Genomic DNA, 56,551 nt, shown 5'->3' with positions numbered 1-56,551 from the left:
GATTGAATCGGAGGCTATGCGGCGTGACGGCTTTGTGATTCCCTTATCTCGGCCCTCTTTAGAGGAGATGAGCGATGACCAAGTCCTACTCGCTGGATCTGCGGCAACGGGTGGTGCGCTTTGTTGAGGCGGGGCATTCCTGCCATGAGGCCGCGCGCCATTTTGAGGTGTCGGTCGCGTTTGTGGTGCGGCTCATGGCGGCGTATCGGGCCACCGGCAGCCTGGCGCCCAAACCAGAGGGCGGCTGGCGCTACTCCAAGCTCGACCCGCATCGCGAGTTTCTGATCCGTCGCGTCGCCGAGAGGAACGACATCACCATGCCCCAGCTCGCGGCCGAACTGCTGGCCTTGGGCACCAAGATCACGCCGGCGTCCATCGCGCGCTGGTACATCCGCCACGGCTATAGCGTCAAAAAAAACTTTGCGGGCCAGCGAACAAGAACGCTCCGACGTGCGCCAGGCCCGCGAGCATTGGCACACAAAACGCCAGCCGCGCATGCGCCAGGAGCCGCACCGGCTCGTGTTTCTCGATGAGACCGGCACATCCACCAAGATGACGCGCCTGCGCGGCCGCTGCCTCAAAGGGCAGCGTCTGTATGCAAGGGCACCATTCGGCCACTGGCTGACCCAGACCTTTGTCGCCGGGCTGCGCTACTGTGGTCTGACGGCGCCTTGGGTGATCGATGGGCCGATGACCCGTCAGATCTTTGAGACTTATGTGGAGACCCAGCTTGCTCCGACCTTGTCCAAGGGCGACGTGGTGATCCTCGACAACCTGCCGGCGCACAAGAGCGAGACGGCGGCGCAGTGTCTGAAGCAACGCGGCGCCTGGTTCCTGTTCCTGCCTGCTTATTCGCCCGATTTGAACCCAATTGAGCAACTCTTCGCCAAGATCAAAGCACATCTGCGCAAAGCCGAAGCCCGCACCTTTGACGCGCTCTGGCGGGCCATCGGGGACATCTGTGATGGGGTCGAAGCTGAGGAATGCCGCAACTACTTCACTGCCGCAGGTTATGGATTCGTCTGAACAGCCGATGCTCTAGCTGAAGCTGTTGATGCCTCCCGGCCCGGTCCGGGAGTAGCCGAAATCGCGCGGCGGGCCCTGGACGGGCTGGGTCAGCTGCATGGTCAAGCGGACGAGCTCGGTCTGGCGCGAAACGCCGGTCTTGGCGAAGATGTGGTCGAGATGGGTCTTGGCGGTCGAGCGGGCGATGCCGAAATGCCGGGCTGTCTCGGCCAGCGTATGCCCGGCCATGAGGCTTTCCATGACACGGATCTCGGCCGCGGTGAGACTGAAGGCGCGGGCGAGCAGGCCGATGCCGTTGTGCTCGTCCGGCACGCCGATGAAGATCGCCGCGACCGCATTGGGCTGCAGCCGCGTGCGCAGGTCGCCGGTCGCCATGGGCAGCACGTGAGCGTAGGCCGGGGGCTGCTCGGCATCGGTGAGGCGGATGGCGGCGCTCGTCGCGTCCGGCTGCGCCTCGTGCCGGGCGGCGGTGAGGATCGCCTTGCGCAGGTCGCGGCTCGCCGACGACGTGCCCGCCGCGAGCACCCGGCGCACGCTGCGGATCGGGCTGCCCCGGGTCATCAACCGCTCGGCCGAGCGGTTGGCGTGCAGGATCTCGCAGCGCGCATCGGTGAGCACGACCGCGCAGCGCAGGGCGTCGAGCGCCTCGGCCATGTGCGCCCGCTCGATCGAGCGCACGTCGAGGATGTCGCTGATCGTCAACGCCTTGCGCAGATGCGGCAGGAGCAGCCGCCCGATCTCGATCTCCCGCTCGGTGATGACGCCCTGGCTCGCATCCCGGCCGAGGCCGATCTCCGCGAACTGCCGGTGGGTGTGCATCAGGAACATGTGCATGATGTCGACGATGCCCTGCGGCTTCAGGCATTCCTCCGCATAGGCCGAGGTCCGGATGTCCTCCGGACTCAGGTGGACGGAGGTCACGAACATCTCGTCGATGGAGGATTGCAGCGTCAGCCATTCGGTCAGCCGCGCATTGATCTCGCCCACATGCCGCTCGGACTTGAGCTGCAGCAGCTCCGGCTGCCAGCCGGCGGCCTTGTTGATGAGGAAGCGGTTCTGGCGCAGGTCGTTGAGGGTGAGCGACACCACGGCGCAGTCGAAGGTGTCGGCAACCTCCGCGAGCGTCGGCTCCCAGCGGCCGGGATCGAGGGCACAATCGTAGATCGCTCCGATGAGTTCCGACAGTCTGCGCTGCGACAGCACTTCACCCATCGGTCGCCCCTCCCGGGCTGGACCTTTTCCCAATCGGGCGCATCCATGCCTCGGATGCCGTCGGGAAGCGAAATTATTCCAATGAAACTCAAGCTGCGCAAGGCTTTTGGCTGTTCTGTACCCCTTTCGGGACACCCCGACGTGGGAAAGCCGCGCGGCAGGTGCGCTGCGTCACTCCGGGGCGCTATCGCTAGGTCATAACGTTGTTGTAACGTAAGAATGATTCAATTCGACACCGGTTCGACCAAGAGTCGAGCAGATTGCGGGGAGATCCTATGAGCAAGACGATTTCGAAGACCGGCTGGACCTTTCCGGGCCTGGCCGAGAACGCCCTCTGGAGCACGGCCGCCGCGGCCATTCCCAACCCGATCGGCACCTCCGGCAACGACGTGATGCGGGGCACCAGCAGGCCCGACAGCTTCGATGGCCGGGCCGGCAACGACACCATCTACGGCAATGGCGGCGTGGACGTCATCGTCGGCGGCACGGGCAACGACAAGATCTATCTCGGCAAGGGCCTGGACACGGTCTATTTCAACTCGCGGCTGAACGCGAAGACCAATGTCGACAAGATCATGGACTTCAAGGCGGCGGACGACACCATCGGCCTCGCCCGCAAGATCTTCAAGAAGATCGGCTCGGGCCCGCTGCAGGAGAATGCGTTCCATGCCGGCAAGAGCGCCCACGATGCGGACGACCGGATCATCTACGACCAGGCGACCGGCTCGCTCTATTACGATGCCGACGGCAACGGCTCGGCGGCGAAGATCAAGTTCGCCGTTCTGGCCAACAAGGCCGCGATCGCGCACGCGGACTTCTTCATCGCCTGAGCCCCCGGCTCTCGAACGAGGCCCCTCCGATCCCGGAGGGGCCTTTTTCGTTTGCAGCCCCCGTCAGCGAAGCGAAACGCCGGCAAGGCCGGACGCCGTCACCGCATCGCTCGCGTCGGCAGCGGACGCGAGAGCATTTTTTCGGCGAAGCGGCTCCGGCTCGCCGTCAAAGAATGCGGCACGCCGAAGACGTGAGATGATCCCACGCAAGGGGAAACAGTTTTGGGGAAACGGCTCTACGGACGGGATCGGTTCGGGGAAGGTCATGGCAAAACCTCGAAGCAAGGAATGATCGAAAAGCAATGGGTTCGAAACGGCATGCCTCGCGGGCCCGGAGCCGTTTCGGCTCCAAGCCTTGAAGCAATCGAGGGTGGCGCGATGGGCAGCCCGGCTCGATGTCTAGTGTGTTATGCGATGAGCCGAACTGCTCTGTCGCGCACGGCTTTTTTAGGCGGACAGGCGGTGCCGGTTCGGCGACTGCGCCAGGCGGGAACCGCAACGTCAGCGGGGGCCTGGGACCAATCCCTATTCAGCAGCACGCAGCCTGGGCCTCCCGTCGACAGGGGTGCGAGACCTGTCACGGGACCGTGCCTGCTCCCACACTGCGACGCCTCGCGAGCGCGCCCCTCGTGCAGGAGCAGATCTTAGGCAAGGGTATAGCCGAGGTTGAGACTATTGTCAAGAACAAAGCGAGAACATAATTAGTTGAAAAACTGGTTATGTTTTTAGCCGATAAGAGTATTAGCCGCCGCTGTCCTTCTTCGGATTAATAGATTTGCGCACAGGTTCAACCCACAATCCGCGCCGCCCAATCCAGCTGGCATCAGGATTCTCCCGCGGCTTTTGTATTGTACGCTGTTGAAGCGCTATCTTAAATTCACTAACCGGATGACCGTGCACAAGCGCATTCAATTGCATCTTGAAAAGCTGAACATCGCCGAAATAGTTCGGATAGGCACGTGTTAAGTTATCAACTTTATCGGCTTCGACGAGTACGACGTTGGTTGTGTCGAGCCCACTAATGTTGTCAAGGCTCTCTGCACTCTCGTACCCGGCGATTGCATAATGTGTTTTGAAGTAAGGTGAGACAGTCACCTGTCTCGTCTCATTGTCATAGCTGATGAGATAGTAGGCTGGACGATTGTGCGGCGTAATCGCATCCGTGGCCCAGTGCACTGCGTGACTTAGATCATCGAGTACCTTCACAGCGCCGAGAGCCTTATTTAGCTCTTTTAATTCTCGCATACGTTGTCGGCTACTGAGCATACCTATCGCTGGATCGCATCGTTCTGCTACCGCGAACTCAGAGGACATGAGTTGGAACAGCCGTAGCCACTCATCACTTCCCTTTCCAGATTTTAACTCCTCGCCTCTAAACAATCCTACAGCTTCGACCGCAGTTGCCCAAGAGTGCTGCAGCACGGTTCGAACTTGGAGTTCAATTCGGCGCCCTTCGTAGACGGTAGTCGCTCCTTTACCTTTGTAGGCGTACTTGAGGTGGTGGCAGCGGTAGCCATCAGACTTAGCCTGACGGATATAGTCATTCTCTCCGCGACATTCGTGAGGAAACCACTCGCGAATTGCACACACTAAGGCATCTACGTCATCCATAGTATTCATGACCGCGCGGCAGCCGCCAAGATCCTGAAGCTGATTGAGACCAAGAGGTGTTGATTTGTCATCCATTCGTTTGAGCTTGCGACGGATGGCTTGCATTCGCTTGAGCCGCGCCGCGGTGAATCCATTCAGATTCCGATGACGGATGTGATATCCAAGTGACGCTCGCATGCTACGCATCGGAAAAGCGTGCGCATCCCTCCAATTATTAGAGCATCGGCTGTTCAGACGAATCCATAACCTGCGGCAGTGAAGTAGTTGCGGCATTCCTCAGCTTCGACCCCATCACAGATGTCCCCGATGGCCCGCCAGAGCGCGTCAAAGGTGCGGGCTTCGGCTTTGCGCAGATGTGCTTTGATCTTGGCGAAGAGTTGCTCAATTGGGTTCAAATCGGGCGAATAAGCAGGCAGGAACAGGAACCAGGCGCCGCGTTGCTTCAGACACTGCGCCGCCGTCTCGCTCTTGTGCGCCGGCAGGTTGTCGAGGATCACCACGTCGCCCTTGGACAAGGTCGGAGCAAGCTGGGTCTCCACATAAGTCTCAAAGATCTGACGGGTCATCGGCCCATCGATCACCCAAGGCGCCGTCAGACCACAGTAGCGCAGCCCGGCGACAAAGGTCTGGGTCAGCCAGTGGCCGAATGGTGCCCTTGCATACAGACGCTGCCCTTTGAGGCAGCGGCCGCGCAGGCGCGTCATCTTGGTGGATGTGCCGGTCTCATCGAGAAACACGAGCCGGTGCGGCTCCTGGCGCATGCGCGGCTGGCGTTTTGTGTGCCAATGCTCGCGGGCCTGGCGCACGTCGGAGCGTTCTTGTTCGCTGGCCCGCAAAGTTTTTTTTGACGCTATAGCCGTGGCGGATGTACCAGCGCGCGATGGACGCCGGCGTGATCTTGGTGCCCAAGGCCAGCAGTTCGGCCGCGAGCTGGGGCATGGTGATGTCGTTCCTCTCGGCGACGCGACGGATCAGAAACTCGCGATGCGGGTCGAGCTTGGAGTAGCGCCAGCCGCCCTCTGGTTTGGGCGCCAGGCTGCCGGTGGCCCGATACGCCGCCATGAGCCGCACCACAAACGCGACCGACACCTCAAAATGGCGCGCGGCCTCATGGCAGGAATGCCCCGCCTCAACAAAGCGCACCACCCGTTGCCGCAGATCCAGCGAGTAGGACTTGGTCATCGCTCATCTCCTCTAAAGAGGGCCGAGATAAGGGAATCACAAAGCCGTCACGCCGCATAGCCTCCGATTCAATCAGAACAGCCGATGCTCTAGCAATCGTAAAGGCTTCGAGGATCTTAGCCTCGGTGTCGGCCGTCCATGTCAGGTCACCAGCGATAATATGCCCCGCACGTCGCACATCACCCATGCTAGAGCATCGGACGGTTAAACGGACGCATATCCGGCAGCCTTAAGGTAGTTCCAGCACTCTTGTGGTTCGAACAGGTTGCAGATCTCACCGAGCGCTCGCCAGAGCGCGTCGAACGTTCGGGCCTCGGCCTTGCGCAAGTGCGCTTTGATCTTGGCAAAGGCCTGTTCAATTGGATTAAGATCAGGCGAATAAGCAGGTAGAAACAGGAACCAGGCTCCGCGTTGCTTCAGACACTGAGCGGCCTTCTCGCTCTTGTGGACAGCCAGGTTGTCGAGAATCACCACATCGCCTTTGCGCAGCGTCGGCGCGAGCTGCGTCTCAATGTAAGCCTCGAACGCCAACCGGGTGATCGGGCCATCGATGATCCACGGCGCGCACAACTCGTTGCACCGTAGCCCAGCCAGAAAGGTATGGGTTTTCCAGTGTCCAAAGGGAGCTTTCATGCGTAGGCGCTGGCCCCTGCGGCTCCGCCCGCGCAGGCGCGTCATCTTGGTGTTGACATACGTCTCGTCCAGGAACACCAGCCGGTGCGTCTCCTGGCGCATGCGCGGCTGGCGCTGGGCATGCCAGACCCGGCGCTCATCCCGCACATCGGCGCGTGCGCACTCCGCCGCCATCAGGCATTTTTTTATATGAGAAGCCGTGCCGGCACAGGAAGCGCGAGAGCATCGCGGGAGCCGCAACGATCCCATGCTCAGTCAGCAGCCTTGCGGCCAGCTCGGGCATGGTGATGGCCGGCTCGGCCTCGACCGTCTGGATCAAGAAGCTCTCATAGGGCACCAGCTTGCCGCGTCCGGGCGGACGGCCTTGCCGGGCCGGTGCCGGCGAGCCGAACCGCCGCTTCCGCTGCACCAGCTTGATGGCGAAACTCTCGCTGACGTCAAAGTGCTGGGCTGCCGCCCGGCAGGAATGACCTGCATCGACAAAGTCGGCGACGCGCACCCGCAGATCCAGGGAATAGCAATGACCCATAATCCACCTCCCAGTCCAGGCAGTGAATCACAGCTCGGCCTCGCACAGAAGCCAGGAGTCTCATTTCCGGTCCGAGGCTCTAAACTCGAAAAGAGGAAATTTTGACATGGTATCGTGACAAGCCTCCAGCTTTCGACGCAAAATTTTATTCGGGACAGACCAATATCATTGCTTATCTTCACAACGATCTGCAGACAAAAGCTACAGGTCGTACATTCGCTCCAGTAGGCAGCAAGAGCCAAATAAATCTCCCCACTCTAAGTCAAATTTAGAGAAATTTATTTGAATATACCAGACACTAGAAGATTCCTATGTCTTTCGAACAGACTCTCCTGCTAATCATCCACTGCTTTTTATGAATTGGTGCGGACAGTAGCTAGCAGCGCCTTGTATAGCCGTAACGTTGGGAAAGATCGGCTGCGTTCATAGCGCTCAGTTTTCGACGCGGAACCTTCGGCGGTCGGTTAGGCGCCCTCATTAGAGGCTATCCGAGATACGGACCGCATCATGATTGCAACAACGACGGGTTATCCAGCGAATGGCGCCCCGTCATCCCCGGACTTGTTCCGGGGATCCACGTCTTGTCTCCGTTGCGGTTCTTGAAGACGTGGATGGCCGGCACGAGGCCGGCCATGACGGGCGGGTGATGGAGGACGCGGGCGCGCTACCCGTTCAGCAGCTCGTAGAGATCGTCCCAATCCGGGTTCATGGCGTGGATGAGGCGCACCTTCCAGGCGCGGGGCCAGTGCTTCATGGTCGTCTCTCGCTGGATCGCATCGCGGATTTCCGGGAAGTGCTCGTACCAGACGAGGCGCTTGCGGCCGTATTGCCCGGTGAAGCCGGGGATGACGCCTTCGCGGTGTTCCCAAGCGCGGCGAGCGAGGTTGCTCGTCACGCCGCAATAGAGCGTGCCGTTGCGCCGGTTGGTCATGACGTAGACCCAGCCGCCCTTGTCCATCCATCGATGATACGAAGTTGCCCGCGATCCTCAACCGTCATGCCCGGACTTGATCCGGGCATCCACGTCTTTTAGGCATCGAGGTTCCAAGACGTGGATGGCCGCAACGAGTGCGGCCATGACGATGGAGGCGTGGTGGTCTCCTCTCACCCCTGCCCCGCCTTCCAGAACAGCCGGGCCGATGCGAGCCACAGAGCGGTGAAGACGGCGGTCAGGACCATGAGCGGCCACGGCCCGTTCGCTCCCGTGGCGCCCCATCCGGCGATCAGGGCGACCGCGCCGACAAGCGCCTGAGCGAACGCCGTCGCGGCCAACGCAAATGCCATGCCACGGGGCCGGAAGCGCGCCGCGAGGGCGCCGACGATCCCGACCGCGAGCACGCCGCCGAACATCAGGTTGGCCGGGTTGTCCTCGGACCCGACGATGCCGACGGCGAGGTTGATCCAGACGAGGAGGAAAGCCGCCACGAGCGCAATGGCGACAGCGGCGCGGCAGGCGAGATTGCCCGTCGTTCTGGCAGTTCCTTCGTAGAGGCCGCAGGCGCCGAGCAGCATGGCAGCCATGACGGAAAAATCGGTCGCGTCCGAGTCCACCTCGTCGGTGAAATGCATCGCGACGAGCGGCAGCAGCAGGATGAGCGCCGCCATCATCCACGGCGCCAGCCTCCAGAAGCGTCTGTGCCGTTCGACGCCGCTTTCCGTGCCCGCCGCCATCGCGCCGCCCTCCCGAGGCCTTGCCTGCCTCGGTGAAGGATAGGGGCAGATCCCGACGCCTCGCAACGGCTCTCGCCCTGAGGGGCCGGCTCAGGAAGCACTGGAACCCTCCTCCCCCTTGTGGGGAGGAGTTGGAGGCGGGGGTGTCGGCGCCAAACCTTGATAGGCTACCGCTTACACCCCCACCCTTAATCCCTCCCCACAAGGGGGAGGGAAAATGCGCGCGCATTCCATGGGGAACTGCCGTTAGCTCATGGGCAAGCCTCTAAGGGCCCTCTCCCATCTCTTCTCGCCGCCCGCTCCATCGCGCGCCCAAGCACAGCGAACACCCGCTCGTCCGTGCATTGCGCCACGTTGAAGCGCATGCAGCCTTCCGCGCTTTGGGACGGGCTGAAGACGTTGCCGGGGGCGAGGACGAGGTTTTCGGCGAGCGCGTGGCGGGCGATGTCGGCGGCGTCGAGATCGTGCGGGAGGCGGCACCAGAGGAGCATGCCGGCCTTCGGCACGATCCAGGGCTCGATGCCGAGGGCCTGCAGGCGCGGGATCGTCGCCGCCATGGCCTTGGCGAGGCGCACCTTCAGCGCCTCCAGGTGCCTGCGATAGCCGCTCGCGCCGAGAACGCCGAGGACGAGCTCTTCCGACAGGCGGTTGCTGGAAAAGCCGGTGGCGATCCTGAAATCGGTGAGCGTCTCGATCCAGTCGGGCCGCGCGGCGATGTAGCCGCAGCGGAAGGAGGCCGAGAGGGTTTTGGAGAAGCTGCCGATGCGGACCACGCGCTCGAGGCCGTCGAGGGCGGCAAGGCGCGGGGCGGGCTCGGTCTCGAAATCGGCAAAGATGTCGTCCTCGACGATGGCGAGCCCGTATTGCTCGGCGAGCTTCAGGAGCCTGTGCGCCGTGCCGATGGAGAGGCTCGCCCCGGTCGGGTTGTGAAGGCCGGAATTGGTGATGTAGAGGCCCGGCCGATGCGCCGCGAGCGCCTGCTCGAACTTTTCCAGATCGGGCCCGCCCGGCGTATGGGGCACGCCGATCACGGTCACCTGATGCGCGCGCAAGAGGGCGAGGAAATTGAAATAGCAGGGATCGTCCACCAGGACGACGTCGCCGGGCTTCACCAGCATCCGGCACACGAGATCGATCGCCTGGGTGCCGGAATCCGTCAGCAGGATCCGGTCGGGCGCGGCGTGGAACCCCTGCTCGGCCATCCGTCGCGACAGAAACTGGCGCAAGGGGGCAAGCCCGAGCGGCGTGCCGTAATCGGTGAGCGCGGTCTCGTCCCTCACCCGCGCGAGGCCGCGCAGGGCGCGCCGGATCTCCTCCTCCGGCATCCAGCTGCCCGGCAGCCAGCCGCAGCCGGGCTTCACCGAATCCGGGCGCCCTTCGAGCGAGAGCCGCAAGACCCAGAACGGATCGACGGCGCGGTCGAGGCGCGGCGCCAGTTCGGCGAGAGACAGGGGCGCCAGCGGCGCGGCGCCGTAGAAGCCCGAGCCGGGCTTTGAGCGGATGACGCCCTCGGCGGCGAGCCTTTCATAGGCTTCGACCACGGTCGATTTCGAGACCTGCATGGTCTCGGCGAGCGACCGGATCGAGGGCAGCTTCCCGCCCTGCGGCAGGGACCGGCCGGCGATCCGCTGGCGGATCGCGGCCATGACGCGCTCGACGAGCGTTCCATGGCCGGCAAAGTCTGTGTGCTCGTCCACTGTACTGCCCATCGCTCCATAACAGTTCGGGCAAACTGTACCTGACTGTGCCTGGAAAATCCAGGCGGCTCGGGCGTAATCGGGACGGAAAGGAGGCGGCCTATGGACAGGACGACAGAGGGCTGGATCAGCGGATTCATCGGGGTGCTGATCTTCAGCGGCTCCCTGCCGGCGACGCGGGTCGCCGTGCTTGACATCGATCCGCTGTTCCTGACGCTGGCGCGGGCGACCATCGCCGGCCTCCTCGGCCTCGCGCTGCTGCTCGCCCTGCGCCAGAAGCCCCCCGCATGGCGCGACCTGCCCTCGCTCGCAATCGTCTCGCTCGGCGTGGTGATCGGCTTCCCGCTGCTGACGGCGCTTGCCCTGCAGCACATCACCACCGCCAATTCCATCATCTTCGTCGGCCTGCTGCCGCTCGCGACCGCGATCTTCGGCATCCTGCGCGGCGGCGAGCACCCGCAGCCCGCCTTCTGGCTCTTCTCCGGGTTGGGCGCGGCCTTCGTCGCCGGCTTCGCCCTGCTTCAGGGCTCCTCGATCTCTCCCATCGGCAGCCTGCTCATGATCGCCGCCATCCTGCTCTGCGGGCTCGGCTACGCGGAGGGGGCGAAGCTCGCGCGCACGCTCGGCGGCTGGTAGGTCATCTCCTGGGCGCTGGTTCTCTCCTTGCCGCTGACCGCCGGGTTCATGCTCCTCAACCTGCCCGGCTCGTGGAGCGGCATCGGCATGCCCGCCTGGTGGGGCCTTGCCTATGTCTCCCTGTTCTCGATGCTGATCGGCTTCGTCTTCTGGTATCGCGGCCTGGCGCTCGGCGGCGTTGCCGGCGTCTCGCAGCTGCAATTGCTGCAGCCCTTCTTCGGCCTGCTCTTGGCGGCCCTGCTCCTGAAGGAAACCGTCGGCTGGGCGATGATCGCGGTCAACCTCGCCGTGATCGCCTGCGTGGTCGGCGCCAAGCATTTCGCCAAGCCTCAGTTCGCTAAGCCTCAGGCGACGGCAGCCCGAGCCCGTTAGCCATCCTCGACGGCAGGGCCATGGGTTCCCATCTTTAGCCCATGGTCCATTCAGCTCTCGTCCCGAACCTGTCCCTGCGCGAGCGGGTCGGCGCGCTTCGTCATCTGCCCGCCCTGTTCCGGCTCGTGTGGCAGGCGAGCCCCTCGCTTACGGCGGCAAGCCTCGGGCTGCGGCTCGGCCGGGCGGCGATTCCGATCCTGATGCTCTATGTGGGCAAGCTCATCATCGACGAGGTCGTCGCCCAGACCCAGATGGCTTCCGCCGGCCCGAGCCTCGGCGACTGGCTCGCGAGCGGCCGGCTCAACCTGCTGGGCGGCCTTGTCGTGGTGGAGGCCATGCTCGCCATCGCGACCGACCTTCTCGGCCGGGCAAGCTCCCTCGTCGACAGCCTGCTCGCCGAGCGCTACAGCAATTTCGCCAGCGTACGTCTCATGGAGCAGGCCGCCACCCTCGACCTCGAGCAATTCGAGAGCAGCGACCAGCAGGACCGGCTCGACCGGGCGCGCCGGCAGGTCACCGGCCGCACCACGCTGCTGACGCAGCTCTTCGGACAGGTCCAGGACATCCTCACCATCCTGTCCCTCGCGGTGGGGCTTGCGGCTTATGCGCCGTGGCTGCTCGGGCTGATCGTGCTCGCCCTGCTGCCGGCCTTTCTCGGCGAGGTGCATTTCAATGCACAGGGCTACCGGCTCAATTATTTCCGCACGCCGGAGCGAAGGCAGCTCGATTACATCCGCTATCTCGGCTCGAGCGTCGAGACCGCGAAGGAGATCAAGCTCTTCGGCCTCGGCCCATTCCTGGTCGACAGGTTCAGCCGCTTCGCCGGGCGCATGTATGGCGACAACCGCCAGCTCGCGATCCGCCGCGCCGCGTGGGGCGGGCTGTTCGCGGCGCTCGCGACGCTCGCCTATTATCTCGCCTATGCCCTCGTCGTCTGGCAGACCGTGCGCGGCGATTTCAGCATCGGCGACCTGACCTTCCTGACCGGCTCGTTCCTGCGGCTGCGGAGCCTGCTCGAAGGCTTGCTCCTCGGCTTCTCGCAGATCGCCGGCCAGGCGCTCTATCTCGACGACCTGTTCTCGTTCTTCGAGATCCAGCCCACCATCACGTCGCGGCCGAAGGCGCTGCCGTTTCCGCGCCCGCTGCGGTCGGGCATCACGTTCGAGAATGTCGGCTTCCGCTACCCGGATTCCGAGCAATGGGCGGTGCGCCATCTCAACCTGACGATCCGGGCCGGCGAGGTCGTGGCGCTGGTGGGCGAGAACGGCGCCGGCAAGACCACCATCGTGAAGCTGATCGCCCGGCTCTACGACCCGACCGAGGGGCGCATCCTTCTCGACGGCAGGGATCTGCGCGACTACGACCTCGCGGATCTCAGAAGCGAGATCGGCGTGATCTTCCAGGACTTCGTCCGCTTCCACTTCACGGCCGCCGAGAATATCGGCGCGGGCCGCATCGAAGCGTCGGAGGATCGCGGCCGCATCCGCTCCGCAGCGGAGCGCAGCCTCGCGGACCCGGTGATCGCTCGCCTGCCCCAGGGCTACGACCAGCCGCTGGGAAAGCGCTTCAACGAGGGCGCGGACCTCTCCGGCGGCGAGTGGCAGAAGATCGCCATCGCGCGAGCCTATATGCGCGAGGCCGACGTGCTGATCCTCGACGAGCCCACCGCCGCCCTCGATGCCCGCGCCGAATACGAGGTGTTCCAGCGCTTCCGGGATCTCAGCCGCGGCAAGACGGCGATCCTGATCTCGCATCGCTTCTCGACCGTGCGCATGGCCGACCGGATTCTCGTTTTGGAGAACGGGCGCGTGGCCGAGGCCGGCGCGCACGAGGACCTCGTCGCCTCGGGCGGACGCTACGCCGAGCTCTTCGAGCTGCAGGCCTCAGGGTATCGGTGAGCCCGCGCTGACGCCGAAGTGTCATTCCCGGCCGGAGCGCAGCGGAGGGGAAGGGAATCCATAACGCTGAGCCCGATCGTGGATCCCCTTCCCGGCCCTGCGGGCCGCCGGGGATGACAGCGGGTCGCGAAGCCTACTTCCGCCCCTTGTCGAACGGATTGTCGCCCGTGCGCAGCGACACGCGGATCGGCGTGCCGGGAAGGTCGAAGGCTTCGCGGATGCTGTTGACCATGTAGCGGGTGTAGCTCTTCGGCAGGGCGTCGAGCTGGTTGCCGAACACCGCGAAATGCGGCGGGCGCGCTTTGATCTGCGTCATGTAGCGGATCTTGATCCGGCGGCCCGACACGGCGGGCGGCGGGTTGGTTTCCAGCGCCTCGCTGAGCCATTGGTTGAGCCGAGCCGTCGAGATGCGAGTGTTCCACTTCTCGTAGACGTGGAGAACCGCCTTCATGAGCGGATCGATGCCGCTGCCGGCGAGGCCCGACAGGGGGACGACCGGCGCGCCGCGCACCTGCGGCAGCAGGCGGGAGGCCTTCTCCTTCAGGTCCGCGAGCAGGCCCTTCTGGTCGGCGACGAGGTCCCATTTGTTGAGACCGATGACGAGGGCGCGGCCCTCCTGCTCCACCAGGTCGACGATGGACAGGTCCTGCTTCTCGAACGGGATCGTGGCGTCGAGCAGCACGACCACCACCTCGGCGAAGCGCACGGCGCGCAGCGCATCGGCGACGGAGAGCTTTTCGAGCTTGTCCTCGACCCGGGCGCGCTTGCGCAGGCCCGCGGTGTCGAAGAGCTTGATCGTGCGTCCGCGCCATTCCCAATCGAGCGAGATGGAATCGCGGGTGATGCCGGCCTCCGGGCCGGTGAGCAGGCGATCCTCGCCGACCATGCGGTTGATCAGCGTGGACTTTCCGGCGTTGGGGCGCCCGACGATGGCGACCTGCAGCGGCTTGTTCGGGTCGTCCTCTTCCTCCTCGTCCTCGTTGGGATCGGGGAAGAAGGGCATCAGCGCCTCGAAGAGGTCGGCCAGGCCCTCGCCATGCTCGGCGGAGAGCGGGACCGGATCTCCCAAGCCGAGCGAGAAGGCATCGTAGGCCCCGGCCATGCCGGCGCCGCCCTCGGCCTTGTTGGCGATGAGGATCACGGGCTTGCCGGAGCGGCGCACCATCTCGGCGAAGGGCCGGTCGGCGGGGAGAATCCCGACGCGGGCATCGATCACGAAGAGGATCACGTCGGCATCGCCGATGGCGGCCTCCGTCTGCGCGCGCATGCGGCCGAGGAGCGATTCTTCCGTCGCTTCCTCCAGGCCCGCCGTGTCGACGATGCGGAATTCGAGGTCGCCGAGGCGCGCCTCGCCCTCGCGCCGGTCGCGGGTCACGCCCGGCCGGTCGTCCACCAGCGCCAGCTTCTTGCCGACGAGACGATTGAAGAGAGTCGATTTGCCGACATTCGGCCGCCCGACAATGGCGACGGTCGCCGTCATGTCCTGTCCTATCTGTCCTACTGCGTCACCTGAACCGGACCGCCCGCCACGAGCGCAGTGTAGACGGCAAGGCGCTGCCTGAGCGCTGCCGGCGTCTCGCGGTCGGCTGCGATCTGGTCGAACCAGCGGCCGGCATAATCCATGTCACCGGCCTTAAGGCCGGACAAGCCTAAGAGTTCCCGAGCGGAATGGCGCCAGGCATTGGTGGGTACTGCGAGCGGCTCGACGGCCTGCCGCAGGGGGGCAGCTTCAGCCGTGTCGAGGCGCAGCCATGCGGCGCGAAGACGGGCGAGATCCTTCCAGAGCGCAGGCACCGAGGCGTCGGCGGCGAGTGCGTCGAAGGCGGAGGCGCCGTTCTCCGCGTTCTGCCGGCCGAGCTCGCCGGCGAGGCGGAAGCGGGCGAGCATGGCATAGCCCGTGCCGCCATCCTCCTTGAGGACGGTCTCGAAGGCGGCCTGCGCCTCCTGGCCCTTGTCCTCCGAGGAGAGGCGCAGGGCCTCCTCGTAGCGCGTGGCGGCTTCCTGCGCGCGGGTCTCCTGCATGTGCTGCCAGAAGCGCCAGCCGCCGACGGAGGCCACGACCAGCACGATCACGCCGACGATGATGCCGTTGTAGCGCTGCCAGATCTGGGCGATCTTGTCGCGGCGATATTCCTCGTCGACTTCGCGAATGAACTCGTCGTTCGGGGCCATAAAACTCTTCGCGGCCGTCGAGCCGCCTCCTGCAATCGAAGCGGGTCGTTAAAGCATCGGACCCAAAAGTGGAACCCACTTTTGGGACCATCCGATGCTTCTTCATCCATGAGCGCATCGATAGTGCTGAAAACCGGACCCACTTTTCCGCTCGATGCGCTAGCATAGAGGCCCGCACATGGCGAGAGGTTTCATGCCCGCATGGGCAGCACCGGCACGCCGATCAGCCAGGGATGGAGCCAGAAGACGAAGGCGAGATAGATCGCCGTGCCGATGACGACGGCCAGAATGTCGTTGCGCCAGCCTGCCGGCGCCGCCGTCCCGCTGTGCTGGGCCGCCACATCGCGGCGCTTGACGCTGATGCGGGCAACGACCGCCCAGGCGAGGATGGAGCCGAAGAGCAGGATCGAGCCGAGATCGCCGTTGGCGAGGAGATGGGCGAGCGCCCAGATCTTTACGCCGGCGAGCATCGGGTGCTTGAGCCTTGCCTTGATGCGACCCGGCAGATAGGCCGCGGCGACGCAGACGAAGGCGATCCAGACCAGGAGAAGCGCTAGGTGGCGGGTCCAGACCGGCGGATCCCAGACCGGGATATAGCCGCCGGCGCGGTACTGGCCGTAGCCGACGGCGATCAGGACGATGCCGACCACGGACAGCAGGGAATAGATCCCCTTGTAGGCGCCCTCCCCGACCCGTTCGATCAGCGCGGCCCGGCTCGCCCTTGCCATGCTGAAGCAATGCATGCCGAGAAAAATCACAAGGCCAAGAACGAGCAGCGTCACGATGGATCTCCTGAACAGGGAGATTTATAATCGTTCAAAGCTGGAAAAGCCAAGCTGTATGGTATTGGCGGGAGCCCTATGGCCTAGGTCGGGAGCCCGCAAGTTTCCGTTAGGATCCAAAGCTTTGGACTGCCTAAACTTTTAACAGGGACCTACCTTGCGGCACGAAAATTTCCCCGCTACTGACGCCGCAAACCTTGCTTTAGACTAAAACGGCTCTAGCGACGCCGCCCCAAGTTCGATAGCTAGGCCACAACATTCAACCAACAGGTTCTAAGGGGGGAGACAGGTGACGGCACTTCTTGGGCTATCCCGTGTCATCGACTCGATCAACGTACGCCTCGGCAAAGTCGCCGCGTGGGCGATCGTGGTGGCCATCCTGGTCTCCGCGATCAATGCCATCATCCGCCGCGTCTTCGGCGTCTCGTCCAATGCCTGGCTCGAGCTGCAATGGTACCTGTTCGGTGCCGTGTTCATGCTCTGCGCCGCCTGGACGCTCAGGTCCAACGAGCATATCCGCATCGACATCCTCTCGAGCAGGCTCTCGAAGCGGGGCCGCGACGGCATCGACGTCTTCGGCCACCTGTTCTTCCTGTTCCCGTTCGTGGCGCTGCTGCTCTGGCTGTGCATTCCCTACTTCATCAACTCCTTCCGCTCCGGCGAGGTCTCCTCCAATGCCGGCGGCCTGCTGATCTGGCCGGCCAAGGGGCTCATCCTCCTCGGCTTCATCTCGATGTTCTTCCAATGGATGAGCGAGCTGATCAAGCGCGTCGCCATCATGAAGGGCCAGCTCGTCGACGAGGAGGCCGGCGGCCACAGCGTCGAAGCCGAGGCCGAGCGTCTCATTCAAGAAATCGGCACCGTCAATACCCCTGGCACCGGCGGCACGCCTCCCGGCGACGGCATCAGCTGACCGCGTGAGTGCCCTGTCGTAGTTTTCCGGAGTTTTCATCAATGGCTGCATTGATTGCCCAGAACCTCGCGCCGATCATGTTCGCGGCGCTCGTGGTCTTCCTTCTCCTCGGCTACCCGGTTGCCTTCGCGCTTGCGGCGAACGGATTGCTGTTCTTCTTCGTTGCGGTGGAGCTCGCTCCCTACGCACCTGAGACCATCACCCTCTCCTGGCCGCTTCTTCAGGCCCTGCCCGACCGCATCTTCGGCACCATGTCGAACGAGGTGCTGTTGGCGATCCCGTTCTTCACCTTCATGGGGTTGGTGCTGGAACGCTCGGGCATGGCGGAAGACCTGCTCGACACCATCGGCCAGCTCTTCGGACCCGTGCGCGGCGGCCTCGCCTATGCGGTGATCTTCGTGGGCGCGCTGCTGGCCGCCACCACCGGCGTCGTGGCCGCCTCCGTGATCTCGATGGGCCTGATCTCGCTGCCGATCATGCTGCGTTACGGCTACGATCGCCGCCTCGCCTCCGGCGTGATCGCGGCCTCGGGCACGCTCGCCCAGATCATCCCGCCCTCCCTCGTCCTCATCGTCATGGCCGACCAGCTCGGCCGCTCGGTGGGCGACATGTACGAGGGTGCGTTCCTGCCCGGCCTGATCCTGACGGCGCTCTACGCCGGCTACGTCATGCTGATGTCGATCTTCTTCCCGAAATCGGCTCCCGGCCTTCCGCCGGAGGCGATCGGCTTCCGCGAGCCCGACGGTGCCCGCGGCGTGTGGCAGCTCGGCGTCCTGGTCGTGTTCTCCGGCCTCATCGGCTACTACGTGCTCTCGCAGACCGCCACCAAGGCCGGCGCCGACTTCGTCATCCTGACGATCTGCGTCGCCACCGTGGTGGCGCTCATCTGCGCGCTGATGAACAAGATGCTCGGCGCCAAGCGCATCGTGATCTCCGCCGTCCTGGTGGCCGCGCTCGTCGGTCTCTACGTGGTCTTCCACAACCAGGGCCGGGAAGCGCTCGCGCTGACCATGGAGATGATCCTCGCCGGCGCGATCTACGCGCTGGTCGTCGGCATCGTCGAGCGGTTCACCGGCCTTCGCCTGATGTCGAACATGGCGCAGCAGGTCACCTTCGTCATGGTGCCCCCGCTCCTGCTGATCTTCCTCGTGCTCGGCACCATCTTCATCGGCCTCGCGACGCCGACCGAAGGCGGCGCCATGGGTGCGCTGGGCTCGGTGATCCTGGCGGCGATCAAGCGCAAGCTCGACAACAACCCGGCCCGCTTCAACTGGACTCTGGTGCGCCAGGCGACCGAAGCGACCGCGAAGCTCTCGGCCTTCGTGCTGTTCATCCTGATCGGCGCCCGCGTATTCTCGCTCACCTTCTACGGCGTGAACGGGCATATCTGGGTCGAGCACCTGCTCACCTCGTTGCCCGGCGGTCAGGTCGGCTTCCTGGTCTTCGTCAACATCCTGGTGTTCTTCCTGGCCTTCTTCCTCGACTACTTCGAGCTGGCCTTCATCATCATCCCGCTCCTCGGGCCCGCCGCCGACAAGCTCGGCATCGACCTGATTTGGTTCGGCGTGATGCTGGGCGTGAACATGCAGACCTCGTTCATGCACCCGCCCTTCGGCTTCGCCCTGTTCTTCCTGCGCTCCGTGGCTCCGAAAGTGCCGTATATCGACCGCCTGACGGGCAAGAAGATGGAGCCGGTGACCACGGGCCAGATCTACTGGGGCGCGGTGCCCTTTGTAGTCATCCAGCTGATCATGGTGGGCATCGTGATCCTGTTCCCCGGTATCGTGATGCACTACAAAGGCTCGGGCCCTGCCGTCGATCCGGCCGCTGTGCAAAAGAAGCTCGACGAGCTCCTTCTCCCCGGCCTCGGCGCTCCCGGCAATGAGCCGGGCGGCCTCCCGGGCCTCCCTGGGCTGAACTTCGACGAGCCGCCGAAGATTCAGTAAGGCGGTTGGTGCGAGACATGAAAAAGGCGGGCTTCGCGGCCCGCTTTTTTGTTTGGGATCGCAGTGAATTGCGCGCCTGTCATCGTCGCGAAGGCGGGGATCCATAACCGCGACGCGGATCGACGAAGCACGGCACCATCCGCCTCGATTCTCTTGCACCGTCAGCGCTTATGGATCAGGGCTCCGCTACGCGGCCCTGGGATGGCACCGGCCCATCACTGGCGCCGGTAGATCCCCGTGAAGGTGACGTTCATGCCGCCGCACATGGTGTTGTCCTTGACGAGCAGGTACGGCCCGAGGCGACGCAACCGGACCTTGCAATCGTATTCCTCGCCCTTGTCGAAGGCGACCGACCCGTTCTCGCCCATGGCGAAGGACAGGTTTCCTCCGCGCAAGGTCGCCTCGCCGTCGAGTGAGCCGAGATTGACGGCGCCGCGCTTGACCCGCTCCGGATCGAGCGCGCCGTAGGTCGCATCGCCTGTGACCTTCAGGCCGTCCGGACCGGCACCTTTCGCGATGACGATCTCCTGCTCGGGACTACCGCGCCATCGCCCGATCCAGCCATCGAGGGGAGCAGGCGGCGGATTCTGGACGAGGGTCACCGCCGCTCGCGGCAGAAATCCCTCCGTACCCTGCCCTTTTGCACCGGTGTAGCTGGCGCAGACGAACGCGTCGCCGCTCCCGATGACGACAACCTCGTCGCCGGGAACGAGATAGGCCTTGTCCCTGCAGGCGGCGCTGGCGTTCGGACAGCCCTTCTGGATGACCGACGGTTTCACGAAATTGGTGCGCGGAGTGAGCTTGTTGATCCGCCCAAGCGCGACGGCATCGTCGGCCTCGAGGTTCTCGACACCGAAGTAGAACGAGCATTCCGCGCCTTGCGCCAGGGCTGGGCCTGCGCCGATGATCCCGAGAAGGACGAAGGCTGCGGCTCTCATCGTGCGTTCTCCTACCCGCTGTCGGGGAGATCCTAACGCATCGACTCCGCATAGTAATCCGGCTTGAAGCCGACGAGGAGACGACCGTCGAGGTCGAGCACCGGGCGCTTGATCATCGATGGCTGGTCGAGCATGAGCGCAAGCGCTTTCCGCTCGTCGAGATCCGCCTTGTCGGCCTCCGGCAGCTTGCGGAAGGTCGTGCCGGCCCGGTTGAGCAGCGTCTCCCAGCCGACCGCACGCGCCCAGGCCTCAAGCCGCGGACGGTCGATGCCCTCCGCCTTGTAGTCATGAAACGCGTACGTCACGCCCTCGGCATCGAGCCAGGCGCGCGCCTTCTTCATCGTGTCGCAGTTCTTGATGCCGTAAAGGGTCACCGGCATTCGTCACTCCCACTCGATCGTGCCGGGCGGCTTCGAGGTGATGTCGTAGGTGACGCGGTTGATGCCCTTGACCTCGTTGATGATGCGGGTCGCGACGCGGCCGAGGAAGCCCATGTCGAAGGGGTAGAAATCCGCCGTCATGCCGTCGATGGAGGTGACGGCGCGCAGCGCGCAGACGTGGTCGTAGGTGCGCGCGTCGCCCATGACGCCGACGGTCTTGACGGGGAGCAGCACGGCGAAGGCCTGCCAGATCTGATCGTAGAGGCCGGCATTGCGGATCTCCTCGAGATAGATCGCATCGGCTTTGCGCAGGATGTCGAGCTTTTCGCGCGTGATCGTTCCGGGGACGCGGATGGCGAGGCCCGGGCCCGGGAACGGGTGGCGGCCGACGAAGGCGTCGGGCAGGCCGAGCTCGCGGCCGAGCACCCTAACCTCGTCCTTGAACAGCTCGCGCAGGGGCTCCACGAGCTTCATCTTCATGCGCTCGGGCAGGCCGCCGACGTTGTGGTGGCTCTTGATGGTGACGGAGGGGCCGCCGGTGAACGAGACGCTCTCGATCACGTCCGGATAGAGCGTCCCTTGAGCCAGGAAATCGGCGCCGCCGATTTTCTTGGCCTCCTCGTCGAACACGTCGATGAAGAGCTTGCCGATGGTCTTGCGCTTGACCTCCGGGTCGGAGACGCCCTCCAACGCGCCGATGAACAGGTCCTGCGCCTGCACGTGGACGAGCGGGATGTTGTAGTGGTCGCGAAAGAGCGTGACCACCTGCTCGGCTTCGGCTGCGCGCAGCAGGCCGTGGTCGACGAAGACGCAGGTGAGCTGGTCGCCGATGGCCTCGTGGATCAGCACCGCGGCAACGGCGGAATCGACGCCGCCGGACAGGCCGCAGATCACCCGGCCGGTGCCGACCTGGGCGCGGATGCGCGCGATGGCCTCCTCGCGAAAGGCCTTCATGGTCCAGTCGCCCCTGCAGCCCGCGATGTCGCGCACGAAGTTGCGGATCAGCTGCGCGCCCTGCGGCGTGTGCACCACCTCCGGATGGAACTGCACAGCATAGAATTTCCGCTCCTCGTCCGCCACCGCCGCGAAGGGCGCGTTCTCGGACACCGCAAGCACCTCGAAGCCCTCCGGCAGCTTGGTGACCCGGTCGCCGTGGCTCATCCAGACGGGATATTTCTTGCCGACCTGCCACACGCCCTGGAAGAGCGGGCTCTCGGTGAGAATCTCGATCTCGGCGCGGCCGAACTCGGAATGATGCCCGCCCTCGACCTCGCCGCCGAGCTGCGCCGCCATGGTCTGCTGGCCATAGCAGATCCCGAAGATCGGCAGGTCGGTCTCGAACAGCTCCTGCGGCGCCCGTGGCGAGGTGTCGACCGTGACCGATTCCGGCCCGCCCGACAGGATCACGCCCTTCGGCTTCATGGTCCGGATCGCCTCGGCGGCTTTCTGAAACGGCACGACCTCGGAATAGACGCCATCCTCGCGCACGCGCCGTGCGATGAGCTGGGTCACCTGGGAGCCGAAATCGACGATGAGGATCTTGTCGTGGGTCTGGGTCATGGCAGGGTTCTTACGGCTTTCGAGGGCAGGTCAACAATCGGAATATGAGGTCTGTCATGGGTTTCGCACCAGGACCGCGGCATAGAAGCCGTCGGTGCCGGTCTTGTGCGGGGTCAGCTGGAGGCCATACGCCGTCCGGCGCACGACATTCTTGAGGAAGCCGAGCTCGTTCGTCCCCAGCACCTCCTCCTGAGGGACCGGCTTGAAGCCTTTCTGGCGCTGCAGGAAGGTTTCGAGCGCGTCGTCGTTCTCTTCGGCCAGGATCGAGCAGGTGATGTAGACGATGCGGCCGCCGGGCTTCACGAGCTGCGCCGCCCGGTCGAGGACCGTGGCCTGCTCGTTGCGCCGAACCTCCAGGCTGCCGGGCCGCAGGCGCCATTTCGCATCCGGGTTGCGCCGCCAGGTGCCGATCCCGGTGCAGGGCGCATCGACGAGCACGCAGTCGATCTTGCCGTCGAGATCCGTCACCGCATCGGCCCTGGCCCGCGGCGTGCGGACCTGGACGTTTCGCACGCCGGCGCGGGTCAGGCGATCGTGGATCGGGGCGAGACGGCGGGCGTCGTTGTCGGTGGCGTAGATCTGGCCGTGGTTCTCCATCTGCGCTGCGAGCGCCAGGGTCTTGCCGCCGCCTCCGGCGCAGAGATCGACCACCTGCTCGCCGGGCTTGGCGCCGGAGATGAGCGCCACGAGCTGCGAGCCCTCGTCCTGGATCTCGATCCAGCCCTTCAGGAACTCGGGCTCCGACTGCACGGCAGGACCGCGCCCGTCCTCGCTCGGCGCGATGCGAAGGCCCAAAGGCGAGAGCGGCGTCTCGATGGCATTGAGATGCGGCAGGGCATCATGCGCCTCCTCGCGGGAGGACACCTTCAGGGTGTTTACCCGCAGGTCGAGCGGCGCACGGGTGGCGAGCGCCTGCATCTCGGGAACGAGATCGTCGCCGAAAAGACGTCTGAGGGACGGCTCGATCCAATCCGGGAAATCGCCGGCGACGGGGGCCGGGGCGGTGCCGAGATCGGCCTTCTCGAGCCTCTCCCTCTCACCGGGTGTCAATGGCTCCGGCGCGAAGCGCTCGCCTGAGCAGAGCGCCGCCACGGCCTCGGGCGCCAGGCCGCGCTGCAGGCGGAGCATGCCGAGCACGATGGTGCGGGGCGTGGCCTCGCCCATGATCCATCCGGCGGAAGCCTTCCGGCGCAGGGCGTCGTAGACGAGGCTCGCGATGGCGGCCCGGTCCTTGGAGCCGGCGAAGCGATGGGACAGGCCCCAATCCTTCAGGGCGTCCGATGCCGGGCGGCGGCGGGCATCGATATCCGCGAGGACCTCGATGGCGGCGGAGATGCGGGCTGCAGGTGTCATCGAAAAAGCACACTCAAGCTTGGCCGTAGAAACGACATAATGTTTCCTATTTTCCGTCCCGTTCGAAAGTGGATGTAAGGAGCGTGCGCACCGCACGATTCTCTTTGGAGCCACTTTCCATGTTGACCCGACTGACCCGCGGCCTCGTCGCCGTCGGCCTGACCCTGACCATCGCCGCCTGCGCCACCGCCCCGGCTGCGGATATCGCCCCGCCTCCGATGAAGCAGACCGACGCCAAGACGCAGCTCGAAAGCGGCAAGAAGTTCTAAGCCTCTCCTAGCTTCGCCCTCAGCGCTTTCCCCTCCCCCTTGCGGGGAGGGGCAGGGGTGGGGGTCGTTAGACCGGGTGAGAGGACAAACGGGAGAAGCGCCGTAGTAGCCTTCAAGTCTCTGAATGAAGCACGGCATTCCGACTTTTCGACCCCCACCCTCGATCCCTCCCCGCAAGGGGGAGGGAACAAATCCTGCGAAACTCCCTAACCCCTAAACGCCAGTCTCCGCCGCCAGCACCCGGACGCCGAAGATGATCCACATGATGGCGAGGATCAGCACCCCGACGACAAAGGCCATGAAGCGCAGGGACACCTTGTTCGTGGTCGTGTGAATGGCCGCGTGAACCAGCCGGCTCGTCACGAACATCCAGGACATGACCACGAAGAGCATGTCCGCCTTGCGGGTGAACAGCGCCAGCACCACGAGCACGTAGAACAGCACCGGGATCTCGAACTGATTGTGATACGCGTTCTGGATCTGCAGGATGCGCGTCGGCCAGTTGCGCTCGCCGAGCGCGATGTCCCTTACCTTCACCTCGCCGGCGCGCAGGGTGGACAGGCGCGACCTGCCCATCCAGAGCAGCAGGATGACGGTGAGCGCGACCTGCACGTAGACCGGCAGCAGAATGGCGGTGATGCTCATGTGCCGTCTCAGCTCCGGGTCGGGTAGTTCGGGCTTTCCCGCGTGATCGTCACGTCATGGACGTGGCTCTCGCGCAGGCCCGCGCTGGTGATGCGGATGAACCGGGCCTTGTCCTGGAACTCGGGCAGGGTCGCCGCGCCCACATAGCCCATGGAGGCGCGAAGGCCGCCGGCGAGCTGATGCAGCACGCCCGAGACCGGCCCCTTGTAGGCCACCTGCCCCTCGATGCCTTCCGGCACGAGCTTCAGGGTGTCGCGCACCTCGGCCTGGAAATAGCGGTCAGCCGAGCCGCGGGCCATGGCGCCGACCGAGCCCATGCCGCGATAGGATTTGTAGGAGCGGCCCTGATAGAGGAAGACCTCGCCGGGGGTCTCGTCCGTGCCGGCAAGCAGCGAGCCCACCATGGCGCAGGAGGCGCCGGCCGCGAGCGCCTTGGCGAGATCGCCCGAGAACTTGATGCCGCCGTCGGCGATCACCGGCACGCCGGCCTGGGACGCCGCCTCGACCGACTCCATGATGGCGGTGAGCTGGGGCACGCCCACGCCCGCGACGATGCGGGTGGTGCAGATGGAGCCCGGGCCGATGCCGACCTTGATCGCATCCGCGCCGGCGTCGATCAGCGCCTGGGCGCCTTCCCGCGTCGCCACGTTGCCGGCAATCACCTGGACGGCGTTGGAGAGCTTCTTCACCCGGGTGACGCTCTCCAGAACCTTCACGGAATGCCCGTGGGCCGTGTCGACCACGACCACGTCGCAGCCCGCATCGATGAGACGCTCGGCCCGCTCGAAGCCCTGCTCGCCGGTGGTGGTGGCTGCGGCGACGAGAAGGCGGCCCTGCTCGTCCTTGGCGGCGTTGGGATAGGCAACCTGCTTCTCGATGTCCTTCACCGTGATCAGGCCGATGCAGCGGTAATGGTCGTCGACGACCAGGAGCTTTTCGATACGGAACTGGTGCAGAAGATGGCGGGCCTCGTTCTGGCTCACGCCCTCGCGGACCGTGATCAGGCGGTCCTTCGTCATCAGCTCGGAAACCTTCTGGCCTGGGTTGCTCGCAAAACGGACATCGCGGTTGGTCAGGATGCCGACGAGCTTGCCCTTGGCACCGCCCGGCCCACGCTCGACCACCGGAATGCCGGAAATGCCGTGGTGCTTCATCATCGCCAGCGCATCGGCCAGGGTCTCATCCGGGTGGATGGTAATCGGGTTCATCACCATGCCCGACTCATAGCGCTTCACGAGGCGGACCTGCTCGGCCTGAGCGTCCGGCTCAAGGTTGCGGTGGATCACGCCCAAGCCGCCGTTCTGGGCCATGGCGATGGCCATGCGGGCTTCCGTCACCGTATCCATGGCGGAGGCGATGATCGGCATGTTGAGGCGGATGGTCCGGGTCAGCCGGGTCGACACATCGACGTCGCTGGGCAGGACTTCGGAGCGGCCGGGGCGGAGCAGCACGTCATCGAAGGTCAGTCCTTCGATGATCTTATCGGCAATTACAGAGGCCATGACCAACTCCTTAAAGGGTGCGCGAGTGAGAAAATATCGCTTTGGCGAGTTGGCACGGGTCCGTAGCACGGGCTTATCGTTTCGCAAAGGGCCGAGCGGCGCGCCCGCAGAAGACCAGCCTTGCGCCTTTTTGCCCTTTGCAAGGAGGTTGCACGGGGTTAAGTGCTGCGAGTCATGCGTCGATCCCGCCTTCTCCCGCTGATCATTGCGACTGCCCTGTTCATGGAGAACACGGATTCGACCGTCATCTCCACGTCGCTGCCGATGATCGCGGAGACCTTGGGGACGGACCCGATCGCCCTCAAGCTGGCCCTGACCTCCTATCTGGTGAGCCTCGCGATCTTCATTCCGATCTCCGGCTGGATGGCGGACAAGTACGGCGCACGCACGATCTTCACCGCCGCGATCGGCGTGTTCATGGCGGGCTCGCTCGCCTGCGCGGCCTCCACTTCCCTCGAATGGTTCGTGATCGCCCGCTTCGCCCAGGGCGCCGGCGGAGCCATGATGGTGCCGGTGGGGCGCCTCGTCCTGTTACGCAGCGTCCCGCGCAGCGAGGTCGTGCAGGCGCTCGCGACCCTGACGATCCCGGCCCTCGTCGGCCCCATCATCGGCCCGCCGCTCGGCGGCTTCATCACCACCTTTTTCCACTGGCGCTGGATCTTCTTCATCAACATTCCCATCGGCATTCTCGGAATCGTGATGGCGATGCGCTTCGTGCCGAACATCAAGGAAGACGATACGCCGCCCCTCGACACCATCGGCTTCCTTCTCTCCGGCTTCGGCTTCGCCCTGCTCATGCTCGGCTTCGCCTCGGGCGGGCGGCATATGATCCCGGCAGAGATCTCAGCCGGCTGCGTGATCGTCGGCGCGATCTGCCTCGTTGCCTATGTCTTCCACGCGCGGCGCACCCCGTTTCCCGTGCTGCAGCTCGGCCTTTTGAAGATCCCCACCTTCCGCATCAGCGTCGTGGGCGGCTTCCTCTTCCGCATCGGCATCGGCGCCATTCCCTTCCTCCTGCCGCTGATGCTGCAGGTCGGCTTCGGCCTCAGCCCGCTCGCCTCGGGCTCCCTCACCTTCATCGCGGCGGTCGGCGCGCTGTTCATGAAGACCATGGCGAAGCGCATCCTCGAACGGACGGGTTTTCGCAGGCTGCTCACGGTCAACGCCTTCATCGGCGCCGCCTTCGTGGCTGCGAACGGGTTCTTCTCGCCCGAGACGCCCCATTGGCTGATCATGGTCATCCTCCTGATCGGCGGCTGTTTCCGTTCGCTCCAGTTCACGAGCCTCAACGCCATCGGCTACGCGGATATCTCCAACCGCGAGATGAGCTATGCCACGAGCCTGTCGAGCGCGCTGCAGCAGGTCTCGCTCAGCATCGGCGTCGCCTTCGGCGCCTATGTATTGGAGTTCGCCGCGAGTCTCGACGGGGACGCCGCGATCACGGCGGCGGATTTCGCCCCGGCCTTCTGGGCCGTCGCTTTCATCTCCGCCCTGTCGGGCTTCATCTTCGTGCGCCTCACGCCCACCGCCGGCGCGGAGATGTCGGGACACAAGATTGTGAAGGAAAAACTGCCTTCGACGGGCCTCGGCGACGGTATGTCCGGCCGATAGGCTGCGCTAGGCTCTCGCCGGCAAAGAACAGCGGGTCCCCACGTCAAGTCCGCTTTAGGGACCCCGCCGGGAGGAGAGAGCATGGACCAGCGCATCATCGATCTCTACGACGATTTCACCCATGGCGGCATGAACCGTCGGGCCTTTCTCGACCGCCTCGCCGCACTGGCCGGAAGCACGGCGGCGGCAACGACCCTGCTGACGGTGCTGCAGAACAATTACGCCCAGGCGCAGACCATCCCCGAGAACGATCCCCGGATCACCGCCGAGACGGTCGACATTCCCGGCGCCCAGGAGCTCAAGGGCTATCTCGTGAAGCCGAAGGATGCCGCCGGAAAGCTGCCGACCGTGATCGTCATCCACGAGAACCGTGGCCTCAATCCGCATGTCAAGGACGTGACCCGCCGCATGGCGGCCGAGGGCTTCATCGCGCTCGGTCTCGATTATCTCTCGCCCATGGGCGGCACGCCCGCCGACGAGGACAAGGGCCGCGACATGATCGGCCAGCTCAAGGGACCGGACGTGATCGCCTGCGGCAAGGCGGCGGTGGCCTATCTGAAGGCCCGCCCGGACAGCAACGGCAAGGTCGGCGCCATCGGCTTCTGCTGGGGCGGCGGCGCGGTGAACACCCTCGCGGTCAACGAGCCCAACCTCAATGCGGGCGTGGCCTATTACGGCGGGCAGCCGAAGGCCGAGGACGTGCCCAAGATCAACGCCGCGATGATGATGCATTACGGCGGTCTCGACGAGCGCATCAATGCCGGCATCCCGGCCTACGAGGGCGCCCTGAAGCAGGCCGGCAAGACGTACGAGATCTACGTCTACGAGGGCGCCAACCACGCCTTCAACAACGACACCAACGCGGCGCGCTACGACAAGGAAGCTGCCGAAACCGCGTGGAAGCGGACGGTCGGGTTCCTGAAGAAGAACTTGGCTTGAGGTTCACCGCTGCAGCGTCATCCCGGGAGCGCCCTTCTTCCCTCCCCCTTGCGGGGAGGGATCGAGGGTGGGGGTCGCAAAGTCGGAACTCAGAGTTCTATCGATGAGGCGGTGACGTGGCTACCGTCGCATCTTCTCCGGCAGGGTGAGGTGGACCAACACCGTTCTCGTCTATCACTCACCCGGTCGGACCACCCCCACCCCTATCCCTCCCCGCAAGGGGGAGGGAAAATGGCGCGTCATCCAACGATCCCGGATCTTCGCTGCGCTTCGTCCGGGATGACGGCTTGCTCTAATCCTCGAACGCGTCCACCTGCACCCGCTTGCCGATCATGAAGGCGTCCGCCACGAGGCGGAACGGGGCGGTGTCGACTTCCGACTGGCGCGCATTGAGCAGCTCGTCGAAGCGCCGGTAGATGGCCTGGTACTCGGCGGGATCCTCCTTCACCACCTCACGGCCGCCTATCTCGAGGCAGCTGCCGCCATGGGTGAGCTTGAGGGTCAGGCCGGCTTCCGTCTCGACCTCGATGTCCCAGGTCTGCGGGCCGGTCTGGCGCCAGTCGAAGACCGCCTGGAGATCGCCCTGGCCATGGCTCATGGAGAAGGCCAGATTGGCGGCGATCGGCGCATCGCGGTTGGCCGGGAATTCCAGGCTGGAGGACTTGATGAAAACCGGCTCGGGCATGATGCGCGTGACGATGGAGAGCGCGTTGATGCCCGGATCGAAGACGCCGAAGCCGCCGGCCTCCCAGATCCATTGCTGGCCCGGGTGCCAGTGCCGCACATCCTCTTTCCAGGTCACGAGAAGACGCTTGATCGTCCAGCCGGCGAGAGCCTTCTTCGCCTCGTCGACGGCCTTGTTGTACTGGGCATGCCAGGTCGTGAACACGACCTTGCCGACCTTCGCGGCGAGTTCCTTGAGATCCTCGAGCTCGCTCAAGGTCGCGGCGGGCGGCTTTTCCAGGAGCACGCTCTTCCCGGCGACCAGCGCATCGCGGGCGATCTGGTGGCGGACCTGCGGCGGCGTGCAGATCGACACGGCCTCGATGTCGGGAAGCTTCAGGAGATCCCTGTAATCCAGGAAGGTGTAGCGCGCGTCCTCATGGGTGAGCCCACGCTGGCTCGACACCGCAAGAAGCTGGAAATCGGGATTGGCCTTGATGACCGGCAGATGCTGATCCTGCGCGATCTTGCCGAGGCCGATGATGCCGATCTGGTGCAGGGCCATGGTCGTGCCTCCTCATTCTTGATGTCGAGCAAAGGCGTCAGGCTTCGGGCGTCTCGCCTGTCCGTCCCCGGAAACCGGTCGCCAGCACATAGAGTTCCGCGGAATCGGTCCGGCTCGCGGCAGGCTTGACGTGGCGCACGACCGCGAAGTCGCGCTTGAGGTCGGCCAGAAGCTGGTTCTCGGTCCCACCCTGGAACACCTTGGCGACGAACGCGCCGCCCGGCGCGAGGATCTCGCGGGCGAAATAGATCGCCGCCTCGGCGAGCCCGATGATCCGCAGGTGATCGGTCTTCTTGTGGCCGGTGGTGTTGGCGGCCATGTCGGACATGACCACGTCGGCAGGACCGCCCAGCATCTCGATCAGCTGGCCGGGAGCGCTGTCGTCGAGGAAGTCGAGCTGAATGAACTCGACGCCCGCCATCGGATCGATGGGCAGAAGGTCGATGCCGACGACCTTGCCCTTCGGGCCGACCACCTTGGCGGCGATCTGCGACCAGCCCCCAGGCGCGGCGCCGAGATCGACCACGCGCTGGCCGGCTTTCAGGATGTGGTACTTCTCGTCGATCTCGAGGAGCTTGAAGGCCGCGCGCGAGCGGTAGCCTTCGCGCTTCGCGCGGGCGACGTAAGGATCGTTGAGCTGGCGCTCGAGCCATTTCTGCGAAGAGAGGGACCGCTTGTTGGCGGTTTTCACGCGCTGCTTGAGATTGCGGACGCCCGAACCGGTTTTGGCACTCACCTTTGGCCGCCTCCCCGCCACACCGAATCCTCGCGCATCATGTTCATCAAGATTCCTTCGCGCAGTCCGCGATCCGCGATGCGCAGGCGGTCCGAGGGGAAGGCCCGCCGGATCGCTTCCAAAATGGCACAGCCTGCAAGAACCAGATCGGCACGGTCCTTGCCGATGCAGGGATTCTCGGCGCGCTGCCTGAAATCGGAATGCAGCAGGCGCTGCATCACCGTCGAGATCTCGCCGTTGCGCATCCACATCCCGTCGACCCGGCGCCGGTCGTAGCGCGCGAGGCCCAAGTGAATGCCGCCGACGGTGGTGACGGTCCCCGAAGTGCCGAGCAGGTGGAAATTGTGCGCCCGCCCGGCCTGGGCCGCCACGAGGGCGAAATCGAGCAGGAGTTCGGTGACCTCCTCGACCATGCCCTCGAATGTTTCCGGCGTCACTTCGATGCCGCCGTGGCGCTCGGCCAGCGTCACCACGCCGACGGGCAGCGAATCCCAGGCGCGGATGCGCTTGCAAGGGTCGGCGAAGGCATGCGGCGCCTGGCCGTCGAGCCAGGCGATCTCCGTCGAGCCGCCGCCGATATCGAACACGATGACCGAATGCGCCTTGGGATCGACGAGGGAAGCGCAGCCCGTGACGGCGAGATAAGCCTCGGTCTTGCGGTCAACAATCTCCAACTCGAGGTCGAGCTCGTCGCGCACTCGGTCGATGAAGGCGGGGCCGTTCTCGGCGAGCCGGCAGGCCTCGGTGGCGACGAGACGCGCGCGCCACACATCCTTCACTGCCATCTTCTCGCGGCAGACGCGCAGCGCATCGATGGTGCGTCCGATGGCATCGTCGCTGAGACGGTTGCCGAGGCCCAGCCCCTCGCCCAGCCGCACGATGCGCGAAAACGCATCGACGACGCGGAAGCCGAAATGCGCAGGCTCGGCAATGAGAAGGCGGCAATTGTTCGTGCCGAGGTCGAGCGCGGCGTAGCTTCGCGACGGGCGACGCCTGGTCTCCTGTCGCGGCGGGGCCGGGCGATCGGCAATCCATGACGACCCGCTTGCCGCGCCCTGAAGCGGTTCGGCAATCCGGTCGTCGTCATCTGTCGTCACGTCGGCCTTGACGGTCAAAACGATTCCCCGAGCATCCGGATGGATGTCCTGTCGGGTGAAGAGTAACCGTCGCGCCACCGTCCTGCCAAGGGTGGGCGCTGCAGAATGTGGCGCTTCGCCCGAAGAGCCATCAAAGCGTCAGGCCGCGGAAGCGCTCCGTGAGGCCGCTCAGGACGTCCGCGCCGACATTGGCGATGGCGACCCGCAAATGCCCCTCCTGGCCGGGGCCGAAATAGCTTCCGGGCAGGCACAGCACGCCGCGTTCCGTCGCCAGCTTCTCTGCCACCTGCTGCGCTTGTCTGCCCGGGAAGGGATGGCGCAGATAGGCGAAATAGGCGCCGACCGACTCGATCTTCCATTCTGGCAGTGGCGCGAGAGCGTCCTGAAATACCTGTGCACGCCCGTTGATCTCGGCCCGGTTGGCCTCGCGCCAGTCGCGTAAGCCATCGATGGCCCAGGGCAGCGCGCCCTGCGCCGTGCGCGGAGCGCAGATCTGGATGCAGTCGAGAATCTTCGCCGCCTGCTCGATGAGCCCGGCATCGGCCGCGATCGCGCCGGTGCGGTGGCCCGGGATCGCGTAGGATTTCGAGAAGGAATAGAGCTGGATCACCGTGTCGCGCCATTCCTCGCCAACGAACAGCCCGTGCGGGCGGTTCATGCCCTGTGGCAGGAAGTCCCGGTAAGTCTCGTCGATCACGAGATAAATACCGCGCTTTCGGCAGAGCTGCGCGAAGCTCTCGATCACGTGCGCCGGGTAGACGGCCCCGGTCGGGTTGTTGGGCGTCACCAGGACGACGGCGCGCACCTTGTCGTCGATCACCGCCTCCGCATCCTCGACGCGTGGCACGAATCCGGCATCCGCCCGGCAGGGCAGCGGGCGCGGCTCGATGCCGAGCATGTCGAGGCTCATCTGGTGGTTGAAGTACCACGGCGTCGGCAGCAGCACCGCGTCGCCGCGATGGGCCAGCAGCATCATCGCCACGAAGAAGGCCATGTTGCAGCCCGCCGTGACCGCCGTGTCCTCCGGTCCGATCCTGGCCTCGTAGATTCGGGAAAGCTCGGCCGCATAAGCCTGCCGGAGAGGCGCATCGCCATTGATCGGCCCGTATTGCGAGCCCGCGGCATCGCCGGCGATGGCGGCCATTCGCTCGAGCAGCTCGGCATGGGGCGCATTGCCCGGAACGGCCTGGGACAGGTTGATCAGCGGCCCGAAGGCGCCTTCATAGCGCTTCGTCCAGGCCTGCGCCTCCGGGATCGGAGGGCTGCCGACATCCGCGACGAGGGGATTGATGGATTTTTCAGGACCGCTCGTCATGAAAATGTTCGCCTTCGAGACATGAGAAAGGGCAGGAATCCGGCGAGACTCCACCGAAACCTCCTGCCCTGCAAGGTTTGTTGCGGCTCTACAAGAGCTGACCGCGTCCTTAGTACGCGCCTTTCCCTCCCCCTTGTGGGGAGGGATTAAGGGTGGGGGTGTCGGCGCCAGAGCGTCATAGGCTATCGCTTACACCCCCACCTCCAACTCCTCCCCACAAGGGGGAGGAGGGCTGCGTAATGGCATCTCAGTCCTTCGCGCGCTCCACGTAGGAGCCGTCTTCGGTCATGATTACGACGCGGGTGCCGGCCTGGATGTGGGGCGGCACCAGGGTGCGCACGCCGTTCGACAACATGGCGGGCTTGTAGGACGAGGAGGCTGTCTGGCCCTTCACGACCGGCTCGGTCTCGGTGATCTCGAGGGTCACGCGGGCCGGCAGCTCGATGGCGATGGCGATGCCGTTGTGCGTCGAGAGCATCACGGCCATGCCTTCCTGGAGATAGGGCTTCTGGTCGCCGATGATGTCCTGCGGCACGACCACCTGGTCGTAGGTCTCCGGGTTCATGAAGTGGAAGCCCTCGCCGTCCTCGTAGAGGAAGGTGTGCTCGCGATCCTCCACGAAGGCGCGCTCCACCTGCTCGGTGGTGCGGTAGCGCTCGGAGACCTTCACGCCGTCGGAGATGCGGCGCATGTCGAGCTGGGTGACGGGCGTGCCCTTACCGGGGTGGATGTTCTGGGCGGTGAGAACCACATAGAGCTTGCCGTCCATGTCGACGACGTTGCCTTTGCGGAGCGTTGAGGCGATGACCTTCACGGGACGCTTTCCTTGTGACAGATAGGGGCGCGTCATGAGGGGCGGGTCGTCCTGCCCCCAGTGGCGCCGAAAACATTTTCGGAGCCGCAAGTAGCCTATCTTCGTGCAAATCGCCAGTCCGACCTCGCGGAACCCTTTGGAATGGATAAGCCCCTGCCCGCTCTCTCCCCCTGGTGGACGCCGCATGTCCATGCCGACCGGCGCCCCTTCCTGATCGGGCGCAACCGGATCCAGGCGGCCCTGCGGAGCTTCTTCGCTAGCCAAGATTTCGTCGAGGTCGATACGGCCACGCTCCAGACCTCGCCGGGCAACGAGGCGCATCTCCACGCCTTCGCAACCGAGGCCATTGGCCCCGATGGCGCGCGGGTGCCGCTCTACCTCCACACCTCGCCCGAATTCGCCTGCAAGAAGCTCCTGGCGGCGGGCGAAACCCGCATCGCCTGCTTCGCCCATGTCTACCGCAACCGGGAGCGCGGCCCGCTGCACCACCCGGAATTCACAATGCTCGAATGGTACCGGGCGAGTGAGGGCTACGAGGCGCTGATGAAGGATTGCGGCGAGATCCTCGCTCTCGCGGCGGAGACCGCCGGCACCCGCACCCTCGCCTTCCGAGGCCGTGAGACCGATCCCTTCAAGGAGCCGGAGCGCCTCACCGTGGCCGAAGCCTTCGAGCGCTTCGCCGGCATCGATCTTCTGGCCACTATCGACCGCGACGGCGCAACGGATCGGGAGCATCTGGCCGCCAGCCTGAAGCCTTCATGCCTGCGGGTGGCCGAGGACGATACCTGGGCCGACCTGTTCAGCCGCGTCATCGTGGAGCGGGTCGAGCCCGAACTCGGCCTCGGGCGCGCCACGATCCTGGACGAATACCCGGTCGCCGAGGCGGCGCTCGCCCGACCGACCGCCCGCGACCCTCGCGTGGCGGAGCGTTTCGAGCTCTATGCCTGCGGCGTCGAGCTTGCCAACGCCTTCGGCGAGCTGACCGACGCGGCCGAGCAGCGCCGCCGCTTCGAGGCGGAGATGGCGGAAAAGATGCGGGTCTATGGAGAGAGCTACCCCTTGGACGAGGACTTTTTGGTGGCGCTTGCGCAGATGCCGGAGGCCAGCGGCATCGCGCTCGGCTTCGACCGGCTTGCGATGCTCGCCACCGGCGCCTCCCGCATCGATCAGGTGATCTGGGCCCCGGTTCCGGAGACGGGCCGTTGAACGCGATCCGCCCCATCCGCACGCCCGCTGAGCTCGTCGAGGCCGGCCTCGTCGCGCCGGAATATCTCACCGGGATCGAGGCCGTCGCCGAGCGCTATGCCATCGCCATCAGCCCTGCCATGGCCGCGCTGATCGACCGAGCCGATGCGAACGATCCCATCGCCCGCCAGTTCGTGCCGGATGCAGCGGAATTGAACGTCACGCCGGAGGAGCGCGCCGATCCCATCGGCGACCTCGCGCATTTGCCGGTCGAGGGCATCGTCCACCGCTATCCCGACCGCGTGCTGCTGAAAGCCGTTCACGTCTGCCCGGTCTATTGCCGCTTCTGCTTCCGCCGCGAGATGGTGGGACCGCAGGGACTCGGCACCCTCTCTCCCGACGCCATGAACAAGGCCTTCGCCTATATCGCAGACCGTCCTGAGATCTGGGAGGTCATCCTCACCGGCGGCGATCCGCTGGTGCTGTCCCCGCGTCGTCTCACCGAGATCATGCAGCGGCTTGCCGCCATCGATCACGTGAAGATCGTCCGCTTCCACACCCGCGTTCCCGTCGTCGAGCCGGAGCGGATCGACGCGGACCTGATCGCGGCGCTCAAGACGAGCGGCAAGACGGCCTATGTGGCGCTTCACGCCAACCATCCGCGCGAGCTGACGCCGGATGCGCGCGCTGCCTGCGCCCGGCTCGTGGATTCCGGCATCGTCATGATCAGCCAGTCGGTTCTTCTCAAGGGCGTCAACGACGATCCGGACACGCTGGCCGCCCTCATGCGCGCCTTCGTCGAGACGCGCATCAAGCCGTATTATCTCCACCACCCCGATCTCGCCCCCGGCACGAGTCATTTCCGCCTGTCCATCGAGGAAGGCCGCGCCCTGGTGGCAAACCTGCGCGGGCGGATATCGGGACTCTGCCAGCCGGCCTATATCCTCGACATTCCCGGTGGGCACGGAAAGGCCGTGATCGGTCCGGACTCGATCCGGGAGACCGGCGGGTGCTACACCGTCTCGGATTTCAGGGGTGGCCAGCACCCCTATCCTCCCTTGGAGTGAGGAGCACAACGAGCAGCGGGGAACTAAGGTACGATCGCACCCGGCTGTGAGACTCCAGACTTGCTCTGAAGGCTGGCTCATCATTCATTGTAAAGCACAGTGGCATTTTCCCTCCCCCTTGTGGGGAGGGATCAAGGGTGGGGGTGTTGGCGCCGCAGCCTGATAGGCTATCGCTCACACCCCCTCCTCCAACTCCTCCCCACAAGGGGGAGGAGGGCTTAGGTTTACGATCCGACTCCTGTGGGTCGGACTATGAGTGGAACCCGACGATGGCGAAGGATGCTGTTGGACCTGGCGAGCACGACGGGCACAAGCGCGTCGACTCAACCTTCCGCAACGGCTCCATCACCGCCATCGGCGTCGTCGTCGGCTTCTCGCTCGGTTTCCTAAGCCGCTGGGCGGCGCTTCCCGGGGAATGGAGCCATTCCGATCTCATCTCGGTGGCCCTGATCACGCTGGGCCTCGCCCTTCAGGTCAAGTCGCTGGCGGACCTGCTGCACGTCTCGTCCCTTGAGCTGAAGCGCTATAATCGCTCGATCCGGTTCTTCCTCGCCGGCCTGATCCTCGTCGGCCTTGGGGTCGTGTTCGCGATCTTCGCCGACCTTCTCGGCTTTGGCGGCATCGTCCTCAAAGGATAGACTCAGTCGTAGCTCGGCTTGCCGCCGCGGCCCTTCTTGATCTCGGAGCGGCGGCCCTTCGCCTCCAGCCGGCGCTTCTTCGAGGCGAGCGTCGGCCGCGTCGGCCGGCGCGGCTTCGGACGCTCCGTCGCCTGACGGATCAGCTCGACGAGGCGCGCCAGAGCATCCTCTCGGTTTCGCTCCTGCATGCGGAATCGCTGGGCGGTGATGACAAGCACGCCGTCATTGGTCAGGCGCCTGCCGGCGAGCCGTTCGAGCTTCTCCTTCACGTAATCGGGCAAGGAGGGTGAATTGCGCACGTCAAAGCGCAGCTGGACGGCGGTTTCCACCTTGTTGACGTTCTGACCGCCGGGACCCGAGGCGCGGATGAAGCTCTCCTGAAGCTCGGCTTCGTCGATCGCGATGGAATTGGTGACCTGGATCATGGGGCCTCGGACCGGAACCGGGAAAAGACAAGTGGAGCATGCGGACCGAATTCCAATGCAAGCTTATCCGGCGCTTGTCGAGCACCCCTTTCCATCCTAAGCGACCGGTATACGCTTCCCTGACCGGCTCTCCATGTCCGCCATCCTCGCCAGCCTGATCCCGACCTTCCTGATCATCGCCACCGGCTGGCTCTGCCGCGCCACGAATTTCGTGAGCGAGCCGCAATGGGCGGGGCTGGAGCGCGTGACCTACGTGATCTTCTTTCCCGCGCTGATCATCGACACCCTGTCGCGCGCCGACCTCTCCTCCGTGCCGGTGCTCGGCGTCGGCGGGGCGCTGGTCGGGTCGATCCTGACCATGGCCGTTCTGGTGCTGGCGATCAGGCCCGTGCTGGAGCGCCGGTTCGGCATCGACGGCCCGAGCTTCACCTCGATCTTCCAGGGCGCGACGCGCTGGAACACCTTCGTCGGCCTTGCGGTGGCGGGCAGCCTGTTCGGGCAGCGCGGCATCGCTCTGATCGCGGTCGCCATCGCGGCCATGGTGCCGCTTCTCAACCTTCTCGCCTTCTACGTGTTCATCCGCTTCGCCGGCCGCCCGCGGCAGAGCCCGTGGGACATCCTGCGCTCCTTCATCGCCAATCCCTTCATCTGGTCCTGCGCGATCGGGCTTGCCCTCAACCTGCTGGCGCCGCCGCTGCCGAAGCCGGTGGCGGGATATATCGACGTCATCGGGCGCGCGGCGCTGGCGTCGGGCCTGCTGATTGTGGGCGCCGGGCTCGACATCCGCAGGCTCGCCAGCCCCGGCCTGCCGCATGCCCTGACAGCCGCCCTGAAGCTGGTCCTCATGCCGGTCATGGCCGTCACCCTGGCCCGTTTCATCGGCGTGACCGGCGACGATCTCGTGGTCACGGTCGTCGCCGCATCGGTGCCCTCGGCCAGCGCGGCCTATGTGCTCGCCCGGCAGATGGGAGGCAATGCCGGCCTCATGGCGGAGATCCTGACCCTGCAGACGCTGATCGCCCTGATCTCGATGCCACTGTTGATCTCCCTCCTGGTTTGATTACACAACTATAAGTATAGTAAGATTCATCTTGTATTATTTTTGGTTGTGTAGCTATCTAGGGGTAATTGCAACAAAGAGACAGCGTCGCCCTCGATGTCGAAACCCCCGCGCCGATCCCTCACCGTCCCGCCGTCCCAAGAGCCGCTGGCGGCCCAGGACGCGGGCCTGCCCCGGGCCCCAATGTCCCCGGTTGAGACGGCGCGATATGTTGCGGAATTCTCGGCTGAGCTCGCCTTCCTCGCCCGGCAGGCGAAGCTCGATCTTCTGGCATATCTTCTCGACATGGCACGGCTGGAGGCGATCCGGGTCGTCCAGTCGGGCGGGAAAGACGTCTGAGGCCGCTCAGCGCGCTACGATCAGCGACACCGCGTTGCCGCCATGGCGCTCGAGGCGCCCGGCGATCTCAAGCTCCAGCAAGGCCATCTGCACGCTGCGGATCGGAAGCCCCGATTGCCGCACGAGATCGTCGATGGCGACGGGCGAGGGTCCAAGGAAGATCGTGAGATCGGCGTCGCCCGCAGGCTCGTCGCCTCCGTCGTCCGGCATGACGGGACGCACCGGCGCGCGGACGATGTCGGGGAGGTCGAGCTCGTCCCAGAGTTCCTCCGACCCGACGGCATGATGCGGCTCCTCGGCACCCCGGTCGAGACGCGGGCCGGCGGCGATCAGGGGTTCGAGCACGCTGGTCACATGCTCCACGCCCGCGCAGAGGGTCGCCCCGTCGCGGATGAGATCGTTGGTGCCCTCGGCGCGCGGATCGAGCGGCGAACCGGGCACGGCAAAGACCTCGCGGCCCTGCTCCAGGGCGAAACGTGCGGTGATGAGCGAGCCCGAGCGCCGCGCCGCTTCGACCACGACCACCCCGTAGGACAGGCCTGAAACGATTCTGTTACGGCGCGGAAAATCGCGTCCGCGGGGCTCCCAGCCCATGGGCATCTCGGAGATCACCGCCCCGCCCTGCTCCAGGATGGCGTTCAGCAGCGGCTCGTTCTGAGAGGGATAGATCCGGTCGTGCCCACCCGCGAGGACCGCGACGGTGCCGGTCTCGAGGCTCGCCTTGTGCGCCCTGGTGTCGATGCCGCGCGCCAGGCCGGACACCACCCCATAGCCGGCCTCGCCCAGCTGCCGCGCCAGGCGCTCGGCAAAGGTCAGGCCGGCGGCGGAGGCATTGCGCGATCCGACGATGGCAACGGAGGGTTTTGCCAGCAACGCGGCAGCGCCGCGGAGTGCGATGAGAGGCGGCGCGGTGTCGATGGCCTGCAGGGTCTTCGGGTAATCGGGCTCGCCCATGGCGACGAAGCGCACGCCGAGGCGAGCGGCGGCGGCCATCTCCTTCTCGGCCTCGGCCCGGCTGCAGACCTTCAGCAGCAGGCGCCCGCCGCGGCGGGCGAGCTCCGGCAGGGCCTCGAGAGCCAGGCCCGCGCCGCCATATTGGTTGACCAGGGCACGGGAGGTTCTGGGTCCCACATTTTCCGAGCGGATGAGGCGAAGCCAGTCGAGACGCTGCTCATCCGTCAGGATCATGGACTATCCCTTCTGCCCGATCTTGCCCTCGGTCCCGGCCAGAAGGCGGCTGATGTTCTGGCTGTGTTTCCACCAGAGCAGCGCCGCGAGGATGATGGCGAGGCCCGCCATGCCGGGCTCGCCGAGAAGCCAGAGGATGATAGGCGTCGCCGCGCTGGCGATCAGCGCCGAAAGCGACGAATAGCGGCTGGTAAAGGCGATTCCGAGCCAGATCAGCGCGAAGATCAGGGCCGCCAGCGGCTTCAGGCCGAGCAGCACGCCGATGAAGGTGGCCACGCCCTTGCCGCCCTTGAACCCGAGCCAGACCGGGAAGAGATGGCCGAAGAAGGCGCCGAGCCCCGCGACGATGGCGAATTGCGGGCCCCACAGGGCGGCGATCGCGACCGCTGCGGTGCCCTTCAGCATGTCGCCGAGCAAAGTCGCGGCGGCAATGCCCTTCCGCCCGGTGCGCAGCACGTTCGTGGCGCCGATATTGCCGGAGCCGATCTTGCGCACATCTCCTAAGCCCGCCATGCGGGTGAAGATGAGGCCGAAGGGAATCGAGCCCAGGAGATAGCCGAAAACGAGCGCGGCCAGCATGTACAGGAGATTGGCTTCGTCAGACATTCACTTCTCGTTACATCGTATCGCGCTGAAAGACCACCCTGCCCGCCACCATCGTCATCGTCACCTGCCCTTGCAGGCGGGCCTCGTCGAAGGGCGAGTTCTTGGACAGCGATCTGAGATCGCGCTTGTCGAGGACGTAGGGCGTGTCGGGATCGAAGACGATGAGGTCGGCGGGCGCGCCGACCGTCAGCCGTCCGGACGGAAGCCCGAGAATCTCGGCAGGCCTCGTCGACAGGGCACGAAGGAGCCGGGGCAGGGAGACGCGTTCCTCATGAACGAGGCGCAGGGCCGCCGAGAGCAGGGTCTCGAGCCCGACCGCGCCGTCCGCCGCCTCGGCGAAGGGGAGCCGCTTGTTCTCAACATCCTGTGGATTGTGGTCGGAGACGATCACGTCGATGGTGCCGTCGGCCAGCGCGTCGATCATCGCCTGCCGGTCGTCCTCGTGGCGCAGCGGCGGCGAAAGCTTCAGGAAGGTGCGGTAATCTCCGATGTCGTTCTCGTTGAGCGACAGGTGATTGATGGAAACGCCGCAGGTGACCGGCAGCCCTTTTTCCTTCGCGGCGCGCACGATCTCCGCCGAATCGGCGGTCGAGATCATGGCGGCGTGGTAGCGTCCGCCGGTGAGGCGCACGAGGCGGATGTCGCGCTCCAGCATCACCGTCTCGGCCTCGCGCGGAATGCCGGGCAGCCCGAGCCGCGAGGCGAACTCGCCCTCGTTCATCACGCCCTGTCCGACGAGGTCGGGATCCTCCACATGGTGGACGATCAGCGCGTCGAAGTCGCGGGCGTAAGTCAGAGCGCGGCGCAAGACCTGCGCATTCGTCACCGAGCGCGCGCCATCGGTGAACGCGATGGCGCCGGCCTCCCTGAGGCGGCCGATCTCCGCCATCTCCTGCCCTTCCAGTCCCTTGGTCAGGGCGGCGGCTGGGCAGATGTTGACGATGGAGGTGTCGCGGGCGCGGCGCACGATGAAGTCGATGACGGCCGGATCGTCGAGAACCGGGCTCGTGTCGGGCATGGAGACTACGGTCGTGACCCCGCCCGCCGCAGCCGCCTCGCCGGCGCTCTTGAGTGTCTCGCGATAGGGCCCGCCCGGCTCGCCGATGAAGGCGCGCATGTCGATGAGGCCGGGGCTGAGCACTTGGCCGCCGCAATCGATCACCTGCGCATCGGCGGCCTGCACGACCTGCGGCCCGACCGCCTGGATCACGCCGTCGCGCACCAGCACCCCGCCCCGCTCCTCGCGGTCGCCAGCGGGGTCGATGAGGCGGGCGTTTTTCAGCAGGATCGGTCTATCAGCAGGCATCACAGGTGGTCTCCTTTCCCTCTCCCCTCTGCGGGAGAGGGTGGCCTGCGAAGCAGGTCGGGAGAGGGGCCGAGTTCGGCTTCAATCGCTTGGCGCACGGTGTCAAGAACGAGATTGCCGTTGCCGAGCATGAGATCGTTGGAAAAGCGCAGCACCCGAAAGCCTTGGCCGCGCAGAAAGGCATCGCGCCGTTCGTCATGCGCTCGCTGGTCGGCTCGGTCGTGGGGAGCGCCATCCAGCTCGACGATCACCCTGGCCTCGGCACAGAGGAAATCGACGATGTAAGGCGCAACCGGCACCTGCCGCTTGAACTTGTAGCCGTGGAAGCGACCGGCCCGGACCTGCTGCCAGAACAGATCCTCGGCCCGTGTTGGGATCGAGCGCTGCTCCTTGGCGAAGGAGCGGAGTTTTGGGGTGATTTGGTTCTTTCGTGTCCTGTCCACGGCCCCTCTCCCGGCCCTTCGGGCCACCCTCTCCCGCTTCGGGGAGAGGGAAATTCTCACCTGTTCGGCAGATGGCTCGCCAGAGCCTCCAGCACCGCCATGCGCACGGCGACGCCCATTTCGACCTGCTCGCGGATGAGCGATTGCGCGCCGTCGGCCACGTCGGAGGAAATCTCGACGCCGCGGTTCATCGGGCCGGGATGCATCACCAGCGCGTCAGGCTTGGCGAAGGCGAGCTTTTCCTGGTCGAGCCCGTAGAAGCGGAAATACTCTTTCACCGAGGGCACGAAGGAGCCGTTCATGCGCTCGCGCTGCAGGCGCAGCATCATGACGATGTCCGCGTCCTTGAGGCCCTCCTTCATGCTCGTGAAGGTCTCGAAGCCGAGGCGCGCGATGCCGGGCGGCAGTAGGGTCGAAGGAGCGACGAGGCGCACCCGCGCGCCCATCGCCGCGAGCAGGATCATGTTCGAGCGCGCCACCCGCGAATGCAGGATGTCACCGCAGATCGCGATGGTGAGGCCTTCGATGCGGCCCTTGTTGCGGCGGATGGTGAGCGCGTCGAGCAGCGCCTGGGTCGGATGCTCGTGCGCGCCGTCGCCGGCGTTCACAACCGAGCAATCGACCTTCTGCGCCAGAAGATGCACCGCACCCGCCGCGTGATGGCGCACCACGATGATGTCGGGCCGCATGGCATTGAGCGTCACGGCCGTGTCGATCAGCGTCTCGCCCTTCTTCACCGAGGAGGACCCGACCTGCATGTTCATCACGTCGGCGCCGAGGCGCTTGCCGGCGATCTCGAAGGAGGATTGCGTGCGGGTGGAGGCTTCGAAGAAGAGATTGATCTGGGTCCGGCCCCGAAGGGTCGACTTTCTCTTCTCGATCTGCCGGCTCACCTCGACTTGGCTCTCGGCGAGATCGAGAAGCGCCTGAATGTCCAAAGGAGACAGCCCCTCGATGCCGAGGAGGTGCCGGTGCGGAAAAATGGATCGGGGGGCGTCGCTCATCTTAAAGCGATGGCTATAGGCGGTCTGGGAAATCGCGGCAAGCCGAGTTTCTCAGCCACTTTCTTCCCTCCCCCTTGCGGGGAGGGATCGAGGGTGGGGGTCGGAAAGTCGAAACGCAGAAAATCATCGATGAAGATCGCGACTGCTACCGTCTCACCTCTCCCCGGTGGGGAGAGGTCGAGCGGAGCGAGGGTGAGGGGGAGAGCGCTATCCGGAAAGGGCATAACCCCTCACCCGCCGCGCTGACGCGCGTCGACCTCTCCCTCAAGGAGAGGTGAGCCGGCGCTTTGCTGGTTTGATCTAACCCAGTCATACAACCCCCCACCCCTGCGCCTCCTCGCGAGGGGTAGGGAATCCTGTTGCGGATGCGGGAGCGCGCTACAATGAAGACTGTGCGCTACCGAGGATCGCGCCATGTCGGATCGCCATGACACGCACGAGGTCTTCAACCAGACGCCGCCCTTCGGCGAGGTGAACCTCGTCGCAACCAACCAGCCCCTGCTCGACGTCCTGAAAGCCTGCGGCGTCGACCCGGAGGCGGAGGGCCTGATCGCCTTCGGCGCGGCCTGGGGATCGGCGGAACGGCTCGATATCGGCCGGCTCGCCAACGAGAATCCGCCGAAGCTGCGCACGCACGATGCGCGCGGCTACCGGATCGATGCGGTGGAGTTCCACCCGGCCTATCACGTGCTCATGCGGGCCAGCATGGAGGATGGCCTGCATGCCTCGACCTGGGACGAGCCCCGGAGCGGACATGCCCATCTCGCGCGGGCGGCCCGGCTTTATACCGCGGCGGGCGTCGAGAGCGGTCATGTCTGCCCGATCACCATGACCCATGCCTCGGTAGGGGCGCTCGCGGCGGCTCCGAACCGGCTGGTCGAATGGCTGCCGAAAATCCGTTCGCGGGAGTACGATTCGCGCTTCCTCCCGTTCTGGGAAAAGACGGCCGTCACCCTCGGCATGGGGATGACGGAGAAGCAGGGCGGCACGGATGTCCGCGCCAACACAACCCGCGCCGAGCCGAGGGCTGGCGACGAATATGCGCTGACCGGGCACAAATGGTTCATGTCGGCGCCCATGTGCGACGCCTTCCTGGTGCTCGCCCAGGCCCCGGGCGGCCTGACCTGCTTCCTCGTTCCGCGCTTCCGGCCGGAGGGGACATTGAACGCGCTGCGCCTGCAGCGGCTCAAGGACAAGCTCGGCAACCGCTCCAACGCCTCCTCCGAGGTCGAGTTCGAAGATGCCTTTGCCTGGAGGATCGGTGAGGAAGGCCGCGGCGTGCGCACGATCATCGAGATGGTGCAGCTGACCCGGCTCGACTGCGCCGTCGCTTCCGCCGGGCTGATCCGGATGGGGCTCGCGCTCGCGGCGCATCATGCCCGGCACCGCAGCGCGTTCCAGAAGAAGCTGATCGACCAGCCCGCCATGCGCATGGTTCTGGCCGACCTCGCCCTGGAGAGCGAAGCCATGACGGCCTTAAGTCTCCAGGCCGCCCGCAGCTTCGACCTTCAGCAGGCCGACGCCGAGGAGGCTGCGTACGCCCGGCTCGTCACGCCGGCCGCCAAGTTCGGCATCTGCAAGGCGGCCCCGCGCCTCATCTACGAGGCGATGGAATGCCTCGGCGGTAACGGCTATGTGGAGGAAAGCGCCTTGCCCAGGCTCTACCGGGAGGCCCCGGTCAATGCGATCTGGGAGGGCTCGGGCAACGTGGTCGCCCTCGACATCCTGCGCGCCGAGACCCGCGAGCCGGAGGTGGCGACCTCGGTGCTGGAGCGCCTCATGGAGGATGTCCGGGACCTGCCCGGCGCCTCCGATGCGGCCCGGGACATCGTGCTGGCGCTCCATTCCCCGGACGCCGACGCGCGGGCCCGCTTCATCGCGGAGAGGCTGTTCGTCCTGGCCGCCATCGCCGCTCTCGTCCGCTCCGCCCCGCCCCGGATTGCCGAGGCCTACGCCCTGACCCGCCTGGCCGCCCCGTCCCGGATGATCGGCGCCAACGATCTCGGGGCGGCCGTGAATCCCTTGCTGGAGCGCGCCTTCGTGGCCATATAGGGAAGCTTGGGACAGGTCCGATTTGACTTGTCGTCAATCATCAACCACTTATTCCCGCCCTGCGGCGGTCCGGGCCGACCGCCGCTTTCGCCCTGGCAGCAGGGCGCTCGCCTGTTCCCGCTTTTAGGAAGTCGTTCATGAAAGTCCTCGTCGTCGAGTCGCCTGCGAAGGCCAAGACGATCAACAAATATCTCGGCAAGGACTACGAGGTCCTGGCCTCCTTCGGGCATATCCGCGATCTGCCCGCCAAGGACGGCTCGGTCGACCCGGATGACGACTTCCGTATGATCTGGACGCTCGAGGACAGGGGCTCGAAGCGGGTCTCCGATATCGCCAAGGCGATCAAGGGCGCCGAGAAGCTCATCCTCGCCACCGACCCGGATCGCGAGGGCGAGGCCATTTCCTGGCACGTGCTGGAGGCGCTGCGGGAAAAGCGCGTCCTGAAGGACCTCCCGGTCGAGCGCGTGACCTTCAACGCCATCACCAAGGATGCGGTGCAGGCGGCTTTGCGCAACCCGCGCCAGATCGATCAGGCCCTGGTCGACGCCTATCTCGCCCGCCGGGCGCTGGACTATCTCGTCGGCTTCACCCTCTCGCCCGTGCTCTGGCGCAAGCTGCCGGGAGCGCGCTCGGCCGGCCGCGTGCAGTCGGTGGCGCTTCGCCTCGTCTGCGACCGCGAGCTTGAGATCGAGACCTTCAAGCCGCGTGAATACTGGTCCCTGATCGCGACGCTCGCCACCAAGGACGGAGGCGTTTTCGACGCGCGCCTCGTCGGAGCCGACGGCAAGAAGATCACGCGCCTCGACATCGGCAACGGCAAGGATGCCGAGGCCTTCAAGAAGGATCTGGAGCTTGCGACCTTCTCGGTGGCGAACATCGAGGCGAAGCCCGCCAAGCGCCACCCCTACCCGCCGTTCACCACCTCGACCCTGCAGCAGGAGGCCTCGCGCAAGCTCGGCCTTGCCCCGGCGCAGACCATGCGGATCGCGCAGCGGCTCTACGAGGGTGTCGATATCGGTGGCGAGACGGTCGGTCTCATCACCTATATGCGAACCGACGGAGTCGACATGGCGCCGGAGGCCGTGCAGGCCGCGCGCCGGGTGATCGGCAAGGAATACGGCGACCGCTACGTGCCGGGCGCGCCGCGCAAGTACTCGACCAAGGCCAAGAACGCGCAGGAGGCCCACGAGGCCATCCGCCCGACGGACATGAGCCGCCTGCCGAAATACGTGGCGAAATACCTGGAGCCCGAACAGGCCCGCCTCTACGACCTGATCTGGACCCGCACCATCGCGAGCCAGATGGAATCGGCGGAGCTCGAGCGCACCACGGCCGACATCGCGGCCCAGGTCGGCCCGCGCAAGCTCGACATGCGCGCCACCGGACAGGTGATCAAGTTCGACGGCTTCCTCACGCTCTACAACGAGAGCAAGGACGACGATGCGGACGAGGACGAGGGCCGCCTGCCCCCGATGAAGGCCGGCGATTCCCTGGAGCGCCGCCGCATCGCTGCGACCCAGCACTTCACCGAGCCGCCGCCGCGCTACTCGGAGGCGTCTCTCGTGAAGCGTATGGAAGAGCTCGGCATCGGCCGTCCCTCGACCTATGCCGCCGTGCTGCAGACCCTGCGCGACCGCGAATACGTGAAGATCGAGAAGAAGCGGCTCGTGCCGGAGGACAAGGGCCGCATCGTCACGGCCTTCCTGGAAAGCTTCTTCCTCCGCTACGTGGAATACGATTTCACGGCCGACCTCGAAGAGCAGCTCGACCGGGTCTCGAACAACGAGATCGACTGGAAGCAGGTCATGCGCGAGTTCTGGCGCGACTTCTCCGCCGCCATCGGCGAGACGAAGGAGCTGCGCATGACGGAGGTGCTCGATGCGCTCAACGAGCTCCTCGGCCCGCACATCTTCCCGGACAAGGGCGATGGCTCCAACCCGCGCACCTGCCCGACCTGCGGCACGGGCCAGCTCTCCTTGAAGCTCGGCAAGTTCGGCTCCTTCATCGGCTGCTCGAACTATCCCGAATGCAAATACACCCGCCAGCTCGCCGCCACCGGCGTCGATGGCGACGGCGAAGGCTCGTCCGAGAACGGCGGCCAGCCTGGCGTGAAGGTGCTGGGCACGGATCCCGAGACCGGCGAACAGGTGACCCTGCGCGATGGCCGCTTCGGCCCCTTCGTCCAGCTCGGCGAAGGCGAGAAGCCCAAGCGCTCCTCCCTGCCCAAGGGGCTGACCCCGGCACAGGTCGATCTCGAGAAGGCCCTGAAGCTGCTGGCGCTGCCGCGCCAGGTCGCGACCCATCCGGAATCGGGCGAGCCGATCCTGGCAAGCATCGGCCGCTACGGACCTTACGTCCAGCATGGCAAGGTCTACGCCAATCTCGGCGCCGGCGACGACGTGCTGGAGATCGGCGCCAACCGGGCCATCGACCTGATCGTCGCCAAGGAAAGCGGCGGAGGCGGCGCCCGCCGCGGCGCGGCCGATCCCGGCCGTCCGATCGGCGAGGATCCGGAATCCGGCAAGCCGATCGTGGTGAAGGCCGGCCGTTTCGGGCCCTATGTCACCGACGGCGAGACCAACGCGACCCTGCCGCGGACCATGGCCGCCGAAGCGGTGACGCTGGCCGAGGCTGTCGAGCTTCTGAAGGCCCGCCGCGCCGCCGGCCCGTCGAAAAAGTCCGCCCGCAGCCGCAAGGCTCCGGCCAAGAAGGCGGCAGCGAAGGCGCCGGCCGCCAAGAAGACCGCAGCCAAGAAGGCTCCCGCCAAGAAAACGGCAACGAAAAAGACGGCGGCCAAGAAGGCGACGGCCAAAAAGGTTCCTGCCAAGAAGGCTGCCAAGGCGGGCTGAGCGCGATGACGGAGTGGCTGTCATCGCTCGCGGCGGAATACGCGGACCAGATCGAGATGTCGCTGCGCCTCTGCGCAGCGACGATCGCCGGCATGGTGGTGGGCATCAACCGGGACATTCACAACAAGCCGATCGGGATGCGGACCTTGGGTCTCGTCTCCCTCGGCTCCGCCATCGTCGTCCTGGCAGGCTCCGTCTACGAGGGCATCCATTTCGGACAGGATTCGGCGAGCCGCGTCATTCAGGGCATCATGACCGGCCTCGGCTTCCTCGGCGCCGGGGCGATTCTACGGGCCCGGAACAAGATGGAGGTTCACGGGCTCACCACGGCGGCGACGGTCTGGATCGCTGCGGGGCTCGGAGTGGCTGCGGCCCTGGGAGCTTGGTTCGTCACCATCGCCGGAACGATCGTCACCCTGCTGCTTCTGACCCTCGGGAAGCCCCTCGAAGACATGCTGACCCGGCTGTTCTCCCCAGGCGAGAAGCCCGCCGACGACTGATCAGAAGGTCAGCCCGAGCCCGATGACGGCAACGGCGGCGATCGCCAGCCACAGAAGGCTGGAACCGTAGGAGCGATGGGCGACGGGCGTGTTATCCGGCTCGTCGAAGGCGAAGGCCTCGCCCGCATTGCGCGCGGCGCGGTCGAGGTGGAGCTTCTGTGCCGGTGCCAAAGTCGTCCGCGTCGTCACGCCCGTATCTCCCGTTAAGCTCTTGCTTAACCTTTCCAACGTGAATGGAATTTAAACAGTTCCGCATGACAACCGGAAGACATCCTTTAGAGGAATTAGACGGTAACCTTTACGGCGCATCGTGCGGACCCAGAGGTCCGCGATTAACGATGCGCTCATTCAGATAAGAGAGCATCGGATCGGGTCCCAAAAGTGGTCTCCACTTTTGGGTCCGATGTCCTAAGCTGATTTCACTTTTGTCGCCCGTGGCGACGAACCGCCCTTTCCGTTTCCGTTTTGTTCACGTATAAAAACGGCATGGGATATAGTGTAAAGAAACGCGAATCATCATCTCGGACCAAGGTCCCAATGACAGACAACGACGATCTCTTCGGGGGCGCCGCTGCCAAGCGGGCCGCGCCCGCCTCGGCTCGCAACGCCGCCGTCAAGGTGTCCCGCACGGCCCCGCAACAGGGGACGCCCGGCGAGGCCGGCTATGACGCGTCCTCCATCGAGGTGCTGGAAGGGCTCGAGCCCGTCCGCCGCCGCCCGGGCATGTATATCGGCGGCACGGACGAGAAGGCCCTGCACCACCTTTTCGCCGAGGTGATCGACAATTCCATGGACGAGGCGGTCGCGGGACACGCGACCTTCATCGAGGTGGAGTTGGAGGAAGGCGGCTGGCTGTCCGTGACCGACAACGGCCGCGGCATCCCGATCGATCCGCACCCGAAATTCCCAAAGAAGTCGGCGCTCGAGGTCATCATGACCACGCTGCACGCGGGCGGTAAGTTCGATTCGAAGGTCTACGAGACCTCCGGCGGCCTGCACGGCGTCGGCGTTTCGGTCGTGAACGCCCTCGCCGAGATCCTCGAGGTCGAGGTGGCGCGCGGCCAGACCCTCTACCGGCAGGTCTTCTCCCGCGGCCTGCCGCAGGGCAAGATCGAGACCGTGGGCCGCGTGCTCAACCGGCGCGGCACCAAGGTGCGCTTCAAGCCCGATCACCAGATCTTCGGCAAGGACGCCCAGTTCCAGCCCCGCCGCCTGTTCAAGATGGCCCGTTCCAAGGCCTATCTCTTCGGCGGCGTCGAGATCCGCTGGAAATGCGCGCCGTCCCTGGTCGAAGGGATGGGCAACGTTCCGGCGGAAGCCACCTTCAAGTTCCCGAACGGCCTGAAGGACTACCTGCTCCACGACATCGAGGGGAAGGATCTCGTCACCGACCAGATCTTCTCCGGCAAGATCACCAAGCCCGGCGGCCACGGCTCGCTGGAATGGGCGGTCGCCTGGATGACGAACGAGGACGGGTTCTCGACCTCGTACTGCAATACGGTGCCGACGCCCGAAGGCGGCACGCACGAGAACGGCCTGCGCATCGCGCTGCTGCGCGCCCTTCGCGAGCACGCCGAGCGCGTCAACCAGCAGAAGCGCATGGCGGCCGTGACCACCGACGACGTGATGGCGACCTGCGCCTCCATGCTCTCGGTCTTCATCCGCGAGCCGGAATTCCAGGGCCAGACCAAGGACAAGCTGGCGACGGTGGAGGCCGGCCGCATCGTCGAGAACGCGATCCGCGACACCTTCGACCACTGGCTCGCGGCGGCGCCGCAGCAGGCCAACAAGCTTCTCGACTGGGTGATCGACCGGGCGGAAGAGCGCCTGCGCCGCCGCCAGGAGAAGGAGGTCGCGCGCAAGACCGCGACCCGCAAGCTGCGCCTGCCGGGCAAGCTCGCGGATTGCTCCAATGCCGGCGCCAAGGGCTCGGAGCTGTTCATCGTCGAGGGCGACTCGGCCGGCGGCTCCGCCAAGCAGGCCCGCGACCGCGCCACCCAGGCCGTGCTCCCCTTGCGCGGAAAAATTCTCAACGTGGCCTCTGCCGGCAAGGAGAAGCTGCACCAGAACCAGCAGCTTTCCGATCTCGTCCAGGCGCTCGGCTGCGGCACGGGCTCCACGTACAAGGATTCCGACCTGCGCTACGAGAAGGTCGTCATCATGACCGACGCGGACGTGGACGGCGCCCATATCGCCTCGCTGCTGATCACCTTCTTCTACCGCCAGATGCCGCGCCTTATCGACGGCGGGCACCTCTATCTCGCAGTCCCGCCGCTCTACCGGCTGACGCAGGGGGCGAAATCGGCCTATGCCCGCGACGATGCCGACCGGGAGCGGCTGATGAAGACCGTGTTCAAGGGCAGCGGCAAGGTCGAGATCGGACGCTTCAAGGGCCTCGGCGAGATGCTGCCGGCGCAGCTGAAGGAAACCACCATGGATCCGAAGAAGCGCCTGCTTCTGAAGGTGGTCGTGGAAGCCGAGGACAGGCCGGAGGCCAGCGACACCGTGGAGCGCCTGATGGGCAACAAGCCCGAAGCCCGCTTCGCCTTCATCCAGGAACGCGCCGCCTTCGCCGATGAGGCCGACCTGGATATCTGATCAAGGCACTGTCATTCCGGGGCGGCCAAAGGCCGAGCCCAGAATCCATAACCACTGACGATGCAGAAAGTCGCGCAACGCTACTCGCTCATTTCTGAGACGTTGTGTTTATGGATTCCGGGCGCCGCTGCGCGGCCCCGGAATGACAGCGGGGGCAGCCATCCACTCTTCATCACCGGCCTCGTGCCGGTGATCTCGATAAAGAAAAGCGTGGCGTCTCACAGGATCGAGATGGCCGGGACGAGCCCGGACATGACGTGGGGATCTCAGGATAAAATTTTTTCCAAAAATTTCCGGAAACCGCCGGAACCATCCCTGAGCCAGGACGTTTTATGAACTCACCGGCTCATTCTGCCCCCACGGGCCGGTCCCTCAAGGCTCCGACATCGGGGCCTTATTTTTTGGCTGAACGGCTTTCTCATCGCATGGATCTCTTGACCTGCCGGTGCGTCATCAGAGATCCCAAGCCGCCGGGCTAGCCGCGGCCAGGCTTGCATGCGACAAGACCTGATGAACCCGAAGAGCTTCTCCCTTGGCCAAAAATTCGAAAGCTGATCCCGCCCTTCCCTCCCGCGAGGACGTCGTCTCCTTCATCGCCCAAGCCCAGGGCAAGGTGGGCAAGCGGGAGATCGCGCAACGCTTCGGCATCAAGGGCAGCGACCGAATCTGGCTGAAGAAGGTGCTGAAGGACCTTGAAGTCGACGGCGTCGTCGACCGGCGCGGCAAGAGCGTCCACAAGGCCGGCCAGCTGCCGCCCGTCGTCCTGGCGGACATCACGAAACGTGACCGGGACGGCGAGCTGATCGCAGTTCCGACCGAGTGGGACGAGGCGGAACACGGCCCGATCCCCACCATCGTCATCGTCTCGCCGCGCAAGCCGCATCCCGGCATGCCGGTGGCCGGCGTCGGCGACCGGGCGCTGCTGCGGGTCGATCCGCTCAAGCCCGGCGACCTCCACCGCTATTCCGGCCGCGTGACCAAGATCATCGCCAAGAAGCAGGCGCAGGTGCTCGGGATCTTCCGCGCTCTGCCGGAGGGCGGCGGCCGGCTCGTTCCCGTCGACAAGAAGGCGCGCGAGCTGGAGCTCGAAATCCGCCCCGGTGACGAGGGCGAGGCGAAGGACGGCGACCTGATCGCGGTCTCGGTGGTGAAGCATGGCCGGTTCGGCCTGCCGACCGCCAAGGTGAAGGAACGCCTGGGTGCGATCAAATCCGAGAAGGCGATCAGCCTGATCGCGATCTACGCCCACAGCATCCCCAATGAATTCCCCAAGGCCGTCCTGGAAGAGGCGGAGAAGGCGAAGCCCGCCTCCCTGGAAGGCCGCGAGGATTGGCGCACGCTGCCCCTCGTCACCATCGACCCGCCGGATGCCAAGGACCATGATGATGCGGTCCATGCCGCGCCGGACGAGGATCCCAATAACGCGGGCGGCTTCATCGTCACCGTCGCCATCGCCGATGTCGCCGCCTATGTACGCCCCGGCACCGCCATGGACCGAGAGGCGCAGGAGCGCGGCAACTCGGTCTATTTTCCCGATCGCGTCGTGCCGATGCTGCCGGAGCGGATCTCGAACGATCTGTGCTCCTTGAGGCCGCGCGAGGACCGGCCGGCGCTCGCCGTGCGCATGGTGATCGGCCCGGACGGACGGAAGATCCGCCACAGCTTCCATCGTGTGATGATGCGCTCCGCGGAGAAGCTCTCCTACGCCCAGGCGCAAGCGGCCATCGACGGACATCCCGACGAGGCGACAAAGCCGATCCTCGATAAGATCCTCAAGCCCCTCTGGGCCGGGTATGAGCTGGTGAAGAAGGCGCGCGACCTCCGCGAGCCGCTCTTCCTCGACCTGCCCGAGCGCAAGATCGTGCTCAATCCCGACGGCACCGTGGACCGGGTCTTCGTGCCGGAGCGGCTCGAGGCGCACAGGCTGATCGAGGAGTTCATGATCCTCGCCAACGTCGCCGCGGCGGAGAGCCTGGAGCAGGCCGGGTCCGACCTGATCTATCGCGTCCACGACGAGCCTTCGCTGGAGAAGATGCGCGCGCTGAGCGAAGTGCTCGGCTCCATCGGACTGAAGGTTCCGAGCCAGGGCGCGCTCAAGCCGGAGCTGTTCAACCGCATCCTGCGCAGCGTCGCGGATACGGAGCACCAGCTCTTCATCAACGAGGTGGTGTTGCGCTCGCAATCGCAGGCCGAGTACGCGGCCGAGAATTACGGTCATTTCGGCCTCAACCTCAGGCGCTACGCCCACTTCACCTCCCCCATCCGGCGCTATGCCGACCTCATCGTGCATCGCGCATTGATCACCGCGCTGAAGCTCGGCAAGGACGGACTGCCCCCCGACACCACCCGCGCGCAGCTGATCGAGATCAGCGCCAAGATCTCCGCTGCGGAGCGACGCGCCATGGCGGCGGAGCGTGAGACAATCGACCGCCTGATCGCGCACTTCCTTGCCGACCGGATCGGGGCCACATTCCAGGGACAGATCTCGGGGGTGACCAAGGCGGGCTTTTTCATCAAGCTGAGCGACACCGGCGCGGACGGCTTCGTCCCGGCGGCGACCATCGGCGACGATTATTATCGCTACGACGAGAGAACCCACTCCATGCGGGGCGAGCGCACGGGCGAAACCTACCGCCTCGGCGACAAGGTGGAGGTGAAGCTGGTGGAGGCTGCACCGATCGCCGGCGCGCTGCGCTTCGAGATCCTCACCAAGGGCCGTTTCACCGGTCGCGGCACTCCTGCGAGGAAGGGCGCCAAGCACCTGCCGCGCGGGGCTCGCGCCGGCAAGGCGTTCCCGCCCGAGCGCAGCGGCTCCCGGACGCGCGTGAAGGTCAAGCGGCGCGGGCGCGCCTGACGTTTGAAGGATTGACGATGTCGTTGACGATCGAGACGGCCCGACCGGCGAGCTCGGACGAGGTGAAGGCCATTCCGGCCATGAAGCGGGGCTTCCTCGGCCATTGCCCGGCCTGCGACAAGGGAAGGCTTTTCGGCCGCTTCCTGAAGGTCGTCGACCATTGCGAGGCCTGCGGGACCGAGTTTCATCACCATCGGGCTGACGACCTGCCGCCCTATATCGTCATCACCATCGTCGGCCACCTGGTCGGCTACGGCATCCTCATGACCGAGACCAAGCTCGAGATGCCGATGTGGGTGCATCTCGCCACCTGGCCGGCGCTGACGCTCATCCTGTGCCTGGCCCTGCTCCAACCCGTCAAAGGCGCTGTCGTGGGGCTGCAATACGCGCTAGGTATGCATGGCTTCGGGGCTGCCCGGACGAAGAAAAATATCGACAAGGACGATGCACGTGACGGATGCCGAAACCCTGGCGAAGATGGATCGCCTCGTTTCCTCTGAAACCAACCCCAAGGCCCCTACCCTCCGTCCCGTCGATGCCGCCACCCTCATCATCATCGACCGCAAGCCGAAGGTGCCGAAGGTGCTCATGGGCAAGCGCCATGAGGGCCTGAAATTCATGCCGGGCAAGTTCGTCTTTCCCGGCGGGCGGATCGAGGCCGGCGACCGGTCGATGGCGGTGACGGGCGCTCTTCATCCGCGCGCCGAGCAGGCCCTCATGGCGAAGGTGACCCGCCCCTCGACCCAGCGCTGCCGCGCCCTGGCGCTCGCCGCCATCCGCGAAACCTTCGAGGAGACCGGCCTCCTGCTCGGCACCAAGGATTACGGCGGCCCCGACAAGGTCCCGGCCGGCACGGCCTGGTCCGGCTTTCAGGAGCGCGGCGTGTTTCCGGACCTGGAGGCCCTGCACTTCATCGGCCGCGCCATCACCCCGCCCAAGCGCGTCCGCCGCTTCGACACCCGCTTCTTCGCCGTCGACCGCACGGCCATCGCCGACGAGGTCGAGGGCATCGTCGGGCCGGAGAGCGAGCTGGTCGAGCTGACCTGGGTCACGATCGCCCAGGCCAAGGCCCTCGACCTGCCCCCGATCACCACGGTGATTCTGGGCGAGCTGGAGGCCCGGACCGCGGCGGGCTTCGGCCACCAGCTCCCGGTCCCGTTCTTCCACCAGCAGCGTGGCCGTTTCGTGCGGGAGCTGCTGTGATGAAAGCGTCATCCCGGACGAAGCGCAGCGAAGATCCGGGATCGTGTGAAGGCTAAGGCGCCATTCTCGTCTGAAGATCCCGGGTTCTGCTCCGCAGCCCAGGGATGACGACGATGGCGGTATTTCTACCGCCCTCCAGCCCCTTCTCCCTTGACTGTCCGGCGATAATCGGGCATTGGGACGCCACGATTTTCCGGCCGGGCTCGCCCGGCTTTTGCGTTTCGGCCATGCCATGGGGCCGGCCGGAGCGCCGAACCGAACAAAGGGTCCGACCATGGCCAAAGCCGCAACGATCAAAGTGAAGCTCGTCTCCACCGCCGACACGGGCTATTTCTACGTGACGAAGAAGAACTCGCGCACGATGACCGAGAAGCTCAATCTCAAGAAGTACGACCCGGTCGCGAAGAAGCACGTCGAGTTCAAGGAAGCCAAGATCAAGTAAGCTTCCGGGCAGATCGCTCTCAAAACAAAAACCGCCTCATCGAGGCGGTTTTTTCGTTTCGGGGGCGTTCGAAGACTAAGGCTTAGCGGTAGCGGTCGACCCGGACCCGCGTGACCTGGCGGGCGCCGATCGCGCCCGTGGTCACCACGTCGCGCCGTATGGGGCGCACGACCCGGACGCGGTCGCGATAGACAACTCGCGTCCTGTAGGCCGGCTGGCGATAGACCACGCGTGTCCCGTACACCGGAGCGGGTCGGTAGACGACCCGAGTCACGGGGGCCGAATAATAGCCGTAGGCCGGGTAGGAATACGCCGGGTAGCTATAGGTAGCCGGGTAGCCGCCATATCCATAACCGTAGCGATAGCCGTAACCCGGATAGCCATATCCATAACCGTAGCCCGGATAACCGTAGCCGTAGGCTGGCGTGGCCGCAGCAGTGATCAGGCCACCGAGCAATGCGCCGCCGATCAGGCCCGCGGCGACCGCGCCGCCGTTCCCCCAGCCGCCGCCGCGGTATCCCCAGCCTCCGCCGCGATAATAGCCACCGTTCCAGCCTCCTCCGCCGCGCCAGCCGCCACCGCGCCATCTCTGCGCGTCGGCGGTGCCGACGGTGCTGAATGTGATCAACGCAACACCTGCAAGCAAACCAAGTTTCTTCATGGCCGGCACCTTGACATGTTGCACAAAACTTAGACGTGATACCAATTCGTTATTGCCTGTTTAGTTCAGAGCTTGGCTGAAAGCTGCGGCGTTTTGCTTCTGATTTCTAAATATTTATTCATAAACGACCGTATTTGCGTGAAATCCCGCTCTCAGCAACTTCCAGCGTCTTCTCGATTGCCGTTAGGCGGGATCTGACCGGACAACTACCCAGAAAGCTTTGTTGACGATGGGATTCCCTAGGGGCAGCATCCCTCAACTCCGATGCTTCAGGGAGGCGTCCATGTTCGAACGAGCCGTCGAAGTCAGCGAGGCGTTCCGCGAAAGCGCACCGCAGATGCAGGGAACGCTCCGCATGGCCATGAAAGGCTGCCCCGAATGCGGCACGAAGCATATGATCGCGTCGCCCGTGCTAGGGATCTGTGAGGAATGCGGCTCCGAGCTGGTGGTGCTGCCGAACGAATGACCCCACGGTCGCCGCGCCTGTCCCATAGCCTGTCCTGCGAACCGCGCACTATGCTCTGCGTTCGGAGAATCGCATGGCATTCCCTGAATGGATCGAACGGGCAGGCGGCCGCATCGGAGCACGGCTCGCCGAACTGAAACTGGCGCTGCGGGTCACCATTGCCGGCAC

Annotated in this window: 49 protein-coding genes and 4 pseudogenes (1 of these 53 only partly in view); 24 read left to right on the top strand and 29 right to left on the bottom strand. The window is 65.3% G+C overall.

Going from position 1 to position 56,551, the window contains the following annotated elements:
* Window positions 1–74 precede the first annotated feature (74 nt).
* A pseudogene (locus tag BB934_RS27080) lies at window positions 75–1,026 on the top strand (IS630 family transposase).
* A gap of 12 nt (window positions 1,027–1,038) precedes the next feature.
* Here BB934_RS27080 and BB934_RS27075 read toward each other — a convergent pair.
* Window positions 1,039–2,238: a helix-turn-helix transcriptional regulator gene (locus tag BB934_RS27075; protein WP_099512441.1), complete on the bottom strand. Its 1,200-nt coding sequence runs from the start codon at window positions 2,236–2,238 to the stop codon at window positions 1,039–1,041.
* A gap of 275 nt (window positions 2,239–2,513) precedes the next feature.
* Between BB934_RS27075 and BB934_RS27070 the strand changes: the two genes are divergently transcribed.
* Window positions 2,514–3,068, top strand: a complete 555-nt coding sequence (locus BB934_RS27070) for a M10 family metallopeptidase C-terminal domain-containing protein (RefSeq protein WP_099512440.1) — start codon at window positions 2,514–2,516, stop codon at window positions 3,066–3,068.
* 741 nt (window positions 3,069–3,809) lie between these two features.
* On the opposite strand, the gene BB934_RS27065 is transcribed toward BB934_RS27070, so the two are convergent.
* The 6 genes and pseudogenes from BB934_RS27065 to BB934_RS27040 all read right to left on the bottom strand — a co-directional run bounded on the left by BB934_RS27065 (window position 3,810) and on the right by BB934_RS27040 (window position 10,403).
* A complete protein-coding gene (locus BB934_RS27065) occupies window positions 3,810–4,856 on the bottom strand; it encodes a RelA/SpoT domain-containing protein (RefSeq protein WP_157934339.1) in 1,047 nt (348 codons plus the stop codon).
* 53 nt (window positions 4,857–4,909) lie between these two features.
* Window positions 4,910–5,861: pseudogene (locus tag BB934_RS27060) on the bottom strand (IS630 family transposase).
* A 204-nt stretch (window positions 5,862–6,065) separates the two neighbouring features.
* A pseudogene (locus tag BB934_RS27055) lies at window positions 6,066–7,023 on the bottom strand (IS630 family transposase).
* Window positions 7,024–7,687: 664 nt separating this feature from the next.
* Complete coding sequence (locus tag BB934_RS27050; protein WP_173909497.1) at window positions 7,688–7,981, bottom strand: GIY-YIG nuclease family protein; 294 nt, start codon at window positions 7,979–7,981, stop codon at window positions 7,688–7,690.
* A 146-nt stretch (window positions 7,982–8,127) separates the two neighbouring features.
* Complete coding sequence (locus BB934_RS27045; RefSeq protein ID WP_162299197.1) at window positions 8,128–8,694, bottom strand: hypothetical protein; 567 nt, start codon at window positions 8,692–8,694, stop codon at window positions 8,128–8,130.
* A gap of 251 nt (window positions 8,695–8,945) precedes the next feature.
* Entirely contained in the window at window positions 8,946–10,403 is a 1,458-nt protein-coding gene (locus tag BB934_RS27040) for an aminotransferase-like domain-containing protein (protein WP_099512438.1), read from the bottom strand.
* Window positions 10,404–10,493: 90 nt separating this feature from the next.
* On the opposite strand from BB934_RS27040, the pseudogene BB934_RS27035 reads away from it, so the two are divergent.
* Window positions 10,494–11,399 (top strand): annotated as a pseudogene (locus tag BB934_RS27035) (DMT family transporter).
* 41 nt (window positions 11,400–11,440) lie between these two features.
* Window positions 11,441–13,297: an ABC transporter ATP-binding protein gene (locus tag BB934_RS27030; protein ID WP_099512437.1), complete on the top strand. Its 1,857-nt coding sequence runs from the start codon at window positions 11,441–11,443 to the stop codon at window positions 13,295–13,297.
* Window positions 13,298–13,430: 133 nt separating this feature from the next.
* Here the strand turns inward: BB934_RS27030 and der are convergent, their stop codons facing one another.
* The 3 genes from der to BB934_RS27015 all read right to left on the bottom strand — a co-directional run bounded on the left by der (window position 13,431) and on the right by BB934_RS27015 (window position 16,251).
* Window positions 13,431–14,777, bottom strand: a complete 1,347-nt coding sequence (gene der, locus BB934_RS27025; RefSeq protein ID WP_099512436.1) for a ribosome biogenesis GTPase Der — start codon at window positions 14,775–14,777, stop codon at window positions 13,431–13,433.
* 17 nt (window positions 14,778–14,794) lie between these two features.
* Complete coding sequence (locus BB934_RS27020) at window positions 14,795–15,469, bottom strand: tetratricopeptide repeat protein (RefSeq protein WP_099512435.1); 675 nt, start codon at window positions 15,467–15,469, stop codon at window positions 14,795–14,797.
* A gap of 191 nt (window positions 15,470–15,660) precedes the next feature.
* A complete protein-coding gene (locus BB934_RS27015) occupies window positions 15,661–16,251 on the bottom strand; it encodes an NnrU family protein (RefSeq protein WP_099512434.1) in 591 nt (196 codons plus the stop codon).
* A 289-nt stretch (window positions 16,252–16,540) separates the two neighbouring features.
* On the opposite strand from BB934_RS27015, the gene BB934_RS27010 reads away from it, so the two are divergent.
* Both BB934_RS27010 and BB934_RS27005 read left to right on the top strand, forming a co-directional pair.
* Window positions 16,541–17,164 carry a TRAP transporter small permease subunit gene (locus tag BB934_RS27010; protein WP_099512433.1) on the top strand — a complete coding sequence of 208 codons (624 nt, stop codon included), beginning with the start codon at window positions 16,541–16,543 and terminating at the stop codon, window positions 17,162–17,164.
* A gap of 41 nt (window positions 17,165–17,205) precedes the next feature.
* Complete coding sequence (locus BB934_RS27005) at window positions 17,206–19,110, top strand: TRAP transporter large permease (RefSeq protein WP_099512432.1); 1,905 nt, start codon at window positions 17,206–17,208, stop codon at window positions 19,108–19,110.
* 215 nt (window positions 19,111–19,325) lie between these two features.
* Here the strand turns inward: BB934_RS27005 and BB934_RS27000 are convergent, their stop codons facing one another.
* The 4 genes from BB934_RS27000 to BB934_RS26985 are packed head-to-tail and all read right to left on the bottom strand — an operon-like array spanning window position 19,326 to window position 23,341.
* Window positions 19,326–20,048, bottom strand: a complete 723-nt coding sequence (locus BB934_RS27000; RefSeq protein ID WP_099512431.1) for a hypothetical protein — start codon at window positions 20,046–20,048, stop codon at window positions 19,326–19,328.
* A 32-nt stretch (window positions 20,049–20,080) separates the two neighbouring features.
* Window positions 20,081–20,428 carry an ArsC family reductase gene (locus BB934_RS26995; protein WP_099512430.1) on the bottom strand — a complete coding sequence of 116 codons (348 nt, stop codon included), beginning with the start codon at window positions 20,426–20,428 and terminating at the stop codon, window positions 20,081–20,083.
* Window positions 20,429–20,431: 3 nt separating this feature from the next.
* A complete protein-coding gene (gene guaA / locus BB934_RS26990) occupies window positions 20,432–21,988 on the bottom strand; it encodes a glutamine-hydrolyzing GMP synthase (protein ID WP_099512429.1) in 1,557 nt (518 codons plus the stop codon).
* 54 nt (window positions 21,989–22,042) lie between these two features.
* Window positions 22,043–23,341: an RsmB/NOP family class I SAM-dependent RNA methyltransferase gene (locus tag BB934_RS26985; RefSeq protein ID WP_099512428.1), complete on the bottom strand. Its 1,299-nt coding sequence runs from the start codon at window positions 23,339–23,341 to the stop codon at window positions 22,043–22,045.
* A gap of 119 nt (window positions 23,342–23,460) precedes the next feature.
* On the opposite strand from BB934_RS26985, the gene BB934_RS48570 reads away from it, so the two are divergent.
* Window positions 23,461–23,610: a hypothetical protein gene (locus tag BB934_RS48570; RefSeq protein WP_173909496.1), complete on the top strand. Its 150-nt coding sequence runs from the start codon at window positions 23,461–23,463 to the stop codon at window positions 23,608–23,610.
* Between the two features lie 213 nt (window positions 23,611–23,823).
* Here BB934_RS48570 and BB934_RS26980 read toward each other — a convergent pair whose 3' ends face one another.
* The gene (locus BB934_RS26980; RefSeq protein WP_099512427.1) at window positions 23,824–24,255 is read right to left on the bottom strand and encodes an MAPEG family protein; all 432 of its coding nucleotides are present in this window, start codon (window positions 24,253–24,255) and stop codon (window positions 23,824–23,826) included.
* Window positions 24,256–24,263: 8 nt separating this feature from the next.
* Window positions 24,264–25,757 (bottom strand): IMP dehydrogenase, encoded by a 1,494-nt coding sequence (gene guaB, locus BB934_RS26975; protein WP_099512426.1) that lies wholly within the window; start codon window positions 25,755–25,757, stop codon window positions 24,264–24,266.
* A gap of 174 nt (window positions 25,758–25,931) precedes the next feature.
* Here guaB and BB934_RS26970 point away from each other — a divergent pair, with 174 nt between their 5' ends.
* Window positions 25,932–27,368 (top strand): DHA2 family efflux MFS transporter permease subunit, encoded by a 1,437-nt coding sequence (locus tag BB934_RS26970; RefSeq protein ID WP_099512425.1) that lies wholly within the window; start codon window positions 25,932–25,934, stop codon window positions 27,366–27,368.
* 81 nt (window positions 27,369–27,449) lie between these two features.
* The gene (locus BB934_RS26965) at window positions 27,450–28,307 is read left to right on the top strand and encodes a dienelactone hydrolase family protein (RefSeq protein ID WP_099512424.1); all 858 of its coding nucleotides are present in this window, start codon (window positions 27,450–27,452) and stop codon (window positions 28,305–28,307) included.
* 292 nt (window positions 28,308–28,599) lie between these two features.
* Here the strand turns inward: BB934_RS26965 and BB934_RS26960 are convergent, their stop codons facing one another.
* The 5 genes from BB934_RS26960 to efp all read right to left on the bottom strand — a co-directional run bounded on the left by BB934_RS26960 (window position 28,600) and on the right by efp (window position 33,533).
* A complete protein-coding gene (locus BB934_RS26960; RefSeq protein WP_099512423.1) occupies window positions 28,600–29,535 on the bottom strand; it encodes a Gfo/Idh/MocA family protein in 936 nt (311 codons plus the stop codon).
* A 37-nt stretch (window positions 29,536–29,572) separates the two neighbouring features.
* On the bottom strand, window positions 29,573–30,271 hold the full coding sequence (locus BB934_RS26955; protein ID WP_099512422.1) for an RlmE family RNA methyltransferase: 699 nt from the start codon (window positions 30,269–30,271) through the stop codon (window positions 29,573–29,575).
* Window positions 30,268–31,302 carry a Ppx/GppA phosphatase family protein gene (locus tag BB934_RS26950; RefSeq protein ID WP_173909535.1) on the bottom strand — a complete coding sequence of 345 codons (1,035 nt, stop codon included), beginning with the start codon at window positions 31,300–31,302 and terminating at the stop codon, window positions 30,268–30,270. Before BB934_RS26950 ends, BB934_RS26955 begins: the two co-directional genes overlap by 4 nt.
* A 196-nt stretch (window positions 31,303–31,498) precedes the next feature.
* A complete protein-coding gene (locus tag BB934_RS26945) occupies window positions 31,499–32,683 on the bottom strand; it encodes an aminotransferase (RefSeq protein WP_099513244.1) in 1,185 nt (394 codons plus the stop codon).
* Window positions 32,684–32,930: 247 nt separating this feature from the next.
* Window positions 32,931–33,533 (bottom strand): elongation factor P, encoded by a 603-nt coding sequence (efp, locus tag BB934_RS26940; protein WP_099512421.1) that lies wholly within the window; start codon window positions 33,531–33,533, stop codon window positions 32,931–32,933.
* 117 nt (window positions 33,534–33,650) lie between these two features.
* On the opposite strand from efp, the gene epmA reads away from it, so the two are divergent.
* The 3 genes from epmA (at window position 33,651) to BB934_RS26925 (ending at window position 36,387) form a co-directional block, all read left to right on the top strand.
* Window positions 33,651–34,703, top strand: coding sequence for an EF-P lysine aminoacylase EpmA (gene epmA, locus BB934_RS26935; RefSeq protein WP_099513243.1), 1,053 nt, complete (start codon window positions 33,651–33,653; stop codon window positions 34,701–34,703).
* Window positions 34,700–35,749, top strand: a complete 1,050-nt coding sequence (locus BB934_RS26930; RefSeq protein ID WP_099512420.1) for a lysine-2,3-aminomutase-like protein — start codon at window positions 34,700–34,702, stop codon at window positions 35,747–35,749. The genes epmA and BB934_RS26930 overlap by 4 nt, the downstream gene beginning before the upstream one ends.
* A 269-nt stretch (window positions 35,750–36,018) precedes the next feature.
* On the top strand, window positions 36,019–36,387 hold the full coding sequence (locus tag BB934_RS26925; protein ID WP_099512419.1) for a hypothetical protein: 369 nt from the start codon (window positions 36,019–36,021) through the stop codon (window positions 36,385–36,387).
* Window positions 36,388–36,389: 2 nt separating this feature from the next.
* Here BB934_RS26925 and arfB read toward each other — a convergent pair whose 3' ends face one another.
* Window positions 36,390–36,812 carry an alternative ribosome rescue aminoacyl-tRNA hydrolase ArfB gene (gene arfB / locus BB934_RS26920; RefSeq protein ID WP_099512418.1) on the bottom strand — a complete coding sequence of 141 codons (423 nt, stop codon included), beginning with the start codon at window positions 36,810–36,812 and terminating at the stop codon, window positions 36,390–36,392.
* A 133-nt stretch (window positions 36,813–36,945) separates the two neighbouring features.
* Between arfB and BB934_RS26915 the strand changes: the two genes are divergently transcribed.
* Both BB934_RS26915 and BB934_RS47380 read left to right on the top strand, forming a co-directional pair.
* Complete coding sequence (locus BB934_RS26915) at window positions 36,946–37,872, top strand: AEC family transporter (RefSeq protein ID WP_099512417.1); 927 nt, start codon at window positions 36,946–36,948, stop codon at window positions 37,870–37,872.
* A gap of 96 nt (window positions 37,873–37,968) precedes the next feature.
* Window positions 37,969–38,211 (top strand): hypothetical protein, encoded by a 243-nt coding sequence (locus BB934_RS47380; RefSeq protein WP_157934338.1) that lies wholly within the window; start codon window positions 37,969–37,971, stop codon window positions 38,209–38,211.
* Window positions 38,212–38,217: 6 nt separating this feature from the next.
* Here the strand turns inward: BB934_RS47380 and dprA are convergent, their stop codons facing one another.
* The 5 genes from dprA to BB934_RS26890 are packed head-to-tail and all read right to left on the bottom strand — an operon-like array spanning window position 38,218 to window position 42,758.
* Entirely contained in the window at window positions 38,218–39,399 is a 1,182-nt protein-coding gene (gene dprA / locus BB934_RS26910; protein WP_099512416.1) for a DNA-processing protein DprA, read from the bottom strand.
* A 3-nt stretch (window positions 39,400–39,402) separates the two neighbouring features.
* On the bottom strand, window positions 39,403–40,005 hold the full coding sequence (plsY, locus tag BB934_RS26905; RefSeq protein WP_099512415.1) for a glycerol-3-phosphate 1-O-acyltransferase PlsY: 603 nt from the start codon (window positions 40,003–40,005) through the stop codon (window positions 39,403–39,405).
* Between the two features lie 10 nt (window positions 40,006–40,015).
* Window positions 40,016–41,311: a dihydroorotase gene (locus BB934_RS26900; protein ID WP_099512414.1), complete on the bottom strand. Its 1,296-nt coding sequence runs from the start codon at window positions 41,309–41,311 to the stop codon at window positions 40,016–40,018.
* Window positions 41,311–41,754 (bottom strand): endonuclease domain-containing protein, encoded by a 444-nt coding sequence (locus BB934_RS26895; protein ID WP_099512413.1) that lies wholly within the window; start codon window positions 41,752–41,754, stop codon window positions 41,311–41,313. Before BB934_RS26895 ends, BB934_RS26900 begins: the two co-directional genes overlap by 1 nt.
* A gap of 56 nt (window positions 41,755–41,810) precedes the next feature.
* Window positions 41,811–42,758, bottom strand: coding sequence for an aspartate carbamoyltransferase catalytic subunit (locus BB934_RS26890; protein ID WP_099512412.1), 948 nt, complete (start codon window positions 42,756–42,758; stop codon window positions 41,811–41,813).
* Window positions 42,759–43,172: 414 nt separating this feature from the next.
* Here BB934_RS26890 and BB934_RS26880 point away from each other — a divergent pair, with 414 nt between their 5' ends.
* The 3 genes from BB934_RS26880 to BB934_RS26870 all read left to right on the top strand — a co-directional run bounded on the left by BB934_RS26880 (window position 43,173) and on the right by BB934_RS26870 (window position 48,159).
* The gene (locus BB934_RS26880; protein WP_099512410.1) at window positions 43,173–44,810 is read left to right on the top strand and encodes an isovaleryl-CoA dehydrogenase; all 1,638 of its coding nucleotides are present in this window, start codon (window positions 43,173–43,175) and stop codon (window positions 44,808–44,810) included.
* 137 nt (window positions 44,811–44,947) lie between these two features.
* Window positions 44,948–47,659 (top strand): type I DNA topoisomerase, encoded by a 2,712-nt coding sequence (gene topA, locus BB934_RS26875; RefSeq protein ID WP_099512409.1) that lies wholly within the window; start codon window positions 44,948–44,950, stop codon window positions 47,657–47,659.
* A 5-nt stretch (window positions 47,660–47,664) separates the two neighbouring features.
* Entirely contained in the window at window positions 47,665–48,159 is a 495-nt protein-coding gene (locus tag BB934_RS26870) for an MgtC/SapB family protein (RefSeq protein ID WP_099512408.1), read from the top strand.
* Here the strand turns inward: BB934_RS26870 and BB934_RS26865 are convergent, their stop codons facing one another.
* Entirely contained in the window at window positions 48,160–48,348 is a 189-nt protein-coding gene (locus tag BB934_RS26865) for a hypothetical protein (protein ID WP_099512407.1), read from the bottom strand.
* Window positions 48,349–48,696: 348 nt separating this feature from the next.
* Between BB934_RS26865 and parE the strand changes: the two genes are divergently transcribed.
* The 5 genes from parE to rpmG all read left to right on the top strand — a co-directional run bounded on the left by parE (window position 48,697) and on the right by rpmG (window position 55,256).
* Complete coding sequence (gene parE, locus BB934_RS26860) at window positions 48,697–50,757, top strand: DNA topoisomerase IV subunit B (RefSeq protein ID WP_099512406.1); 2,061 nt, start codon at window positions 48,697–48,699, stop codon at window positions 50,755–50,757.
* Window positions 50,758–51,289: 532 nt separating this feature from the next.
* Complete coding sequence (rnr, locus tag BB934_RS26850) at window positions 51,290–53,611, top strand: ribonuclease R (RefSeq protein ID WP_099512404.1); 2,322 nt, start codon at window positions 51,290–51,292, stop codon at window positions 53,609–53,611.
* A gap of 17 nt (window positions 53,612–53,628) precedes the next feature.
* The gene (locus BB934_RS26845; protein WP_099512403.1) at window positions 53,629–54,111 is read left to right on the top strand and encodes a DUF983 domain-containing protein; all 483 of its coding nucleotides are present in this window, start codon (window positions 53,629–53,631) and stop codon (window positions 54,109–54,111) included.
* Window positions 54,056–54,814, top strand: a complete 759-nt coding sequence (locus BB934_RS26840; RefSeq protein ID WP_418294724.1) for an NUDIX hydrolase — start codon at window positions 54,056–54,058, stop codon at window positions 54,812–54,814. The genes BB934_RS26845 and BB934_RS26840 overlap by 56 nt, the downstream gene beginning before the upstream one ends.
* 274 nt (window positions 54,815–55,088) lie before the next feature.
* Complete coding sequence (rpmG, locus tag BB934_RS26835) at window positions 55,089–55,256, top strand: 50S ribosomal protein L33 (protein ID WP_009491004.1); 168 nt, start codon at window positions 55,089–55,091, stop codon at window positions 55,254–55,256.
* A gap of 82 nt (window positions 55,257–55,338) precedes the next feature.
* On the opposite strand, the gene BB934_RS51020 is transcribed toward rpmG, so the two are convergent.
* A complete protein-coding gene (locus tag BB934_RS51020; RefSeq protein WP_175608891.1) occupies window positions 55,339–55,917 on the bottom strand; it encodes a hypothetical protein in 579 nt (192 codons plus the stop codon).
* Between the two features lie 283 nt (window positions 55,918–56,200).
* Between BB934_RS51020 and BB934_RS26825 the strand changes: the two genes are divergently transcribed.
* Window positions 56,201–56,383: a hypothetical protein gene (locus BB934_RS26825; protein ID WP_099512401.1), complete on the top strand. Its 183-nt coding sequence runs from the start codon at window positions 56,201–56,203 to the stop codon at window positions 56,381–56,383.
* A gap of 73 nt (window positions 56,384–56,456) precedes the next feature.
* Window positions 56,457–56,551, top strand: the 5' portion of a protein-coding gene (locus BB934_RS26820) for an FUSC family protein (RefSeq protein WP_099512400.1). The gene runs 1,021 nt beyond the window's last position; 95 of the gene's 1,116 nt are visible here — the first part of the coding sequence; it begins with the start codon at window positions 56,457–56,459; its stop codon lies beyond the right edge, outside the window.

The organism is Microvirga ossetica (genome assembly GCF_002741015.1).
GTDB lineage: Bacteria > Pseudomonadota > Alphaproteobacteria > Rhizobiales > Beijerinckiaceae > Microvirga > Microvirga ossetica.
Note: the sequence above shows the minus strand (reverse complement) of the source record. Positions and strands in the feature narration are given on the sequence as shown.

Coding starts and splice junctions, on each gene's coding strand:
- BB934_RS27075 (WP_099512441.1), bottom strand. CDS start 2,238: ATGGGTGAAGTGCTGTCGCAGCGCAGACTGTCGGAACTCATCGGAGCG.
- BB934_RS27070 (WP_099512440.1), top strand. CDS start 2,514: ATGAGCAAGACGATTTCGAAGACCGGCTGGACCTTTCCGGGCCTGGCC.
- BB934_RS27065 (WP_157934339.1), bottom strand. CDS start 4,856: ATGCGAGCGTCACTTGGATATCACATCCGTCATCGGAATCTGAATGGA.
- BB934_RS27050 (WP_173909497.1), bottom strand. CDS start 7,981: ATGGACAAGGGCGGCTGGGTCTACGTCATGACCAACCGGCGCAACGGC.
- BB934_RS27045 (WP_162299197.1), bottom strand. CDS start 8,694: ATGGCGGCGGGCACGGAAAGCGGCGTCGAACGGCACAGACGCTTCTGG.
- BB934_RS27040 (WP_099512438.1), bottom strand. CDS start 10,403: ATGGGCAGTACAGTGGACGAGCACACAGACTTTGCCGGCCATGGAACG.
- BB934_RS27030 (WP_099512437.1), top strand. CDS start 11,441: ATGGTCCATTCAGCTCTCGTCCCGAACCTGTCCCTGCGCGAGCGGGTC.
- der (WP_099512436.1), bottom strand. CDS start 14,777: ATGACGGCGACCGTCGCCATTGTCGGGCGGCCGAATGTCGGCAAATCG.
- BB934_RS27020 (WP_099512435.1), bottom strand. CDS start 15,469: ATGGCCCCGAACGACGAGTTCATTCGCGAAGTCGACGAGGAATATCGC.
- BB934_RS27005 (WP_099512432.1), top strand. CDS start 17,206: ATGGCTGCATTGATTGCCCAGAACCTCGCGCCGATCATGTTCGCGGCG.
- BB934_RS27000 (WP_099512431.1), bottom strand. CDS start 20,048: ATGAGAGCCGCAGCCTTCGTCCTTCTCGGGATCATCGGCGCAGGCCCA.
- BB934_RS26995 (WP_099512430.1), bottom strand. CDS start 20,428: ATGCCGGTGACCCTTTACGGCATCAAGAACTGCGACACGATGAAGAAG.
- guaA (WP_099512429.1), bottom strand. CDS start 21,988: ATGACCCAGACCCACGACAAGATCCTCATCGTCGATTTCGGCTCCCAG.
- BB934_RS26985 (WP_099512428.1), bottom strand. CDS start 23,341: ATGACACCTGCAGCCCGCATCTCCGCCGCCATCGAGGTCCTCGCGGAT.
- BB934_RS48570 (WP_173909496.1), top strand. CDS start 23,461: ATGTTGACCCGACTGACCCGCGGCCTCGTCGCCGTCGGCCTGACCCTG.
- BB934_RS26980 (WP_099512427.1), bottom strand. CDS start 24,255: ATGAGCATCACCGCCATTCTGCTGCCGGTCTACGTGCAGGTCGCGCTC.
- guaB (WP_099512426.1), bottom strand. CDS start 25,757: ATGGCCTCTGTAATTGCCGATAAGATCATCGAAGGACTGACCTTCGAT.
- BB934_RS26970 (WP_099512425.1), top strand. CDS start 25,932: ATGCGTCGATCCCGCCTTCTCCCGCTGATCATTGCGACTGCCCTGTTC.
- BB934_RS26965 (WP_099512424.1), top strand. CDS start 27,450: ATGGACCAGCGCATCATCGATCTCTACGACGATTTCACCCATGGCGGC.
- BB934_RS26960 (WP_099512423.1), bottom strand. CDS start 29,535: ATGGCCCTGCACCAGATCGGCATCATCGGCCTCGGCAAGATCGCGCAG.
- BB934_RS26945 (WP_099513244.1), bottom strand. CDS start 32,683: ATGACGAGCGGTCCTGAAAAATCCATCAATCCCCTCGTCGCGGATGTC.
- efp (WP_099512421.1), bottom strand. CDS start 33,533: ATGACGCGCCCCTATCTGTCACAAGGAAAGCGTCCCGTGAAGGTCATC.
- BB934_RS26925 (WP_099512419.1), top strand. CDS start 36,019: ATGGCGAAGGATGCTGTTGGACCTGGCGAGCACGACGGGCACAAGCGC.
- arfB (WP_099512418.1), bottom strand. CDS start 36,812: ATGATCCAGGTCACCAATTCCATCGCGATCGACGAAGCCGAGCTTCAG.
- BB934_RS26915 (WP_099512417.1), top strand. CDS start 36,946: ATGTCCGCCATCCTCGCCAGCCTGATCCCGACCTTCCTGATCATCGCC.
- BB934_RS47380 (WP_157934338.1), top strand. CDS start 37,969: ATGTCGAAACCCCCGCGCCGATCCCTCACCGTCCCGCCGTCCCAAGAG.
- dprA (WP_099512416.1), bottom strand. CDS start 39,399: ATGATCCTGACGGATGAGCAGCGTCTCGACTGGCTTCGCCTCATCCGC.
- plsY (WP_099512415.1), bottom strand. CDS start 40,005: ATGTCTGACGAAGCCAATCTCCTGTACATGCTGGCCGCGCTCGTTTTC.
- BB934_RS26900 (WP_099512414.1), bottom strand. CDS start 41,311: ATGCCTGCTGATAGACCGATCCTGCTGAAAAACGCCCGCCTCATCGAC.
- BB934_RS26890 (WP_099512412.1), bottom strand. CDS start 42,758: ATGAGCGACGCCCCCCGATCCATTTTTCCGCACCGGCACCTCCTCGGC.
- BB934_RS26880 (WP_099512410.1), top strand. CDS start 43,173: ATGTCGGATCGCCATGACACGCACGAGGTCTTCAACCAGACGCCGCCC.
- topA (WP_099512409.1), top strand. CDS start 44,948: ATGAAAGTCCTCGTCGTCGAGTCGCCTGCGAAGGCCAAGACGATCAAC.
- BB934_RS26870 (WP_099512408.1), top strand. CDS start 47,665: ATGACGGAGTGGCTGTCATCGCTCGCGGCGGAATACGCGGACCAGATC.
- parE (WP_099512406.1), top strand. CDS start 48,697: ATGACAGACAACGACGATCTCTTCGGGGGCGCCGCTGCCAAGCGGGCC.
- BB934_RS26845 (WP_099512403.1), top strand. CDS start 53,629: ATGTCGTTGACGATCGAGACGGCCCGACCGGCGAGCTCGGACGAGGTG.
- BB934_RS26840 (WP_418294724.1), top strand. CDS start 54,056: ATGCACGTGACGGATGCCGAAACCCTGGCGAAGATGGATCGCCTCGTT.
- rpmG (WP_009491004.1), top strand. CDS start 55,089: ATGGCCAAAGCCGCAACGATCAAAGTGAAGCTCGTCTCCACCGCCGAC.
- BB934_RS51020 (WP_175608891.1), bottom strand. CDS start 55,917: ATGAAGAAACTTGGTTTGCTTGCAGGTGTTGCGTTGATCACATTCAGC.
- BB934_RS26825 (WP_099512401.1), top strand. CDS start 56,201: ATGTTCGAACGAGCCGTCGAAGTCAGCGAGGCGTTCCGCGAAAGCGCA.